Source organism: Ruegeria sp. CF3, assembly GCF_056537365.1.
The window spans coordinates 1-55,936 of record NZ_JBQFRK010000005.1 but is presented as its reverse complement, the minus strand read 5'-3'; the positions used below and the strand labels follow the sequence as shown (position 1 = coordinate 55,936).

Below are 55,936 nucleotides of genomic sequence, written 5' to 3'. Positions count from 1 at the left end.
ATCTTGGACAAGATCGATGCTCGGCCATCCGCCAGTGCGCGCGCCTCGAACACATCCTTGGCACGCTGAACGAAGCTCAGCGCCAACCAGTCCACACCCAGTTGGCAGACAAATTCCAGATCGTCGCGATCCTTGGCCGACAGCGCTGCCAATGGCAGCACCACGTCAGGCACGTTCACACCCTTGCGGTTCGAAATCGTGCCACCGACTTCGACCGTGCAATGTGCAAAATCCTGACCGCAATCCTGCACGATCAGACGAATCTTTCCGTCATTGACCAGTAGGCGCGCACCTGGCTCCAATGCGGCAAAAATTTCGGGATGTGGCAGGCAGACCCGGGTGATATCCCCGGCTGCCGGATCAAGATCCAGACGGAATGCGGCGCCCTCCTCCAGTTCTTCCGCATCATTTGCAAACACGCCAACGCGCAGCTTTGGCCCCTGCAGATCAGCCAGAATCGCGATCGGGCTTTCCAGATCCTTTTCGATCTGCCGGATTATACGGTGCCTCTCGCGAATCTCATCGTGGCTGCCATGGCTCATGTTCAGCCGGAATACATCGGCCCCAGCCTCATGCAGCGCTCGGATGGTGTCATAGTCATTGGACGCCGGTCCCAGCGTCGCCACGATTTTCACATTTCTCAGGCGTCGCATTGATCAGACTCTCCTCAAACGCGTAAATGTTACCGCAAACATTGCTCAGGCTGCTTATTGCGCAATTCCCTTTCCAACGCAACTGTCCTACACCTGCGACAAACAAGATGACAGGCTCATGACATACTCTCCGTTTTTTGTTCACGGCGCGGATCGCTCGTCGCGTTGGCTGATTACCTGTGACCATGCAACCAACATGGTGCCGCCCGAAATCAGCGGCGGAGACCTGGGTCTGCCACGCGAGGATATGGAACGCCATATCGCATATGACGTCGGCGCCTACGAGGTTTCAAAACATCTGGGTGAGGTTCTGAACGCCCCGGTAATCGCAGCCAACTTCTCGCGCCTCGTGATTGACCCCAACCGGGGCGAGGACGATCCAACGCTGCTGATGAAGCTCTATGACGGTTCGATCATTCCTGGTAACCGCCACGCAGATGCGACCGAGCGTGAGCGTCGTCTAAATATGTGTTACCGGCCCTATCACGATGCGCTGGCGCAGCTTGCGGCCCTGCCGCATGCGGTCATCATCTCGATGCATTCCTTTACGCGCCAGCTCCGTGGCCGCGATCCTCGGCCGTGGCACATCGGCGTCTTGCACACACCGGATGAGCGGTTCTCGCGCCCGCTGATCAACCGGTTGAACGCCGAGGATGATCTGTGCGTTGGGGTAAATGAACCCTATACAGGTGTGCTACCCGGCGATGCGATCGACAAGCATTGCAGCAGTTTCGGCCGTCCTAATGCACTGATCGAACTGCGTAATGATCTGATTGCGGATCATGACGGGCAACGCAGCTGGGCCGAACGATTGGCCGTTATTCTGCAGGATGCACTGAACGATAGCGGACTATGACGTAAGGTCACTTCATGCCGCTTCCGATCCTCGAAATATTGTGAGCCAATATACTGACACCCATATATTAAGGGAAAGGAGACGACCATGACTCAGGAATTCCTGACTACTGTCTTCGGCTGGATGACCGCCCTTAACATCGCTGTTTTGTTGTTCAGCACACTTATGATCCTTATCATGCAGGACTGGATTGCAGGCGTGCATGGCAGAATGTTCCAAATGGAGCGGGCAGACGTAAAGAGGGTCTATTTCAGATATCTTGCGAACTACAAAATCCTGACAATCATTTTTTGCCTTGTGCCGTGGTTGGCCCTCAAACTGGCATAAAGCATCCAAACCTGACGTTCCAAGGGGCCTTAGGGCCTCTACTGTTCGTTGTAACATGGCCCACGGATTGCTAGGTCAGGTCCAGAACGCAAGACAATCATTCGGAGCCCGACAATGGACAAGCAAACCGAAATCGAACTTCAGGCCGCAGCGTTTCGCCGTTTGCAGCAGCATCTGATGCAGGATCGCACCGACGTACAGAACATCGATATGATGAATCTGACCGGGTTCTGCCGCAATTGCCTGTCGCGCTGGTATCAGGAAGCCGCCAATGCCAAGGGCATCGACATGGACAAAAACGAAGCGCGCGAGATTTTCTATGGCATGACCATGGATGAGTGGAAGGCCAACTACCAGACCGAAGCGAACGCCGAGAAACAAGCCGCCTTCAAGGTCGCGTTTGAAGAGAACGTCACGAAAAAAGGCTGACGCCCCGAAAACGAAAAATGCCCGCCGTTTTGGCGGGCCTTTGCTTTAGATTGCGGCCTTTCGGCTTTCGTCCAGATAGATCTCGCGAAGGCGTTTGGCAATCGGGCCCGGCGTGCCATCACCCAGTGCCACGCCGTCAATCTCAACCACCGGCATGACAAAAGCGCTGGCCGAAGTGGTGAAGGCCTCATCCGCCTCTTTCGCCTCATCGATGGTGAACAGGCGCTCCTCAATCTCCATCTGCGCCTCGGCGGCCATGCGCAGAACCGCCTTGCGGGTGATGCCGTGCAGAATGTCGTTGGACAGCGGGCGGGTGACGATCTTGCCGTTCTTGACGAAATAGGCGTTGTTGCTGGTGCCTTCGGTGACATAGCCATCTTCAACCAGCCAGGCATCGTCACAGCCAGCCGCTTTCGCCATCATCTTGCCCATGGACGGATACAGCAGTTGCACGGTTTTGATATCGCGGCGGCCCCAACGGATGTCATCGATCGAAATGACCTTGGCCCCTTTCTTCGACGCGGGGCTGTCGGCCAGACCTGGCTTATTCTGCGTGAACAAAACCAGCGTAGGCTTGGTATCCGCTGACGGAAACACAAAATCCCGGTCGCCGTCACTGCCGCGCGAAACCTGTAGATAGATCAGACCTTCTTCGATGTCGTTCAGCTCGACCAGTTTGCGATGGATTTCCAGAAGTTCTTCTTTGCTGCAGGGTTCAGCCATCTGTAACTCGTCCAGCGAGCGTTTCAGCCGCACCGCGTGGCCTTCGAAATCGACCAGCTTACCATCCAGCACACTGGTTACTTCATAGACGGCGTCTGCAAACAGGAAACCTCGATCAAAGATCGAGACGCTTGCCTCGGTTTCAGGCAGGTATTCGCCATTCACATAAACGGTGCGGGTCATGTTCTTCTCCTCAGCCCCAAAGTGCCGCTTTGGGCGGATGCACTCCGGCGTCATCAAAAATCAGGGGTGTGTCGCGGTCTTCTGCCAACAAAAGCGGTCCGTCAAGGTCCGTCACCATCGCACCCTGCGCGACCAGCGTTGCAGGTGCCATGGCCAGCGAACTTCCAACCATGCATCCGACCATGATGCCATAGCCCTCGGCCAGCGCGGCCTTGCGCAGCTCCAGCGCCTCGGTCAGACCGCCGGTCTTGTCGAGTTTGATGTTCACCACATCATATTTGCCCTTTAATTTAGGCAAGCTGGCCCGATCGTGACAGGATTCGTCGGCACATACCGGCACCGGACGATCCATGCCGATCAGTGCATCATCCTCACCGGCTGGCAGAGGTTGTTCAACCAGAGCAACGCCCAGTCGCACAAGATGCGGCGCAAGATCGGCGTACACTTCAGCAGACCAACCCTCATTGGCGTCGATAATGATTTTGGACTCCGGCGCACCAGCCCGCACGGCCTCAAGCCGGGGCATGTCGTCCGGTGTACCAAGTTTGATCTTCAACAAGGGTCGGAACGCATTTTCTGCCGCCTGTGCCTGCATTGCCTCGGGAGTGTCCAGGGAAAGAGTATAGGCCGTAACTTCAGGCCCCGGTGCGGCAAGTTCCGCCAGCTCCCACGCCCGTTTGCCGGAGCGTTTCGCCTCAAGGTCCCAAAGCGCGCAATCCACTGCATTCCGAGCCGCGCCGGCAGGCAGCAGATCCATCAGGGAATAGCGAGAGAATACGTCGGGCAGGCCGGCAATCTCGGCCTCGACTGAATCCAGCGTTTCGTCATAGCGCGCATAGGGCACGCATTCGCCCCAACCATGATGCACACCATCCGAGATCCGAACCGTCAGGACCTTTGCCTCGGTCCGTGAGCCGCGCGAGATAGTGAATACCTGCGCCAGCCGAAATACATCGCGGGAAACGTCAATCTGCACGCGTTCAACCTTTCATCGAAAGTGGTGTCTGTTGCCGACAGCAAGGGGCGATCGGCAACCTGCTTAGATCACAGTGCGGCCAGCGCATCCACCAGTTTACCAGCACCAAAACGGTAAGGATCGGTTGCTGGGATACCCATCTCGGTCTCAACCTTGGCGATGTATGCGTGTGCGTCGTCTTCGCTCAGATGCTGGGTGTTGATCGACACTCCTGCAACCTGACACTCTGGGTTTGCCACGCGCGCCAGCGGCAGTGCTGTGTCGCGCAACTGCTCCAGCGTCGGCAGTGAATACTCAGGCAATCCTCGCATATGGGTCCGGGTCGGCTCGTGGCACAGGATCAGCGCGTCGGGCTGACCGCCATGGATCAGCGCCATGGTCACGCCAGAATAGGACACATGGAACAAAGAGCCCTGCCCTTCGATGTGATCCCAGTGATCCGGATCATTGTCCGGTGTCAAATACTCAACGGATCCCGCCATGAAATCGGCGATAACCGCATCCAGCGGGACGCCCTGACCCGTGACCAGAATTCCGGTCTGACCGGTGGCCCGGAAGGTGGATTTCATGCCGCGTTTGCGCATTTCAGCGTCCATGGACATCGCAGTGTACATCTTGCCGGCAGAGCAGTCGGTTCCAACGGCCAGGCACCGCTTACCAGTACGCTTGCGGCCGTTTGCGATGGGATATCCTACGGTCGGTACACGGACGTCGTGCAATGTGCAGCCGTGAGTCTGTGCCGCAGCAACCAGATCGCCTTCGTCGCGCAGCAGGTTGTGCAGGCCCGACGCCAGATCATAACCCATCTCCAGTGCTGCGATCAGAACCTCTTTCCAGGCCTCACTGATGACCCCACCTCGGTTGGCAACACCAATGACAAGAGTCTTGGCACCAGCAGCTTTACCTTCGGCAAGTGTCATTTCGGTAAGACCCAAATCAGTCTTGCAACCATCCAGCCTTATTTGACCCACGGCATTCTCAGGACGCCAGTCGCGGATACCAATGGCCACTTTGGCCGCCAACAAGTCGGGCGCATCGCCCAAAAACAACAGGTACGGTGTCTCGATCATTGCGGTGCACTCCTTTGATTCTGGCTTAAGCTAGAGAACCGTTTTGACGAGGGTTTCTCAAATTCTTCTCGCCTGCCCGCCCACAGCGGGAAGTTTTTGCGTATTTTGGCTTTCTTGCACAAGATTGTTCGAAGTTTTTAAACTGATCAAACTTTAAGCACCCCATTTTGCCAGTATCTTCAATCATGCTGCATACGCATTGCCGCATATGCACAATCACGCTTGCGCAGCATTGCGCAATTTAATATCCCATGACCAACCCTAAACGCAATTTCCTTACTCGCATGAGGTCCAAATGAGCTTCCGCATCCAACCTGCCGCTCCGGCCCGGCCCAATCGCTGCCAACTGTTTGGCCCGGGCTCGAACACCAAGCTATTTCCCAAGATGGCAGCATCAGCTGCAGACGTCATTAATCTGGATCTAGAAGATTCGGTGGCTCCTTCCGACAAGGATACCGCTCGCGCTAACGTAATCGAGGCGCTGAACACAGTTGATTGGGGCAATAAATACATGTCGGTTCGGATCAATGGGCTGGATACACCCTATTGGTACCGTGACGTGGTTGATGTGCTGGAACAGGCAGGCGACCGTCTGGATCAGATCATGATCCCCAAGGTAGGCTGCGCGGCGGATGTCTATGCAGTTGACGCGCTGGTCACCGCGATCGAGCGCGCCAAGGGCCGAACCAAGCCAATTTCATTCGAAGTGATCATCGAATCTGCCGCCGGACTGGCGCATGTCGAAGAAATCGCCGCCTCATCCCCGCGCCTGCAGGCCATGAGCCTTGGCGCCGCAGATTTTGCAGCCTCAATGGGCATGCAGACAACCGGCATCGGGGGTACGCAGGAAAACTACTATATGCTGCGCGAAGGCAAAAAGCACTGGTCCGATCCGTGGCACTGGGCGCAGGCCGCAATTGTCGCCGCCTGCCGCACCCATGGCGTGCTGCCGGTGGATGGTCCGTTCGGCGATTTCTCAGACGATGAGGGCTATATCGCGCAGGCCAAACGGTCTGCTACGCTGGGGATGGTCGGCAAATGGGCCATCCACCCCAAACAAATCGCATTGGCCAATCAGGTCTTCACACCGTCGAATGAAGCAGTGTCCGAAGCGCGCGAGATTCTGGCCGCCATGGAACAAGCAAAAGCCAACGGCGAAGGCGCGACGGTCTACAAAGGGCGTTTGGTCGATATCGCTTCGATCAAACAAGCCGAGGTTATTGTGGCGCAGGCGGAATTAATCGCGGCGGGTAGCTAAGAAAAAAGGGCGCTCAGCTGAGCGCCCCAATCGATCTGATCAGCGTCCAAATACATTGTTTGGTGTCCATGTGAAACGCTCACCCTTCTTTCCTGATTTCATCATCAGGCAGGATGTACCGTATTTCTGAAAATACTTGATTTTGATTGGATACCAACCCGCCTGCGGCACCTCGACCTCGGTGCGTTGGTTGGCTTCGCAGCCCTGACGGCCGTTGACATAGCCGATCTGCTGACCGCCGACCCAGGCGTCAATCCCATCGTTCGACCAGGTCTCAAGCTCGTAAACTCCGGGTGAATCAAAGCGGATATATCCGCTGATTTCCGCGGCAACATTGAACGCCTGATTGTAGGTCAGGACAGGATCACCTTCGTTCGTGTCTCTGTAGTCCAAACCTCGGAGGGGCTGACCCGGCTTTGCCTTTTTCAGCAGATGATTGACCTTCGAGAGGTTCTGGATTTTGCGAGGCGGGTTACCTTCCCAACTGTATTTTACGTTCAAGCCGGCTTTTGGGCTGGGCTGAGGGCTAGCTGGCTGTAACTTCAAAGGTGCTGCTGTCGCAGCGCCGGCAAACATTGCCAAGGCAGCCACCAGCGCTCCGGTGCGAAAAAATGTCATGGTCTACTCCCTGAATTTGCGCCTGCTTCGGGGTTAATCCCTGCCGACGATCCTGTTGAGATGACACTAGGCGCTGAACTTTGACCTCGCAAGATGGTTAAAAATCACTTTTTGATGGTCACGCGCGCATATCCTTGGGCGATCCCATCACAACATATGAGGTGATCGAGGTCACATGCGGCAGTGTACCCAGCACCTCGGTGTGGAAGGTTTTGTAGGAGGGCAAATCGGCACATTCGACCCGTAGCAGGTATTCGATCGTGCCGGTGATATTGTGACATTCCACCACTTCGGGCGCTTGTTGCAAGGCCCTTTCGAACCCTTCCTGCGCCGCTTTTGTGTGCTCGCCCAGACCAACGCCGATATAGGCAACGAAACCCACCCCCAGCGCCGCCGGGTTCAGCACTGCTCGGTAGCCGGAAATGATCCCTGCCCGCTCAAGCTCCTGCACCCGGCGCAAGCAAGCGGAGGGCGACAGGCCCACCCGCTCGGCAAGATCGAGGTTGCTGATGCGACCGTCCCGCGAAAGCTCTTGCAATATATGTTGGTTGATCTGATCAATCTTCGCCATTTATTGCAACATTAACCTTAGAGCGCACGAATACGCAATTTCATTTGCCGGATTCAGCGAGAAAATGCAGCCATGACCTACGATATCCTGATGGCCCTGATCGCATTTGCCTTTGTCTCGTCAATCACGCCGGGACCCAACAATCTTATGCTTATGGCATCGGGTGCGAATTTCGGCTTTCGCCGCACGATCCCGCATATGCTGGGTATCGGTTTGGGCTTCACCTTTATGGTGCTTCTGGTAGGGGCGGGTCTGGTTCAAGTCTTTGACCGGTATCCGATTAGTCATACCGTGTTGAAAGTTCTTTCGGTTCTGTATCTGCTGTATCTGGCATGGAAAATCGCCCATGCAGCGCCCGCTAAAGGTGTCGATGCTGCGGGCACCCCGATGACGTTTCTGCAAGCTGCAGCCTTCCAATGGGTCAACCCAAAAGCCTGGGCGATGGCGCTGACCGCGACAGCCGCCTATGCGCCCGACCAAACGATCAATGCGATTCTGCTGGTCGCGCTGGTGTTCGGAGCCATCAACCTGCCCTCGGTCAGCACCTGGACGGTTCTTGGACAGCAAATGGCGCGAATCCTGACGAACCCGCACCGATTGCTGGCATTCAACTGGACGATGGCGGCCCTGCTTGTGGCCTCGCTCTATCCGGTGCTGTGGCCGAATTAGGTTACCTGAGCGGCAGGCAAATTTCGGTCAACAGATCCTCGGGGGCCGTTTCTCGTGGATCGTTGAGATAGATCTCATAACACGGATGGTCCGCAGGTTCTTCGCCAGACTCGGGCAACCAATTGCCAAATAATGTCTGATACGCGCCGTGAAGGCCGGAATAAGGGCCCTTGAAGGTCAGCACCGCTGTTTTGCCACCCAGTATTTCAAGGTCTTCCATCCCCTCGGGCGTATCATCACCGCAGAATTCAGCACCTGCAAAACTGCGTAAATCATCCTCGGGCACATCGTCCGGACTGTCGAGATACAGCCCGATCATCGGGCCGACTTGCGGCCACAGCTTGCGGGATTCGCACAGGGCACCAAAGGCCTCAAAGCTGCGGCCAATCTCGGCATAAGCCCCTTTATGCGGCAGCGCTATAACACGGCGGGACGGTTCGGTTCGGGTTGTTACGGGATGCATCGGATATCCTCCGGTTTTGAACACTGGATGGGCCGGCAGTATTTGCCCCGCACGTCGAAACGCGGTGGGGCTGCTGCCGTAGGCCTCGGAAAAGGCCCGCGCAAATGATTTTTGGTTCGGATAGCCAATGTCGGTTGCGATCCGCGTAACCGGTCTGTCTGTTTGCACCAGCCAGCAGGCGGCACGGTGCAGGCGTATCCGACGGGTGGCCTGCGCGCAGGTCTCGCCAGTAATGGCGCGAAACACGCGATGCCAGTGAAACCGCGACATGGCCGCAACCTCGGCCAGGGCGTCCAGAGACAAGTCTCTGGCGGGGTTGTCATGAATGTAGGTCAACACACGCAGCACGCGATCTTCATAGCTGGCAGCCATCAGTATCCTTCCTTCACTTTGCCCATCGGTGATCGCATATTCCACAACCACAAATCTTGCTGAGTTGCATCCCGGACAAGCATTAGTCATATAGCAGGGAACTTCCGCGTTGAGAGGCGTCATGACCCAGTATCTGGATTTCGAAAAACCGCTGGCCGAGATCGAAGGCAAAGCTGAAGAGCTGCGCGCGCTGGCCCGTGCCAATGAAGAAATGGATGTGACGGAAGAGGCCGCCGCGCTGGATGCCAAGGCCGCCAAGCTTCTGGACGAGCTGTATGCCGATCTGACCCCATGGCGGAAATGTCAGGTGGCGCGTCATCCTGAACGTCCACACTGCAACGATTACGTGGATGCGCTGTTTACCGAATTCACCCCACTGGCAGGTGACCGGAACTTTGCCGACGATCTGGCGGTAATTGGCGGTCTGGCGCGGTTCAACGATCAACCCGTCATGGTGATTGGCCACGAAAAAGGCAGCGATACCAAATCGCGGATTGAACGCAATTTCGGCATGGCCCGCCCCGAGGGCTATCGCAAGGCTGTACGCCTGATGGAAATGGCAGGCCGCTTTGGCCTGCCGGTAATCACCTTGATCGATACAGCTGGGGCCTATCCCGGCAAGGGGGCGGAAGAACGTGGCCAGTCCGAGGCGATCGCGCGCTCAACCGAGATGTGCCTAAAGATTGGCGTTCCTTTGGTGTCCGTAATCATCGGCGAAGGTGGTTCGGGTGGCGCGGTCGCCTTTGCGACTGCGAACCGCGTAGCGATGTTGGAGCATTCGGTCTACTCGGTGATTTCGCCCGAAGGCTGCGCGTCGATTCTTTGGAAAGATGCCGAAAAAATGCGCGAGGCCGCCGAAGCGTTGCGCCTTACCGCTCAGGACCTGCACAAGCTGGGCGTTTGTGACCACATCATCACCGAGCCCAAGGGCGGTGCACATCGCAACCGCCCGGCGGCGGTCGAAGCCGTGCGGTCTGCAATTGCCTCGATGCTGGAAGAGCTTGATGGGAAAGACGCGGCAGCCCTGATCAAGGACCGCCGTCAGAAGTTCCTGGATATCGGTTCGAAAGGGCTGGCGGCTTAACCCGTCAGCCACCCAACCGCTGCAACAGAGCTACCGAAGGCTGGCCAGTCACGGACAACCCGTTGGCGCGCTGGTAGGCGCTAATTGCCGCCTCAGTATTCCTGCCGATAACACCATCTGCGCCTAGTGTGTCATAGCCCGCGGATGTCAGGCGGCGCTGCAGTTCTTTACGATCCTCCAGCGTCAAACCGGTCGCATCCGGCCCGAATGACGCTTGGAACGGCGCGCCGCCAGCAATGCGATCAGAAAGATGACCCACGCCGATCGCGTAGCTGTCCGAATTGTTGTAGCGCTTGATCACCTGAAAATTGCGGAACACAGCAATACGTGGGCCGGGCGTCTGCGGTTGCAGCACTGCCGCCGGCGTGCCCGAAACCGTGCCCACTTCACCGCCCCAAGGCTGCCCTCGCACCCAACCGGCACGTGCCAGATAAGCCGCCGTTGACGCAAGTGAATCTGCTGGGTCATCGGACCAGATATCGCGCCGCCCGTCGCCGGTGAAATCGACCGCATAAGCAAGGTAAGACGTCGGAATGAACTGTGTGTGGCCCATCGCTCCGGCCCAGCTGCCGGTCATGTTAGCCGGGGTCGTATCGCCCTCTTGAATGATCTTCAGCGCCGCCACCAGTTGCTTCTCAAAAAACGCTCCGCGCCGCCCGTCATAGGCCAGAGTCGACGTTGCCGAGATCACCGGCACATCGCCGCGCCGTGCACCATAACGGCTTTCCAGGCCCCAAACAGCCACGACGACCTCCTTGTCGACACCATATTGGGCTTCGATCTGCGACAGGGTTCCTGCATGCCGCACAAGCATTTGCTTGCCAGTGCTGATCCGTTCATCCGAGGCAGCAATCGCCAGATAATCCTCAAGCGAGCGTTTGAATTCGACCTGATTGCGATCGCGTTCGATCACGTCGGGTAGATATCCGGCGCCTTGAAACGCTCGGTTAAGGGTAGTCTGTGAAATGCCCTGTGACGCTGCCCGGTTTTTGAAACTGGCCACCCAGGCATCCCATCCTGCGTTCGGAACCGCACGCATCCGCGAAGCCGGAGCACTGTTGGGTGCGGTGCCTGTGGAACAGGCCGCCAACAGGGTTGAACCAAGCCCTAAGGAAAACACTCTTCGATTAATCATGGTTAAATCTGCTCTTGTTGTGATTTGCGTTCAGAATAGCGCAGCCCGGTCGCTCAAGCCAGCAAAGCGACATCCGAAATCAACTGAGTTGAGAGATGGGCAACAAGCCGCTCAGGTAACAAGCAGGCGCAAGCCCTGTGTCACATCCGAACGCACTGCTAGTCGCAACCCAGGCTCATCCCCGGCCTTGAGTGCTGCGATGATCAGGCGATGGTAGTGCGGTGGCTCGGTCCTCCGCAACCGACCGTATAGGGCACGCATGGTGGGACCCAGCTGCAGCCAGACGGTTTCGGCCATGGCAAGCATCGCGGGGGCCTGTGCGCGTAGATACAGCGTGCGGTGAAATTCCAGATTTGCACGGATATATCCCACCGCATCGCGTTTCGTGACCATCTCGGCCACTGCCATGTTGATGCTTTGCAACCGGTCAATCAGCGCCATATGCGCGCGCGGCAGGGCCCGGCTGGCCAGTTCAACCTCAAGCAGCGCGCGCAGCGCCGCCAGCTCTTCGATCCGATCGCGCGTGAGTTCCGGCGTTGATACCCGACCGGACGTGGACAGGAACAAAGCACCTTCTGCCGCCAGACGCCGCACCGCCTCGCGCGCCGGAGTCATCGACACACCGAATTCCTTGCCAATCCCGCGCAGTGTCAACGCCTGCCCCGGGGCAATCTCTCCATGCATGATGCGGGATCTGAGGGCGCGATAAACGCGATCATGGGTTGCCGTATGAGACTCGGCGGGGCGTGAGGTTAACATGAGTTTATGTGATCACAAATCGCGCCAAGGTCAAGCGACGGAGTCGAAGCGATATCTGTGCAGTTCTGCCCCGTTGTCTCGCAGCCAGCGGCGTGGTTCTTTGTAAGGGCCAAAAATACGCTCGACCTGTGCCCAGAACGCAGGTGAGTGGTTCATTTCGGCAAGATGCGCCACTTCATGCGCGGCCACATAATGGAGAACCTCTGGTGGGGCGAGGATCAACCGCCACGAGAACATCAACCCGCCCGCAGAACTGCACGACCCCCAGCGCGAACGCGTATCGCGCAAAGTAAGGCTACTGTACGACCGCCCCAGCATCGCCGCGTAATCATCGCACGCACCGGTCAGACGATCGCGGGCAAGCTCTTTTAGAAACCGCGCTAGTCGCCGTGCTTCGGCAACGGGCGGAACCCCGATCGCATCGCCACTCAGCAAGACCCTCCGCCCCGATGCAGGAACGATTCGCCTCGCCGTACCCTCGATCGGAATGAACTGCCCTACGCCAACTGCTTCAATGCTGGGTCGATCCTGCAGGTGCCCGCGGATCCAGCCCTCTTTCTGCTGTGCGAAATTCAGCGCTTCGGCTTCAGCCACCCCTGTCGGGTAGGTCAGCGTAACCCGTCCATCCAATTGGGAAATTCGCAAACTGATCCGCCGTGCGCGCGCCGATCTGCGCAGTGTCAGCGGCACCGGAGGTGTTCCGGGCAATGCGTGTCGCCCCATGGGTGGGCCTCCTTTGCGCAAAGGCTTTGACAGTGCCTGCCGCATGTGGCAGGTGACCTGAATCATTGATGAGATTCACCTGATATCAAGGGGATTTGATATGCCCAAGGAAGAATGGGGCGTAAAGCGTGTCTGCCCGACAACCGGCAAACGGTTTTACGACCTGAACAAGGACCCGATCGTCAGCCCCTATACGGGCGAGGTCGTGGAGCTGGATACCGGAAAAAGCCGGATGATCGCCGCGGATGCTGAAGATGCCGCATCGGTCAAGGCGCGCGAAGCGTCGTCGGACGAAGACATCGTTTTGGATGATGACGATAATGTCGATGTCGAATTGGATGACGATCTGCTGGACGACGATGACGACGGCGACAACGTTTCACTAGACGATATAAAGGACATGTCGTCAGAAGACGAAAACTGATGGATCCCGAGGCGGCCCCGCCGCCTCGACCCGGCCTGCGAAGTCGGTCTGAATTTTTTGCGGATTCCGATTTTAGGACTTGCACTCATCGACGGCGTCTCATAAACGTCCGTCCACCGTTACGACGGTACCTGTATGGGGCCTTAGCTCAGTTGGGAGAGCGCTTGCATGGCATGCAAGAGGTCAGGGGTTCGACTCCCCTAGGCTCCACCAAAACCTAACAATACAACTGGATAGCAAGCATTAGAGCGGTGTGACACACAGGTGTGACACAAAATGAAGCTGCATGCGTATCTCTCAATGTCCAGACATGACATCTACTACTTTCGTTGGCCATTGCCCGACACAAGACCAAAACCCCACAATAGACCAAACACCAAACGAAGGACCCTTCGGATGTTTTTGCGTAAACGATGCCCTAAAGAGGCTGGTACTCTGGCACGGCGTCTTGCAGTGCGCGGCGACATAAAAACAAAGCACATAGAAACATAAGGCATAAACCACGGCGAACTGCGCACAAAGGTGCATGAGCACTTCACGGAAGTACCAAAGAAGACAAACGCATTTAGGGATGAACTCGGCCCCTAGAGGCAATGATGCTGGGCGAAATGAGCTTGGAACTCATTGATCCAGCGTTCGCAGCAGTCGTGCTTGTATGTATTTCGACTTACACAGGATACCGCTTCAGTCGCTGAGTTGAAATGGGGTCTTTGTAAGCTTCCCCGTAGTGGGTCGATTTTGGTAAATACAATCGTTCTTCGTAAAGATCGCCAGAAATAGAACTGTGCTGAGTACGGCGATGTCTGCCGGTGGCGGAAAGGAACTAGCTGTTGGCAAGCCTAGCGGATCTACTTCTGGGCACCCCTGAAAGTGACAAAATGACTACGCCCCCGTTGCCAGATGCACTTGTTCCAGACCTCATCCCTTCGGTCCCGGTGAAGTCAACGCAATTTATGAACTCCTCAATGGCCGTTGCCAAGATTGGCGCGCCGTAAAACGTTGTAACTGTGGAAGATATTGCTGCCAAAAGCCAGTGGACGGCGAAAGTCGTGTTTTTCTCTAAACATTCTTGTTCGGCGTCGAGGTCACTCCGACGATTAAGGTCCGGTGAACACCACGAATAATTCGCCGGGACTTTTGTCTTAGCAGGGAATTCACACGGCAGTTCACCGCAATAGTTCAGGAATTTGCGAGCGCGTGCTTGTTTGTTTCGTGCGATGCGCGCCGTGCGGATATGAGACATTTGATTTCCTTTTTCATATCTCATTTCCTCATCCTCAGACCGGAAAGTTGTCTGAAGGTATCTTTTCAGGCTACACGCCCATCGGGACACTATAGGATAGGTCTACTAGGCCTCACTTAATTCTTGCATCGCCGCAATGACGCTATCAACTAAAAATTTCCCTAAGAGAAAACTCGTTGTGACATAAGGAAATGCGAATATGAAGTTGTTGTGATATAGTCTATCGAAACAACCGGGTAAAAGTTGATTTGGGAGGTCACAATGCTTCGTATGTTGCTAAGCTTTTTCGCTCTGGGATTGGCACCAACGAGTGTCTTTGCCGACGCTGTGCCCAGTGAAGAAGCAGCCGAAGGCTTGTTCTCAGAGCAACCTTACTCTCCCTACGCAAATCGCAGCTTCCCTGAACGCCCGCTTTGGGGGGACACCCACCTTCACACCGGGCTTTCGCTTGACGCCGGTGCTTTTGGGAACACCCTGCTACCGGATGACGCCTGGCGTTTCGCCAAGGGCGAACAGGTCATTTCTTCGACTGGACTGCCTGTTCGGCTAGCCCGGCCTTTGGACTGGATGGTCCTAACAGACCACACAGACTTGATGGGGTTTGCCCCTGATCTGCAAGCTGGCAAACCGGGCGTTCTTGCCGATCCAAAAGGTCTGGAGTGGTACGAAGGGTACATGGCTGGCGGCGAAGCGGCCGGAAAGGCCGCGTTCGACATTATCACCAACTTCTCGCAAATGACTCTGCCGGAAGTTCTTCTTAATTCTTACAGCCCAGGTGCCGATGCTTTTGCCTTTACTTGGGAGAACATTGTCCTTGCAGCAGATCGACATAACGATCCCGGTAATTTTACTGCTTTCATTGGCTTTGAGTGGACCTCCGTACCAAAAGGATTCAACCTGCACCGGAACGTCATGCTGCGTGATGGGCCCATCAGAGCGCTTCAAATGGTGCCTCCGGTTACGCAACCTCCCTACGGTGATACTGATCCAAAGGCGCTTTATGCCTGGCTTGAAGAGTATCAGGAGAATACTGGCGGTCGCGCGGTAGCTTTCGCCCATAATGGCAACCTGTCGAACGGATGGATGTTCCCAACCGAAGACACCTATCACGGTGGCAAGGTCGACGAGGAATATGTGGCTGCCCGCGCAAAATGGGAGCCCCATTACGAAGTCACTCAGATCAAGGGCGACGGCGAAGCGCACCCCTATCTGAGCCCCGACGACGAATTCGCGGATTACGAAAACTGGGACGTTGGCAATCTCGACATAACCGAGCTGAAAACCGATGACATGCTGGCCGGCGAGTACGCCCGAGAAGCTTTGAAGCGCGGTTTATTGTTGGAAGAGAAGTTCGGCGTGAACCCATATAAGTTCGGCATGGGCGGCGCGACGGACAGCCATACGTCTCTGGCAACTGCTGAGGAAGACAACTTCTTCGGAAAATCCGTCAGCGTTGAACCTTCGGCCACGAGAATAAAGCATCCTTTCATCGCCAACGATCTTGGCGAAATTCCTGGCGACCTCCTTGTAGCTTCCGGGTACACGGCCGTTTGGGCGACCGACAATACTCGCGCAGCGATCTTCGATGCGTTCAAGCGGCGCGAAACCTACGCGAGCACTGGACCGCGGATTGGTCTGCGGTTCTTTGGCGGATGGGATTTCGATGACGCTGATGTTGAAACTCGCTTCCTTGCGGATGTGGGCTACACAAAAGGTGTTCCAATGGGTTCGGATCTGCGACCTCGCGAGGGTGAAGGTCCGCCCACATTCCTGATCGCTGCTCTGCGCGACCCGGTCGGGGCCAACCTGGATCGCGTGCAGGTGATAAAGGGATGGCTCGATTCCGAAGGTGCTTTGCAGGAAAACGTCTATGACGTGGCATGGTCGGACAACCGTGTTGCCGATCAAAACGGCAAGATCCCTGCGGTTGGGAATACCGTGGATCTGGAAACCGCCAGCTGGACCAATACAATTGGAACCGCCGAACTGGTAACTGTTTGGTCTGATCCTGATTTCGATCCAAATGCGCGGGCATTCTATTACGTACGTGCGCTCGAAATCCCAACCCCACGCTGGGTGTTGTACGACAAACTGAGGTTTGGTGCGGAGCTGCCAGAAGATGCGGTACTTACGCATCAGGAGCGCGCGTATTCCTCGCCGATTTGGTACACGCCGGCAGAGTGACCTTACTTCGTGCAGATTTGGGGACCCAGGTCGCAATCACTAACTCGGGACGCTCTTATGATAAGCGGCGCGCCTTGAGTTGCAATTCCTTGTGTTACTCAACTGCCTGATGCCAGCATAAAACATAATGCCGTATCGCGTTTCACGCAGGAGCCTTCATGCGAATAGTGAAAGAACCTCTGTTCCATTTCTTCTTGATCGGAGCTGCCATATTCATTTGGTTCCACATAATATCACCAGATAACGACGCCGCTGCAGATCCGGAGACGATAGCGATAAGCGAAAGTGATGCCGCGCTGTTAGCTTCACAGTTCGAAGCGAGGTGGAAACGCCAGCCAAGCGGTTCTGAGCTACAAGCGTTGGTCGACGCTTCAATTCGCGAAGAAGTTTTAGTTAGGGAAGCAAGAAAGCTTGGCTTGGAACGCGGAGATAGCGTGATTAGATCGCGGCTGAGCCAAAAGATGGATTTTCTGACCGAAGCCATCGCCGCTTCAGTTATTCCAGAAGACGAAGATCTAGAGGCTTTCCTCCAACAAAACACGGACCGCTACGCGACACCCAATAAGGTCGCGTTCACTCAAGTTTTTCTTGGTGAAGAACCAAGTGAGACCGAGATTGAAAGGGCACTGGCCGCCTTGCGTGCGGAGCAAGGGACTTCCGGCTTGGAAAGCGCGACACTGCTGCCTGCATCAATGCCCCTAACCGCGACACGGGTAATCGACTCGGTCTTTGGAACCGGATTTTCCAATGGTCTCGCCTATCTCGAAAAAGGTCAGTGGATGGGGCCGGTCCAATCAGGTTACGGCATCCATCTGGTGAAAGTGCTTGCCATTGAACCAAGCCGGATACCTCGCTTGCAAGAGATCCACAGTGTGGTGCTTCGTGATTGGCGTCGCGCCATGAGCGAAGATTTGGCGCAGGCGCAATACGAAGCTCTTGCCGACAATTATGAGATCACAGCACCCGATCTCACAGGTCAGGTCAAATGAACTTCTTCTTCAGCTTGATGTTTGCTCTGCTGTTCGCGTGGCCCACGGGGTACGCCAACGCGCATGCGCTTGATCCGGGATACTTGGAAATTCGACAAATCACTACGGACACTTGGAGTGTCCATTGGCGAAAACCAGATGTGTATGGTCAACCAATGGCGATTGATGCGGTGTTACCGGATGGCTGTACACCCTCACACGGCCCTGACCCAATCTCCGATGGGCGAGCGTGGGTTTCTTCCTGGGTTGTCGAATGCCGTGCTGAGATCGCGGGCCAATCCATCGAGATCGACGGACTGGCGGCACAAAAGAACGACGTTTTGGTCCGTGTGCATCCTCTGCACGCCGAGCCTGCCACGCTTCGTTTCACCCCGGATGCTGCCATCCAAAACATACCTTTTGAACAGACAACATGGTCTGTTTTCATAGCCTATTTTCAGTTGGGTTATGAACACATACTAGAAGGCTGGGATCACCTGCTGTTTGTCTTTGCACTGTTTGTTTTGGTCCGTGATCCCTGGAGACTGGTGGGAGCCGTTACAGCTTTCACGCTTGCGCATTCGATAACACTAGCACTGGCAACACTCGGCGTTTTGAATGTTCCCGGCCCACCGGTCGAGGCGGTTATTGCGCTCTCCATCGTTTTTTTGGCGATGGAGATTGTAAAGGGTAGCGAAGGTCGGCTCCGGCTTTCAGAACAGAGCCCCTGGATCGTTTGTTTCGGATTTGGGCTTTTGCACGGTCTTGGTTTTGCTGGCGCTTTAGCCGAGATAGGACTTCCCTCTAACGATATTCCCGCAGCCTTGCTTGCATTTAACCTTGGTGTCGAGGCCGGACAACTGAGTTTTGTCGGAGCTTTGGCTATCCTGCTTATAGTCTGGCGATTTATTGCGCTTCCTGTCAGCCAAAAGACAACGCTTGTTACAGCCTATAGCATCGGTTCGGTGTCGATGTACTGGCTAATTGAACGAGTAGGCAGCTTTTAATCGTAATGGCTTTCAATGCTCTCTTCTTAAGCTTTCTTAACAACTGCTCGCACAGATAGTGAATGACATTTACTCGCCCATATTTCCCGAATTTGCATATGGTCATAGTTCCAAACGATGAAGGTGCTCTCGTAACGCTCCATTTCCGATATTGATTTCATTAGTGAAGATATTGGAAGTTTGCCCATAAGTTTACGTGGCATTTGCGCATAGTTTTACACGATATGTCCAAAGGTTGGCACACAACTCTATTCGGTGTCCGCTCAAGTGCCTCCGAAAGTCTCTTTGAGTTCTGCGACTTGTTCTGTATCCAACATTCGGGTTGGCATCCCCCGTAGCGCCAGGAGTAACTTGGCTGTTTCTTCCAGCTCTTCTGTTGCAGAGACCGTTGAAAACAGATCCTCTCCCGATACGACGGGACCGTGATTGGCCAACAGAACCGCACTATATTTGCCATCCAGATCGCGGATCAAATCACCAGATTTCGGATCGCCCGGCTTGACGTATGGAACCAGTTTGACTGTGCCGACGCGCATGACCACGTAAGGTGTAAGTGGTGGAATACAGTCATTGGGATCGGTGTCTTCCAGACAGGACAGTGCGGTGGCCCAGGTCGAATGCAGATGGACCACGGCGCCAGCTTCTGGCCGCGTCTCATAGAAGGCTTGGTGCAGAAAGACCTCCTTGGTCGGCTTGTCACCGGAGACGTGGTTGCCATCCAAATCAATCTTAGCGATGCGCTCGGGGTCGATATCGCCCAAGGTGGAATTGGTTGGTGTCATGAGGATGCCGTCGTGCAGACGTGCAGAGACGTTTCCAGCAGTGCCGACGGAGAATCCACGCGCAAACAGCGAGGCGCACAGCTCGGACATCTGTTGTCGCAGTACCTGTTCTTCAGAACTCATTTGCCTGCCTCCATCATTTTGAGCGCCCTAGCGAAAAAGTCCGGAGCGCCGAAGTTTCCAGACTTTAGAGCCAGCGCAATGGGTTCAGTTTTTCCAACGCTCAAGACTGGTACGCCCGGGTCGATCTCTGGCCCTAGTGGCATGGCCGGTGATCCCAGTGCCTCAGAAACAGCCTTTGCGACAGCTCCCGACGTCTCTCCCCCTGCCACCACCAATCGCTTGTAGCCCTTTTGGACAAGTTCTCGGGCGGTAACTGCAAAGAGACTATCCAGTTTTTCTGCAACCGCTTCCCGACCGAATTGGTCTTGGATCGCCCGCACATCCTCCGGGCTTCCCGATGAATACGCTAGCGGTGCCTGACCTAAATGCGTTTCAAAGAAATCCAGAAGCGTTTGCATAGTCACATCCCCGGACATAACACCCGGAACGTCAATGGCGAAGGTCGGATGGGATTTCGCATGAACATCGATCTGACCACGGGTCGCACCTGAGCAAGACCCTGCAAGGATAGCGGCGGGCCCAGCGATACCTGTGAATACACTGCCACCTCTTTTGGACGAAGCTTTTCTGACGAAGTTCTTGGGTAGCCCCAGCGCTATCCCAGATCCCCCAGTAATGAGCTGGGCATCCTTCAGAGCCTCGCCCCAGGCCAGCAAATCCTCGTCCGAAATCGCATCACCGATCACAAAGCGTTCGTCGACGTACCGCAAAGCAGTAGCAATCGCCTCTGGTCCTTGCGTCACGGCGTCAATTGAAACCAACCCAACCGCTTCTTGGGTCTGATATTGCAACCAACGCTTGATGTCGGCATCCGTCATCGGAGTAAGAGGGTGATTTTCCATCCCGGACTCGTTCAACAGCTTGCCGAACACAAATAGATGGCCGTGATAGATGGTGCGCCCCGTTGTCGGAAAGGCTGGACAGAAAACCACCTTTTGCGCGCCCAGTTCGTTGGCCAACGCTTCCGCAACCGGGCCGATATTTCCCTGCCTAGTGGAATCAAAAGTCGAGCAATACTTGAAGATGAACTGGCGGCATCCTTGATCTTTAAGCCATCGCAGGGCTCGCAGGCTGTCCGCAACAGCTTCTTCGACAGGTGCAGTGCGGCTCTTGAGTGAGATCACACCCGCTTCGATCTCTTTGTCGGCCGGGGTATCCGGAATACCTGGAAACTGCGCGGTTCTTAATCCACCTTCCGGCTCGACGCCCTTTGCCAAGGTGTTCGCAATGTCGCTCGCACCAGTGAAATCGTCCGCTATGACGCCGATTAGCATATTCTAATGTCCTTCGTCGGCCCTGGATCCAGCCTATGGATGTGCGGTGCTGCTCCGATGGGAAAAATCTCGCGCACAAGTGGATCATGGCCGGGCACGATAAGTCGAGGATGCGAGACTAACTTCTCGAGTGTCTCGAAACCATCCATCATGTCCTGCAGGTCGACGACGATGGGAAAAGCTTTTCGCGCCATGAAATTCTCGTAGTAATGCGAGGCATCCGAGGCCAGAACCATCCACCCGGCTGCTGTTCTTACACGAACACATTGCAACCCCCGCGAATGCCCGCCGATACAGTGTACGGTCACCCCATCTGCTATCTCGGCCTCTCCGTCGTAGAACACGACCTTGCCTGAATAGAGGCGCTTTACGACCTCGCAGATATGGCCCGCCGAGAAAGGCGCGCGTAAGTGGTCGTGGCACATGCAGGGACCTGTAGCGAAGGCCATTTCCGCCGATTGCATGTGCAACTTCGCATTTGGGAACATATGCAGCCCCCCAGCGTGGTCATAATGGAGATGGGTCACGATAACCTCGGTCACCGCTTCGGGCATGATGTCCAATGGGCGCAAAGCCTCGCGTGGGTCCATCACAATGGGACGTCCACGGGCGGCTGCCTCGTCGCTGTCGTATCCGGTATCGACCAGTATAACTTTGTTGCCACGCTTGAGCACCCAAACGAAATAGTCCATCGCGTGAGGTGCATCGTGATTGTCATCCAATATGAAGCTGTCGCGTCGAGTGCGGGCATTGCGATCCGCGTATTTCACGGCGTGAATTTCCCAATCGTTCATCGGATGACCCCGGAATACTGTTGAACAGTCTTGGTGGCGATCATATCAGCCACAGCCGTATCGAAGGACTGGAAATGCGCGCTTTCTAGGTGGGCGGAGAACGCCACGCTGTCATCATAAACCTCATAGAGAAAAACTGTCTCGGGATCGTCGCCGAGGCAAACGTCAAACTGCTGGCATCCGGGTTCTTCACGCAAAGAGGTTGAAGCGTTTTCGACCATTAGCGGCAAAAAGGTTTCTCTCGTACCGGGCTTGAGAGTGAAGGTGACGGTAACCACAAACATCAGACGGAAAGTCCTTTCAAACGTAAGAAAGCGCGCTTTGCCATGGGCAGTTGGCTGAGGATCAGACCAACGTTGAGCACAAGTAGAATGGCCGCACCGGGTCGCGAAAAGAAGACCGAAAGATCCCCGTCCGACAAGAACAGCGATCGGCGGAAAGTTTCGTCAAACAGGCTTCCCAGTATAACCCCAATGACCAATGGAGCGATTGGGTACTTCATCAGGTTCATAAAATAGGCGACGGCTCCGACACCAAGCATCAGGTAGAGATCATTGATGCCACCACCGACGCTGAAGGACCCGATTGTTGTCAGAACCATCACAACCGGCAAGAAGATGGTCTGCGGTATGGCGAGTATTTTGATAAAGACCCGAGCAGTGAACAGGCCCATCAAGAACATAGTCAGGGATGCCAACACCAGGATTGCGACTACGCGCAGAATGATCTCGGGGTCTATCGTGGGGCCCGGGATCACGTTGTTGATCTTGAAAGCCCCCATCAAAGCCGCGGCGGGTGGTGAACCGGGAATGCCCAAAACCAAAAGCGGGATTAGCGCGCCCCCAATGCAGGCGTTGTTTGCTGTTTCAGAGCATAGCAGACCTTCCAATGACCCTTTTCCGAACTTGTCGCCCTCGGCAGATACGGTCTTGCCGACACCGTAGCTGACCCAACCGGCGACATCTTCGCCGACGCCAGGAAGCGCTCCTACCCCGGTCCCAATCACTCCTGACCGACCAATGGTGGGCAGGTAGCGTCGGATGGAGCGTAGGTTCGGAAGGATGCGACCTTTCAGGGCCAGAACTTTCCCGGCCTCAACATGCCTCAAGCCGTCGATGATTTGGGGGATGGCGAAGGCCCCCATCAAAACGGGCACAACCTGAAACCCGCTCAACAGGTAAGACCAGCCGAATGTATAGCGCGGCTCAGACAGAAGCGGATCGAGCCCCACCATAGACATTGCAAGCCCGATCAGACCGGCGATCCATCCCTTGATCACCAGATCCTCGCTCATAAGCGTGCCAGATAGAAGGATGCCAAACAAAGCCAAGAGTGCTTTTTCCGGACTCGCGATGTTCTTCGAAACCAAAAGCAGCGCCCAGACAAAAATCAAAAGCGTGATCGTCCCGATAACCGTACCGATAAAGCTGGCCGTTGTGGTCAGACCAAGTGCTTCGCCCCCTCGACCTGCTTTGGCCAGAGGGTAGCCATCCATGGCCGTCGCCGCGCTGGCTGCTGTGCCGGGAATGTTCAGCAGAATAGACGGGTAAGAGCCGCCGTAAATCGCGCCGACATAGGCCCCGAGCAAAGCGATAAGCGAATAGTCCAATGGAATCTTGTTGCCGAAAAATCCCGTCAGGATCGTCACTGCCAGCGTTGCGGTCAGGCCGGGCAATGCGCCGAACGTTATGCCTAGGAACACGGATGCAATCAAATACAGATAGGTCAGCGGGTCCACTGCCAGGCCAACGAATGCGGTCCCAAACCCAGCCAGTTGCGAAAGGATAAAGTCCATCCGGTCAGTCTTTCCATAACGGACGAAGCGTCACGTAGTAGTGGTATTCGATTTGTTTGAAGATCAGCCCCCCGCGCGCGGGCACGTTCTGTCGGAAAATAAAGGCCATCGCGCAAACGAGGATCAGCGGGGCCAATATTGCGACGACTGGCACAATACGCAAAACGCGTTCGGAAGCCGCTTTGGTCAACACCACAAGTGATAGCGAGACCCATAGGGCCAGTGTAAACCAATCATCACTGTGTGCATTCCATTCCGCCTGCGCGGGAAATACAGCGAACGCAAAAAGCCCGGCAGAGACAACTGCGACACAGGCCACCAAAGCACGCCGCGCGTGACCGCCGTAGTAACCGTAAGTCAAAGCTGTAATCAGTAACCCCGAGCACAAAATGAAGTCCACTCTGGGAACCAGTCCGACGACGTATGCAAGAAGGATCAGGCCTATTGTTGATGCTCGATAGGCTTCCGACTTATCCCAACCGATCCCCAAAGCCGTGAGCGCGTTCTGGGCTCCACCTGAGCGGATCGAAGTAGCCAACAAGACGAAGGACAACACAAGCAATCCACAGAAGATGAACAACGGTACAATTGCAGCCGAGTTGTACCAGTCCGACCCACTTACACCTGCGCGGTTTTCACCCCAAAGTGGGATATCCAACGTCTTCCAAAGGAAAAAGACGGACACTGTTATTAGAACAATCGCAGCCCAGAAATCGCGGGTCCGCATGACCAGTGTTTCGTCGATTTTGTCCATGCCTGCCTCCTAGAGGAAAGGGCGCGATCAAACGCGCCCTTCCAAAATTGATCGGATTAGGGCTTCTCGATACCCAGCGAGGCTGGATCGACCGTGGCAGCGCCCAAATCTTGCAAGGTATAGGCAAAAGTAGCCTCAAGGTTCGCAAACAATTCTTGAGCTTCTTCGCCGTGTTGACCACCGACATCATAATTGTTTGCCTCAGCCCATTCAGCGACGGTATCGGATGCAATCGCCTGCTCGAACGCATCGCCGAGGGCCGCCTTCACATCATCTCCAGCCGAGCTGTGAACGGCAAATCCGATGGCTTGTTTTAGTGGCAGATACTTGTCGAGACCGTCATAGATGCCAAAGGCAGATGGCACTGTAGCTCCGGCAATCTGCGCATCTTCCGGTGTCAACATCGCAAGTGGCTTCAACTGTCCGCCTTCGATCAAAGGAGCTTGTTCAGCCAGCGAAGTCACAACCAACGCAACCTCACCTGCTATCGCCGCTTCCTGCCCGGGCGCTGAGCCTTTGTATGGAACAAACTTGAACTCTGCACCGGACCCTTTCTCGATGGCGAGAAGATTCAAGTGGTGGATCGAACCCGCGCCGGACGCGGCAGCGGGAATAGTGCCAGGAGCGGCTTTGGCAGCGTCGACCAGTTCTTCCAGAGTGTTGTAAGGGCTGTCCGCTGGAACCGAGATCAGATCGGGTGATCCGCCAACAATAAACGGATACCAAAAGTCAAATTTCTTATCCCAACCACCCTGCACAGCAGCGGTGACGTTCGATTCAGACAGACCAACCAGTGTATAGCCATCGTCTGGTTGGTTCATGACGTAGACCATGCCGTTGGAGCCTGCGACCCCACCGGTTTGGTTGATCACATTGATCGAGACTGGAAGGTGTTTTTCCATTTCGGCCATGATCATTCGGTTGATCGTGTCCGTGCCGCCACCGGCCCCCCAGACCACAGCTGTGGTGATATCACGGTAAGGGTAATCCTGCGCGGTAGCAGCCCCTGAAATCCCGGTTGCAATCACGGCTGCGGCCGCCAACTGCCCTAGCTTCAGTTTCATTTCCAAGTCCTCCCAAACATCTTTGCGTTTATTATTGCATTTATTTGCGTATACATTAAAGAATGCGTTGTCAACGGACTGTAGCGAAAGCTGCTATCGCGCTATGAATGCGAAACTGGAAGGAAGCGGGCCAAGATGAAAAAGACTTACGATGTCGCGGTGTTCCATGGGGACGGGATCGGCCCGGAAATTATGGCCCCTACGCTTGAAATTCTGCGTCAGCTCTCGCGCGGCAGTCCTTCCTACGAACTGGTGTTTACAGACGCTCCGGCGGGCGCAGGCCACTACGCCAAAACTGGAGAATCGTTTCCGGCTAGGTCACTCGAAACTGCACGCAACGCCGACGCGATTCTGCTATCTGCAATGGGTTTGCCGGATGTTCGTTACCCTGACGGAACCGAGATTTCACCACAGATTGATCTGCGAAAGCAGCTGGGACTTTTCGCTGGGGTGCGGCCAGTAAAGGTAAGCAGTAGACAAATGACCCCATTGGCGTTGCCTCCCGGAAAAGAGATCGACTTTGTCTTGATACGCGAAAGCACAGAAGGACTGTTCTTCACCCAAGGCGCTGGCGAAGTTACTGAACACGAAGCACGTGAAACTTTGCTGATCACTCGTGAGGTGTCCGAAAAACTGTTCCGTTTCGCGTTTGAACTCGCCCAGAACCGCAAAAGAACCGGGCGCGGTCGGGGTCGAGTTACATGTGTCGACAAAGCCAATGTGTTCCGCGCCTTTGCGTTCTTCAGATCGATGTTTGATGCAGAAGCTGCAAACCATCCCGAATTGCAGGCAGACCATGCCTATGTTGATGCCACCGCACTGTGGATGGTCCAAAAACCTTGGGAGTTCGATGTCTTGGTGACCGAGAACATGTTCGGAGACATCCTCTCCGACCTTGGTGCAGGTCTTATGGGCGGTCTTGGACTGGCTCCATCAGCGGATATCGGGTTGAATCACGCTGTATTCCAACCCTGCCATGGTTCCGCTCCAGACATTGCAGGACAGGGTATTGCCAACCCTTTTGCGATGATCCTGTCCGCAGCAATGATGCTTGAATGGTTGGGTTTGACCCGTGATCACCCAGGCCTGTCAAATGACGGCGAACGATTGCGTGAAGCCGTGGAAAAGGTGACTGCAAACGGACAGAACCTGACTCGTGACCTTGGTGGCACCGCCGGAACGCAGGACGCTGCCTCATCGGTATTGGAAGAATTGCGGGCATGAATACTCAACATACCATCAGGGTCGCGTGTGTGGGTGCGGGGTATTTCAGCAGGTTCCACTACGAAAGCTGGTCCCGAATGCCCGGAGCGGTTCCGATTGCATCCTGCAACCGTGATATCAACAAAGCGAAGGAAACAGGACTGGCCGCTTACGATGATCTGTCAACAATGCTGGAGGCGGAAAAACCAGATCTCGTGGACATCATCCTTCCACCTGTGGCGCAAGCCGACGCTATTCGAACTGCGCTGCATTCGGGCATAAAATGGCTGATCTGCCAAAAACCTTTTTGCAAGTCTTTGGATGAAGCGGAGAAGATCGTTTCAGAGGCTGAAGCGGTTGGTGCAACTATTGTTGTACACGAGAACTTTCGCTTTCAGCCTTGGTATCGTGCAATCAAGGTGGCGATGACCGAGGGTCGAATTGGCACACCTCTCCAAGCGACTTTCCGGCTTCGGCCCGGCGACGGAAAGGGACCGCAAGCCTACCTTGACCGGCAGCCGTACTTTCAGGAAATGCCACGTTTCCTAGTTCATGAAACAGCGGTTCACTGGGTAGACACATTCCGATTTTTGTTCGATGCGCCCAGCGCAGTTTACGCGGACTTGCGCCAAGTTAACCCGGTTATCGCGGGCGAGGACGCAGGTTACATCCTATTTGACCACCCCAACGGTTTGAAAGCTCTGTTCGATGGCAACAGATGCCTTGACCACAGTGCCGAAAACCTGCGTCAAACCATGGGCGAAGCGCTCATCGAAGGAACCGAAGGATCACTGGTTCTTAACGGCGACGGTTCAGTAGAACTCCGCGTTTTTGGAGAACATGAGCGACAGCAGATTCTACCTCCAAGCGATCATGATGGGTTTGGAGGCGACTGCGTCCACGCCTTGCAAAGTCACGTCGTTTCAGGCCTTCTAAGAGGCACGCCGTTGGAAAACACGGCTCGAGACTATTTGGACGTGATCCGCATCGAAGAGAACATCTATCTCTCGGCTGCGGAAGGGCGAAAGATCAACCTGGAGACACCGTGAAGGATCAGGACGCAAAAACTCTTTCCAATACGCAACGCGCTGTTAGGGATTTGCGACAGATGATCCTGTCCGGCGAACTTGCAGCCGGAACTGACCATCTGGAGTCGGAACTCGCCGAGACCCTTGGCATGTCCCGCACCCCGATACGGGAAGCTGCGCTGATGTTGGAAAGCAAGGGGTTGTTGGAGATGCGGCCCCGCAAAGGCGTGCGGATACTGCCGGTTTCATCAGACGATATGCGTGAAATCTACGACATCCTGACGGAGCTCGAGAGCCTCGCTGCACAACGCGCTGCCGAAGCGGGTTATTCAGAAGATGAACTTTCGGTGCTTGCTGGATCAATTGCGAAGATGGACCGAGCCATCGAATCCGAAGATCTTGAAGCCTGGGCCGAGGCCGATGAGTTGTTTCATCAAGAGCTCGTTCGGTTGGGCGGCAACAAACGGGTCGAAGCGATTGTCGCCATGATGAGCGACCAGGTGCGCCGCGCGCGCGCAACGACCTTGTTCATCAGACCCCTGCCCGTCAAATCCAATGAAGACCACCGGGTTGTTTTCCATGCTATTAGTGAAGGTCGACCGGATGTCGCCCGTGAACGTCATCGAGAACACAGGCTGCAAGCCAAGGCTATGCTTTGCGAGATACTCGAAAAGCATCGGCTCAACAGCCTCTGATCTTCTCGTATCCGGCCATTAATCATCTAAAATATCTGCTTATTTTCGGTACTAAAGGCGCTCCGAATACTTGTCTACCACGGCAACCCGCAGTTGCCTCCGGCTGCTCTGATTTTCTTTTTTTCTAGTCGCTCAAACAATCACTGCATCGATTGGGGTTGAAATGGTACGATTTCGTATTAATTTAGTTCGATATCGTACTATTGGAGAGTCAAGATGCCAAACCGAAGACGTTTTCTCAAGATTCTAGGCGGAGGCACAATACTGGCGGCAACGGGCGCGGCTGGGTTTCTCACGACACGTACACCCCATGAAGCTTTAGCTCCGTGGACGCCGAAACCGTATGATGACCCACGCAAGGCTGCTTTGTCCTACGCAATTCTCGCCCCCAATCCGCACAATTTGCAACCTTGGCTGATCGAGTTGGTTGGGCAAGACAAGGTGCGGATCCACCGTGATACAGATCGCGAGCTTCCGGAAACCGATCCTTACCACCGCCAGCTCTATATTGGCCTCGGTGCATTTGTTGAAACGATGGTTCTGGCAGCAGGTGCTCACGGGTTTGATACTGAGGTCGAGTTACTGCCAGATGGGAATGACGGACCTATCGCAGAAGCGATGTTTGTATCTGGCGGGGCATCCGATCCACTCTCAGATCAAATCCTCAACCGACATTCAAATAAAGAACCGTACACTGAACAGCGGCTCTCTGAGGCGGAAATATCGGTCCTTGAAAACTATGCCACTCTGATTTCCGATGAGGATCTAGTGGCCCGTATTCGAGACCTCACAAAACGCGCTTTTGAAATCGAAATGCGAACTCCACAGACCCTTAGAGAATCCGTCGACCTGATGCGGATCGGCAAAGCAGAAATCAACGCAAACCCAGACGGGATTGAACTGCGTGATCCCATGCTGGAAACGCTGCGACTTACTGGCCTATTGGACAATGAGACCCTGATGAACGTTGATCACCCAGGCACTCAGGCGCACATGCAAGACTACTTCGCTATGCTAGACGCGACACCGCAATACGCAGTCCTCGCGACAGCCACAAATACGCGAAGCGATCAACTTGATGCAGGACGTCAGTTGATGCGTTTCTACCTGAAGACAACCGAAATGGGCCTAGGCGTTCATCCTGTCAGCCAGGCCCTTCAGGAATATCCTGAGATGGCCGATGAATACGCTCTGGCGCATGAGCTTCTTGCGTCACCGGACCACACGGTGCAAATGTTGCTGCGTTTGGGGTATGGACCTGAACCAATTGCCACACCCCGCTGGCCGCTGGAGACACGAATTCTGAATGAAGCCTGAAGATGAGACCAAGGAAGTTTACCGGTTCTTCACCGAAGTCGGGATCATCAATCAGTTGATCTCGACCAAGCTGGAAGCGTTCTTGCCTGGTAGAATGACGGCGACTCAATTCGGAATTTTGGGCCATCTGGTACGGCGCCCCGAGGGTGAAACTCCACAGCAACTTTCGAACGCGTTTCAAGTGCCTAAAACTTCGATGACGCACATGCTCTCCAGTCTTGAAAATCATGACCTGATTACTCTTGAGGCCAACCCCAATGACAAGCGTTCGAAAATTGCTCGGCCTACACCGCAAGGCGCGGAGTTTTTGAAAGCTTGTATGGAGCGGATGTCGGAATCCCTGGCTCCAGTTTTGTCCGAAATCGGGCCTGAACCGTTCCATGAATCATTGCCTAATCTGACGTTCATACGCGAAACTTTGGACAGCGAGCGCGACTAGCCGAAACCTGCGCCAGCCGAAGCAAGCAACTAAATTTTCAGAACATCATGCAATCCGCGCCCGGCGGGAGCGGCAGCGATCCTTCAGGCAAAGTGGGCGTGTAGTCAAATGTCACAATCTTCGCGCCGCCATCGAATGCCACGAACAGTTGGTTGGATCCCGGCCTAATGGCGATGCCTTCTGGGTCGGTTCCGAACTCCAACAAGCTTTGCTGGGCGAGAAGCTGGCCATCTGCCGTGAACTCATACAGGCTGTTTGACCCTTCCCAGTCATCAACAATCAACATGTGGCCTGTACGCGGATCAATCGCGATGCCCTGCGCCTCACTCAAGGGAGGAGAGAGCTTCATGGTATCCAACCTCGCCGTCAAAGCACCCTCTGAGGTGAACCACGACAACCGTTCGGGGTCATCCTCTACGGTCACGATCTGTCCCTTGGCGTTGATCGCAATTCCTTCCGTATCCGCGAAACCACCTTCCAATTCGAAGGGTGCTCCCAGGCGCGATCCGTCCTTGGTGACACGTTGAAGACTGCCGAGACCATCGCCCAGCAACAAGTGATCCCCTTCAACAGCAATTGCTTTGATCCGAAAGAGATCGCTGGATATACGGCGCAATTCATCACCTTGCAATGTAACGAGAATTGCCTCGGGCCCCTCGTTCGCAATCCACAACCCACAAAAGGTCGGATCGTAGTCAAGACTTGCGGGCTGATTAAGTTCATAACGCCCTGTTTCGCGAAGCTGCAATGCCGTGGCCGGGATCGACACAGCAAAAATCAATAAGGCGGTGGTCCTCACAAACACTCAGGATGCTCCGAAAATCTGCGTCAAAACTGTGGGGCGGAATCGTAACACGTCAATGTTAAGAGCACCTAAACTTCCAAAATCAGAGAGCATCATTTTACCTGATCAGAGACTTATAACACGGAAACTGGTTACGAGCGGTGTGGTTCAACGCATCTGGGTTCTGCCATAGTCCGTTGGAACAGGGGAGTGTCGAAATCGCAAACCAACAACATGGCGCTTGTGAGAGTTACGAAATCAACACCAGCGAACGAAACAACCTCAGGCTTCATAGAACAAACTTGCAATCGCACGCTCGGGCGTAGTCACCTAGGACATGGGGTTGGAGGAAGTCTATGGCGCAATGGAAGTTCGTGATTAGTGTTTGTTGCGCGCTGTTTCTTGTCGCTTGCGCTCCGAAAACCCGCACGTATGAAAAGACGGTATCAGCTGCGCTACCGGCAAATTCCAGCACGGCTCTGGGTCAGGCGGCCAATCGCCTTGGGGATCCTAAAGACGGTCGGTCAGGCATCAAGCTGATCAGTGATGGAGAAGAAGCGCTCGTATCACGGCTGTTGTTGGCCACTGCGGCCGAGCGAACGATAGACGCGCAATACTATCTTCTGCACGACGACCCAACCGGTCACCTGTTCGCTGCCAGCCTATTGCAAGCGGCGGATCGGGGTGTTCGTGTCAGGCTGTTGTTGGATGATATGGATACGTCGGGCTACGACGCGATGACCGCTGCGTTGGACAATCACAAAAACATTGAAATAAGGCTATTCAACCCGTTCTGGCGAGATCAGAGCCTTTTGATCGCGGGTCTGACTGATTTCAAACGCATCAATCGCAGAATGCACAACAAGTCCATGACAGCAGACAACGTGTTCACGATTGTGGGTGGGAGAAACATCGGTGCCGAGTATTTTTTGGCGCGGGAAGAAATGAACTATGCTGATCTGGATGTGCTGGCCGCAGGCCCAGTTGTACGCGAAGTGTCACGTAGCTTTGACGCTTACTGGAACAGCGAATTCGCAGTTCCGGCTCGCGTGGTTGTCGGAGAACCCGAAGAATTTGACCTGAGCGATGCACGCAGCAGGTTGAATGAACTCGTCGAGGAAGCGAAGCAAACGCAGTACGGCGCAGCGCTCAGAAAGTCGGCAAAAGAGAACTTCGCGGATGGCGCCCTGTTACTGGATTGGCTGCCAGCGAAACTTTATGCTGATCCGCCTTCAAAGGCCGCGGGCCTCGAGAACTCAGGTCCCGTTCTTGCATCTCAATTGCTTCCGTACTTTGAGAATGCCAGCAGTGAAGTGAACATCGTGTCCGCCTACTTCGTGCCGCGCAACAACGGTGTGAAATGGCTGACCGAACTCGAGAACCGTGGGGTCGACGTAAAGGTTGTAACCAATTCACTTGCATCTAACGACGTCGCACCCGTTTACGCACACTACGCCAAGAAACGCCGAGCACTACTACGCGGTGGAGTAGAACTCTACGAGCTGCGACCCGACGCTTATCAAGTCCAACGCCGCGGTATTAACTGGGCTCAATCCAGGTCAGGCCTGCACTCCAAGGCATTTGCAATTGATGACCAGTACTTATTCGTGGGTTCATTCAACTGGGATCCGCGATCTGTCAACATCAACACCGAGATGGGAATTCTGATTGACTCTCCAGCATTGACTGCGCAGACGATGGGAGCCTTGGACGACGCACTACCCGCATACACATATAACGTGACGCTCGAGCAAGCTGGCCAGCTTAGATGGACGACAAGAGCCAATGATGGCACCATTCTTGAATACCAATTCGAGCCGACAGGATCGGCCTGGGATCACATAGTTGCCGGGCTATTAAGTATTTTACCAATTGGGTCCCAGCTTTAGGTTTCTGCAAACTACTTGATCGCTTGGCCGTCACCGGCGCCTGCGAAGATGGCAGCAAAAAAGAAATAGGACATCAGTCGCAGATATTTCCCAATATCTAATTCTTAATTCAGACTAGATATTCATTTTATCAACTGCTGGCGGGAAAATGCCTGCTACCAAAGTCAATGGCCATGTTCATCATTCCAGGGAAGCTGAACGACAACGGGCAAGTCCCGTTTTCCGGTTACTCTAACAGTTACGTTCAGCTTGCCGTGCCTTAGTGGATTTTTGCGCTTTGTGTTTCATTTCTAGCGATCATCTAATTTCGTAAGATGCCGAAGGTAGATTGTTTTGAATAACTATAGCTGACTATTGTGCATCTTCAGTGAGAAAGAACAACTCAATGGGCTGCGCAAGGCCACGTATTTCGTGATCCCCACAGCTAACGAACATGTTCGGAGCAGCACTTGCAACGGCTGACGTCGCCAACACTCTCCGACCAGTTGATTTTGTTAAACCTTCAATTCGGCTTGCAACGTTCACCGCCCCGCCCAGAACTGTGAAATCAAGCCTGCCGGGGCTGCCGATATTACCATAGCTGACCTGCCCGACGTTAATTCCAATACCAACATCCAAAGGCGGTTTTTGAAACCCGTCTCGTCTGGTGTTGAGAGCGTTCAAACCACTCAGCACACTCTGCGCTGCAAGAGCCGCCATTCTGCAGCGGTCGGCATGGTCTTTTTGCGCTTCAATAGTAAAGATCGACAGGATGCCATCGCCCATGAACTTGAGGACGTCTCCACCGTTGTCCTCTACGGCTTTAACCACCAGATCAAAATAGTCGCTAAGCGTGTCGAAGATATCTTCTTCCGGAGAGGTCTCGGAAAGTGCTGTAAAGCCTCGCAGATCAGAGAACATCACCACGGCATCCAAAGTTGTTCGCTCTCCGCGCTTTATATTGCCGCTCCAGACGGCCTCGGAAGGTCCATCTCCTAAATAAGTTCGAAGCAGACCTTTAGACGATTTTCGCATCGTGACAGGTTCCAAGGCAGAAGAAAGGGCCGGTAAGGCCGCTTCAATCAGCCTAAGATGTTCGGGCGAGAATCCATCCTTTGCCTGAGTAACGAACGTACATCCATGCAGCGATCCATCGCCGTAATAGAGCAAAGTAGCGTAGTAGTCTGTGCCGCCCTGCTCTGCAAATTCAAGATAGGATGAATGCTCTGTTTCCAAGTCCAGTCGCCGAAGACTTTTGTGAAGTGGCTTTCTGTTCGCAAGAATATACTCGAATGAACTCCCGACATAACCATCTGTCAACATCGTCTCATGCGTGACGTCGTAGCTGTCGGTGCCTTCAGGCGTCCAAACTACCCCCCAGGCAATAAGCAATGGGTTGGCAAAGCGCTGGCCAATGTTTGCCCGCCATAGCGGCACTCCGGCTTCGATCAAGGAGGAACAAAACTGTGACACCACCTTTACAGGATCACCGGAGCGACGACCTTCTGTAATCATCCATTCGGTCAGTCGAGTGACTTCTTCCATGGACCCAATTTAGTCGCTTGGAAACGATGAGCAAAGACAATTGGATTGGCAATGTCGGTTGCTGTTGTTGAGCAGCCTGATCAGACCTGTCCAAATTGATGCTCGGGCATCAAAGGAATGTATTCCATCGGGAAGATGGTTTGTAAATTTAGATCCCGCGCGGTTCCAAACAGACCTATTTGAAGATTGCAGCCCTCTCTTGGGAAACCTTCAATAGAAACCAATCTCGCTGACATCTACGCGGGCCTCGTGATCTCTCCCGTAGGCTACAACTCCAACTGAGGTGATTTCGTCAGCAACGGGAATAGCGCGCAACATGGCACCTGAAGCCTTGAAGCCTGAGAGAGGTAACCAGACTTCGGTCCAGTTGTCAGAAGTTGCGAACGCGGCCTGATAGTATTGCCATGGAAGCACCGTGCCACGTGTCCTGAGGTGGACGAAGTATTGCTCGCCATTCCCCCGTACCAACAGCCTGACGCCCGATACACCCTCATCTGGTCGATCAGACAACTTGCGTCGGAACTGGATAAAGCCGCCGTTGTTTTTTGTGCTGACGGTTCCGGTCAACCGGGCGAACGCAACATCACGTTCCGAACGAAACTGCACCTGTCCTGAAGAAACTCCTCCCATGACGGTGTCGGCAACGTAGTCCCAACTCGTCTCCGGAGACTTGGAGAAGTCTTCTGCAAGATTTTCATCAGCCTGTGCCATTGTAGATCCGATGATAACAAGACCTGAAGCAAGCCCAGCGAAGTTTCCACGCATATCGTTTTTTCTCAGTTCAGTATTGCAATAGAAAGGTTCAAGACAGTGGCAAATGCGACCCACGCAAAGTACGGCAGGAAGGCTAGTGCGGAAACCTGATCCGAGCTCCTGACCAGAGCGATGAACATGACGATCACAATCAGCAACGCGACAATGATCACAAAGGCAATCCACGGTAGTTGCATTACGAAAAAGGTTGGGGACCACAAAAAGTTCAGACCCATCTGCACCCACCACAGCTTCATGGGCGTCGAGCTTTGGTCTGTTTCAAACTGACGCCAACCCGCCATGGCTATCAAAACATAAAGCACTGTCCAAACCGGCCCAAAAATCCAATTTGGTGGATTGAAAGCAGGTTTAGAAAGCTGCGCATACCAATCCCCGGGCTCGGTAAATATCCCGATCAGGATGCCGCCTCCCAACGCGAGCGCAAGAAATGCTATGCGGACCATCCAATTCGACATTTTGGGATAGCTTTCAGCAGCCCTTGGTCGTCACGTTGACAGGCGCTTCGGAAGAGAAGGTCGCAGTACTGGTCTCATCCGCGTCGGTATATGACACCGTGGCGCCTTCGATCTCCGACCCTGTTACGGTGATTTCGCGTTGCCCGATCGTGTCGTCCACATCGATGGTAAAAGCTAACCTGTCCCCGGCTGCGAGGGAAACGATCTCAAGTTCAATTGTATTCTGCCCGTCCACGACCGAAGGAAATTGACGCAGTGCATCCGCACCCTCAACGAATTCGAGCGGTTGGAATACCTCTACACCCGTGCCTTTTTCGGTAACGTCGAAAATCAGACGTCCGGCAGATTGCGACAAGTCAATTTTGACGGTCGAGGTTTCTACTTCGCACGATCCGACATTTGTCAGAACAAAACGGTCTTTGGGTGCGCCTTCTATGAAGCGAATTTGAACTCCGGCTTGAAGCGACGTGGCTGCAAATAGTCCAAGGGTCGCCGCAAGAATGCTGGTCGGGAGCATATTTATCTCCTTGCTAAAGGGTTCTTGGTAGATACGCTTTGGCGGGTTTTTTGGATCAGACTTATGCCTTTTGACTACCGTGGTTCAGCCGACAGGACTTTTCGCAGCTCCATGCACCGCATTCAGAACGACTAAGTCAAAACATGCCGTTTTCATTCTCGCTGTTTGCCGGAACCTCCTGAAGAACGTCCCAGTGCTCGACAACCTTCCCATCGACATCCAGGCGAAAAATATCGATCCCTGCGTACTCGAGACCATCAGGCCAGATTTGATGGCAATGCAGAATAACGTGATCGCCTTCAGCAAACGCACGTTTGATGTCCACACGCTTTCCCGGGTATTCGGCGGCCATGCGCTCGAAGTACTCAACAAAGGCTTGCTTTCCGTCGCCAACATGCGGGTTGTGCTGCGTATAGGTATCACCAACAAAGGTTGCTATGGCCTCGGCAGGTCGACACTCGTTGAACATCATTTCGTAGAAAGCGATGACGTTTTTCTTGTTTGTTTCGAGGTCCGGCATGCTGATCTCCAAATCGACGTTTGCACCGCCCAAAAATGTTGGCCCACGCAATTCCGGGGAGCATCCCGGCAAGAATCTCAATTACTAATCGACAAGAAGTTGCGAGCTTGATTTTGTGCTCCGACTATTTCGAGAGTTGGCCAATTACTCGGTGTCATCGAAGTCAATATGAATATGATTCCCATCAGGATCGGCCAAATGGATTTGGACCATCCGGGTCCCCGGGACTTCAGTTTTGCGATACTGGATCTGACTCGTGCTCAGTTTTTCTTCGAATGCGCTCAAGCCCGTGGCTGAGAGCGCAAAATGCTCGAGCTTGAGCTTCACTTCGGAGCCGACATTTGGCATTCCTTCGTGCCCCACAAGGTGAACCACCGCGCGATCACCCGCATACAACCATGCTCCGGGAAACGGAAAATCAGGGCGGGCCCCAGGTTCCAAACCCAGGACCTCTTCATACCAAGTAACCATCTCAGGCAACCTCGTCGTCACGATATTCACATGATCCAACCGCTCAATTCTCATCTAAAACCCCTAAAGCACAAGCTTACCTTTGGCTTTTCCGGTTTCGAGGATAGCATGCGCTTTCATTAAGTTTGAGGCATTGATTGTACCAAGTGTATCGGTCGCTTTGGATCTTATCTTTCCATCGTCTATCAACGCGGCGACCTGATTCAGGATTTCGCTTTGACGATTCATATCTCCAGTCCCAAAAAGCGACCGAGTGCCTTATGAGTTCTTCTGAGCTGAAGCAGAGTACATCTGTACGGACCGCCGAGAAGCGGCTCAGAAGAAAATCGCAAGCCCGGTCATTGAGACAACCAAGAAAAGTAGGGTCATGATTCCACTCGAGCGAACAAAACCGACCACCCGATAACCCGCTGGCCCCATGATCAACGCGTTCACCTTATGTGTTGGGATTAAAAAAGAGTTGGACGTCGAAATTGCCACAGTGCGAGCAAATACAGCCGTGTTGACGCGACGGGTTGCAGCCAAAGCTCAGGTTCAACCACATAGAGTGGCAGAACTGACCCGAACTCAGACGCTTGCGCTGTTGCTGGATGATCATTTACCCGTAAATCCCGTTTGAATTAAACGACTTGCACGATACCTCTGTTTTCATGCGTTGTAGGTATGGTCAAAAAAAGAAGCTTTGTTCCAGTCTTCTCCGCATTTCGCTGTTGATGTCGCTTTTTGCACCGAAGCCATTAGCTTTCGGCACTTGAATGTTGGAGGTTTCCTCGAACCCACCGATAAGCGCCCGGAAAGGAGTAACCGAGGGGTTGTTCTTAGAATGCGCGACGGATTCCGCAACGGCCCATGTCAACGTCCAGACACCGATACCAGCACCGAACATTATTAAGAACCAGCAGAAGTCGAGAACTCAGGCTTTTCGCCTTGTACAATCAGGTTCAGGCGTCCGGCTGCTGGCCAGTTGGCCGAACCGATGCAGACAAAACAAATCCGGTGACAACCCAAGTGTAACACGCGGCAAACTGAGCTAGGATCGCTGCATTCCAGCCGCCGAGAATCCTGCCAGCTTAGGTTGGCCACATGATGCACCAGATAACCAACAGACTGATGATGACTATATTGATGACCGTCACGTTTACGCTGAACCCCGAATAAAACCGTTGTCAGCGATCTTAATCGGAAGTTCCGAAAGAGGTGGCTTTATCGCCATAGTCAAATTCTCCCTATTTTTTGATTTTAGAGTGGATAGATTTGCTTGTTCTGACTCGATTACCCATTCCCCCAAGAAACCAATGAGACAACGATGCAGATAATCTGCGTCGCCAGTCTCATCGGGTCCGGGGAGTTAAAATTTGCTGGAGTTCTCAGCTTTCCAGAGCCAGCTTATGCACGTGAATTTCATTAATCGGGTGGCTTTCCGCGCCTATCACGCCGGGACGAGAGTGGCGGTACAGAGATCGCCAATAAGGTTGGATTATCGTGCCGTCATCCCGCATATACTGTTCGATCTTTTCCATGCGGACCCGGCGCGTATCTGCATCGGCGATTGCTGAGGCCTCTTCCAGCATCGTGTCAAACTCGGCGCTAGCCAGACCGGTTTCATTCCAAGCCACACCCGACTTGTATGCCAAGGTCAGCACCTGAACACCTAACGGTCGATGTCCCCAATCTGTTGAGCTGAATGGGTATTTATTCCAATCGTTCCAAAATGTGTTACCCGGCAATACTGTGCGCGTTACCTTGAGCCCAGCATCGCGCAGTTGTGCCGCTAATGCGTCGGTTGTGTTTCGGCGCCAGTCATCGTCAATCGAGAAGATTTCGTGCTCGTAGTCGAGCATTCCAGCTTCTTCCAACAATGCGCGTGCGCCTTCGACATCCTTTTCCGGCGCTCCAATGTCCGCGTATTCCGGATGAATAGGGCAAACGTGATGGTTTTCGCCTAGCGTCCCACGATTGGCGTATCCCAATTCCAGCAAAATGGCATTGTCGCAAGCCATCGCAAGAGCGCGGCGAACACGCGCGTCCGCATAAGGCTTTATGCCATCCACTTCGGCATCGCGGTTTGTTCGCAATACCATGGTATTGGCTGAAACGGACTCGCTCTGATTCCAACCGATGCTTTCGTAAATGTCGACAAATTCACCGACCGTTTCATAGGTCATATCGATTTCTTCTGCTTCTGCAGCTGCCAAATGTGCTGCGCCATCCGTGCCGTAGTCGATAAACTCGATCCGATCCAAATAGGCGCCTTCGCCCCACCAATCGTGATCTGTGTTCTTCTCTAGTACGACCTTTTCACCAACCAGATACTCAACCAGTTTGTATGGTCCTGTACCGACCGGGTCATTCGCCGGATCGCCGGACCAACCATCGGGCACGATTGCTGCCGGGTATTCTGTGACTGCGGGGATAATAGTAATGTCAGGTCGCGTCAGCTTCAGCTTCAGTGTCAGATCGTCGACTACTTCCAATGCGCCTGCGGCCGGGCCATCTCCAGCTTCGTTCTGTAAGGATCCCATGCGCGCGGCCATAGAGTTACCCTCCCAACTGCCGTCACACCATCGACTAAAGTTGTAAGCAACATCCTTGGCCGTCAGCGTTCCACGCCCGTCATTCCAGTTCACTCCGGGCCGCACACGCAGAACATACTCCGTGGCGTCGTCGTTCACTTCCCAGCCTTCAAGCAAGCGAGGTTCGAACGTACCGTCCGCGTTGTACTGAACAAGATATTCTAAGAATCCTCGGACCACATTTCCAAGCTGAGGCCAGTTGTAAAGCGGTGGATCAAGCTGCGCACGCACCACCTGCTGAATACGAATTGTACCGCCGGGCTGGATATTCGACGACGCCTGTGCTGGCTGAGTTAGACCAATCATCGAATAAGCAGCCGATGCAGACAGCCCAAGTGCTGTCGCACGCGTCAGGAACTCACGGCGGCTTAGCGTTCCGTCGGCTACTTCACCGATATGCATGGCGATCGCTGGATGGACTGTCTGGTTACGACATTGCTTGGTCATCATTGGCTCCCGTGTACACTCTTGGGGCGCCTTACACGCCCATTGATACAGTTTTTGGTATATATTTTCGCTGTTTTGCAGTAGCTGAGTAATTATGGATGACATTAACAGAATTAATACCAATCTAAGTCGCAACCTAGTCGCGCTATATGCATTCGAAATGGTCGCGAGACATGGGAATTTTACGAGTGCGGGAGAAGCACTCGGGCTAACCCAGTCATCGATCTCGCAGCGAATAAAAGGTCTCGAGGTTGATCTAGGAGTCGTCCTCTTCAAAAGAGAACACCGTGGTGTTTCACTCACATACGAGGGCCTGAGGCTTTTGAATGTGGTAAGACCCGCGATGGCGCAGATGAACTATGCAGTAAGTTCTTTGCTTGAACGCAAAACTAAACCCAGGGTTCGAATTTCTGCCGATTTTGCGTTCTCAACGTTCTGGTTGTTACCGCGTTTGGGATACCTTCGAGAGGAAATCGGGGAAGAAATCGAAATTCAGATTTTGGCCTCGACTGTTCCACCCGATCTAGATGACACCGATTGCGATATACAAATCCATGTGGCACCAAAAGACCAAATAAAACCCGATGAAATACTTCTTCTGGAAGAGGTCGTAGCAGCCGTTTGCAGCCCACAGCTATTAGAAAAAATTAGGCCTATCCAATCATCCTCGGATTTACTGGAAATTCAACTGTTGAGTCTATCAAAACCCGCAACCGCTGCTTGGCAAACCTGGCAAGGGTGGTTTGATAGTTTGGGTATAGCGGGCGAGAGAAAAAAAAATTACATCAGTTTTAATAACTATGACATGGTCACCCAGGCCGCATTGTCTGGCGATGGCGTGGCGTTGGGCTGGATTGGATTGATCGATGATCTGCTCGACAAAGGTTCTTTGGTGACCGTTACGGACGATCTGGTCTCCAGCGAGGCTGGATACGTGATGTCGCTAACTCATGCCAACTCGGGCCGAGGTCCCAAACTCGTTTTCGACTGGATAGCGGATCAAGTTCTTACAACATCTTCGGGGTAACAGGTTGTCGGGTTGTTCGCTCAACGATTGCGCGAAGCCAAATGAATTTGAGGAACGGTCGCAATCTAACAACGCCATAAAGCGCCTTTGAAGGCTTGCCATTTTTGCGCCTTTTGGAGTTTCAAAGCTCAGTGGTGATTGTTTGCTTCGGGGCTGTGAGCAGCCAGACCAGCAAACTGCAGAGAACGGTAACCCTGAGCCCAGACCTCCTACGCAAATTCAACGGAGCGCTGCACTTGTATTCGGCATTAGCAGCCCAAAGCGGTCGTTGGTTTCAAATCGACAAAGCGGAATTCAGGCGGTTCGGAGCCTTCGTGGCCATATCTTTTAGCTTCAACATGGTCTTCGCGATGGAACAGCAAGCGTTCAAGGGGGCACGAATGTAGACCTTGCGGGTCGTTGCCTCTAACGTAACTTTCGGGGGGGGCAGAAAGTGAAGCGGAAACTTGCAGCGATTTTGGCAGCCGATGTTGTTGGCTTCTCACGCCTCATGGGGCGTGATGAAGAAAACACGATTCTGCGACTAAACCTTTTGCTTTCTGAATTGGTTCAACCCCAAATACGCGAGTCCAGAGGGCGAATTGTCAAGTTGATGGGCGATGGTTTGTTGGCCGAATTCACCAGTGTGGTCGACGCGGCAGAGTGCGCTATTGCCATTCAACGAGCAATGCAGGACCGAGAACCTGACGTGCCCCGCGTGCAACGCATTCAATTGCGGATCGGCATTCATCTGGGAGATGTGATTTCTGAAGGTTCAGATGTTTTTGGCGAAGGTGTCAACGTAGCCGCAAGATTGGAAGCAATCGCAGAACCCGGAAGCGTCTGCATTTCTGAGGATGTATACCGTCAGATCAAAGGAAAGGTCTCCGGCAGCTTCAAGGATCTGGGTGAACAAGATCTAAAAAACATCGAGCATAAGATTGGTGCCTACAGCATCGATCTCGACCCGGCGCGCCTGTCACCCGAGTTCTACGAAGTTCTAACGGGTGAGCAGTTGGAGTTGCCGGACCAACCGTCAATCGCTGTCCTGCCATTTCAAAACATGTCAGGCGACCCAGAGCAGGAATACTTCGCGGACGGAATTACAGAAGACATCATAACCGCGCTGTCGCATATAAATGGCCTCATCGTGATGGCCCGCAATTCGACGTTTGCCTACAAAGGAAGGTCTGTCGATGTAAGACAGGTCGGACGGGAGTTAGGTGTTCGTTTCGTCCTTGAAGGGAGTGTTCGAAAGGCGGGGCAGCGGGTTCGCATCACCGGGCAGCTTATTGAGTGTCAAACCGGGTCGCATTTGTGGGCCGACCGGTATGACCGTCAGATTGAAGACATTTTTACCGTTCAAGATGAAATCACACGCGAAATTTCCATCTCATTGGCGGTCAACCTTACACACGGACAAGAGCTCAGGCTTTGGGCTGATCAAGCGCCTAACTTTGAGGCGTGGGACTTGATGATGCGTGGCATCAGTGAACAATATAAATTTACAAAAGAAGGGAATCTCTCCGCGATTCAGCTCTACCGGAAAGCGGTTGAACTTGACCCCGAGAACTCGTCATTCAGAACGGGCCTCGGCTGGGCGTTGCAAGCCGGTGCCCGCCTTGGGTTTCATCAAGATCCGAAGGCGTCAACTGACGAGGCCCAGTCTATTTGCGACGCATTGTTGGCGATGAAAAATGTCCCGGCTGATGTCTACGCACTGCAAGGGTATATTTTCACCAACCAATCTCGTTTTGATGAAGCCAAAGCCTTCTGCAATGAAGCTATCGAACGGCAACCCAGTGTCTCGCTTTCTCATGCCATGCTGGCAATTGCGTACAATAGTTGCGGTGAATTTGAGGAAAGCCTGAATAGCATGCGAAAGGCCATTCGGCTGTCGCCCTACAGCCCGGACTGGTATTTCAGCCATTTGGGGGATGCCTATCGTGGGTTAGGTCAGCTGGAGCAAGCAAGAACAGTTTACCGGCACTTGGAAACCCGCTTGCCTGGCACCTTGTTGTGCCAAATCCGTTTGGCAGCGATCCACGCTGATCTTGATGACACCGAAAATGCTACGAAAGCAGTAGACGCAGTTCTTTCAATCGAACCTCAATTTTCGGTGCAAACCTATACCGGGCACATGGTCTACAAAACTGAAGCCCTGCGCAAATTCTGGGCGGATGCTATGCTAAAGGCCGGTCTACCAGTGTAGCGCCGCAGTATTATATTGGGTTGTGGAAATCGAAGATTGCTTTGGTTGCCACGAAATTGCGTAGCGGCTTGAAACGTAAATCGAAAAATCGGATCAGGCACAGTATCGACTAAGATAGCTTTCAGCCCAAACCGGACATACCTAACCTGAAGGCAGGGCAAAAAGCAGAAGCTCACTACATCTGCATCACTTAGCGAGACTAAAGTAAAAAGCTGACTTTTTGCTGCGATTAGGAGAGCTATCAAGCGTGGTGATATCCCGCTAGCACCAACGAATATGCACATCTCTCAGCCGTGACTCAGCTTCACATCCTGACTGCTCTAATCCTAAGAGCCGAAGGTGCGGGGTATCACAATCAAGACGGGGCTGCAGACGGGAATCTGTTTCGCGGGTTATCTTGGTTTCAACGGGTATTGCAATGGCTATTTGGTATTTCTGCAGGCTGCAGCCCTAACGCGCGAGAATGTCGCCAGTATCACAATACCTGCGGACGCCTCTTTCTAGAAATCTCCGATTATCTGAGCTTCGAAGCTCACGAGTTTCCGTTGTCCAGTTTTGAAGCGTAATAGAAGGCAATCGCCTGCGCGCGGTTCTTGATCGACAGCTTGTCGTATATGTTCGACAGATGGAACTTTACCGTGTTGGTCGAAATCTGCAGCTCTTTCGACAATTCCTTGTTGGACATGCCCTGCGCCAGTGCCTCAAGGATAGCGAGTTCCTTGCGCGACAGAGTCTGCAAAGGGTTTTGATGCATTTTGCGCACGTCGATATAGGGAAATACCATTTTGCCCTTAGCGACATCGACACAGGTTTCCAGCAAGCCTTCGACCTCGCCCGAACGCGGCGCGAACCCTGCGGCCCCGGCCTGCATAGCCTGACGCGGTACGTCCCCAGCCTCGTCCCCATAGACCACAAAGCGTGGCGCGTTGGTCTGTTCGCGCAGAACCTCAATCAGTTTTGCCGCGCCCAAAGCAGGAAGTTCCCAGGACACAATCCCCACCTGAACCGGCACCCGCATCACTGTGCCCAGAAATCCCTCGGCGGTCGCTGAAGTGGCCACCAGAGAGAATCGCGGGTCGCGCTCGAAGATCTCGGACATGGCCGACAGCACCAAAGGGTTGTTGTTGGCCAGCATGACATCAATGGGGCGTTGAGATGTGTCGGACATTGTTTTCCCGTCTGATTTTATCTAAACCTACCCATTTTGGTGGGAATGCTTTCAGTATACATTGGCATATTTACCAAAATGGGTAGGTTAATACCCACCTAACAAGATATGCTAAAGCTGTAGTAAGTTACGTTGTGCCCCGGCGCAAGTTTCAGTTTTCCTCTGGGTCAAGGCGATCGGCGGTATCGAACACGCCCGACGCACAGGAGGAGCACATGACGTTTCAGATTTATCCAACGCTCGACATCCCCGAGACGCTGGCCGCTGGCCCAGGACCGGGAAACACCGACGCACGTGTTTTGCAGGCGTTTGCCAGTGCCGGCGTTGCCGACCACATGCAGAGCGACGTGCTGCGTGGCATGATCGAATGCAAGCACATGCTGCGTCTGATCTGGGGCACCGCCAACACCCATACCTTCGCGGTTGCTGGCACCGGATGGAGTGGGCTGGACACCATGTTCTCGGCGGTGATGCCGGGTGACAAGGTTGTGGCCTTCACCAATGGCACCTTCTCGGGCATCGATGCGATGACTCTGCGGATCAAGGCTGCAACACCGGAAGAGCACGCGACCAACCCTCTGGACCCACAAGCCGCGAGTGTCGCCGTTATTGAAATTCCCCACGGCCAGCCCGTCACAGGCGAGATGGTCGAAGAGGTGTTGGCCACGCACAAACCGAAGTGGGCCTTCATGGCGCATTGGGAAACCGGGTCGGGTCGGGTCAACGACCTGCGTGGCTTCTCGGATGCCTGTGAACGCCACGATGTGATGGGTTTGATCGATGCCGTATCGTCGTTGGGTATTGCGGATTTCCGCATCGATGACTATCCGGGTGTCGCGGGATGGGCCTCGTGCCCGCAAAAAGGGCTGTGCTGCCTACCGCTGACCTATGCGCCGGTCAGCTTCACCGACGCCTATATCGACGCGCTGAAGGCCTCCGGCGCCTATACATACGTCCACAACCCGATTTTCGAAGCACGCCACTGGGGCATCGTTGACGGGCAAGACGTGGAAAAGGGCACCTATCACCGTACCCACTCGGGCTATGCGATCGCCGCCTTCCATGAATCACTACGCCTGACTCTGCAGGAGGGATTGGCCAAACGTGCGCATTCCTATCGCACGCATGAGGCCGTCCTGCGCGACGCCGTCACCGCGATGGGTTGCCAGGTCACATCGGACATGCCCAGCCTTGTGGTGCTGAACCTGCCCGCAGAGCTGGCGGGTCGTGAGATGGAGTTGGTACAGAACTGCCGCGCCCGTGGCTTTGGCATCTGGCCGACGCTCAGCGCCCCGGTTCAAGTCCGTATCGGCATCCTGAACCAGCTAACCCACCAATCGGTCAGTCGCATCGTCAGGCTGTTCGCCCAGGCCATCCGCGAGATGGGCGGCTCGGTTGATTTCGAAGCCATCGAAGCACTTTTGGAAAGTCGCTACGGCACATCTATCGCTGCATAACGGGAGGGAATGCAGATGGATATCCATGAATATCAGGCGAAAGAACTTCTTTCGAATTTCGGCGTCGAGGTCCCTTCGGGGGCTTTGGCCTACAGCCCCGAGCAAGCGGCATATCGCGCGCGTGAGTTGGGTGGTGACAAGTGGGTCATTAAGGCGCAAGTCCATGCCGGCGGGCGTGGAAAGGCCGGTGGTGTAAAGCTGTGCAACTCGGAAAGCGAAATATACGAGGCTTGTGACGAGATGTTTGGCCGCAAGCTGGTGACGCACCAGACCGGCCCCGAGGGCAAAGGCATCTACCGCGTCTATGTGGAGGCCGCCGTACCGATTGATCGCGAGATTTATCTGGGCTTTGTGCTGGATCGGTCCAGTCAGCGGGTGATGATCGTGGCCTCTTCGGAAGGTGGGATGGAGATCGAAGAAATCTCAGCTGAGCGCCCCGACAGTATCGTCCGCTCAATCGTTGAACCTGCCGTTGGACTGCAGGAGTTTCAGGCCCGCGAAATAGCATTTAATCTGGGGCTGGAACCTCGCCTAACTCAGCACATGGTCCGTACCCTGCAGGGTTGCTATGCTGCGTTCAGCGAGCTGGACGCGACTATGGTCGAGATCAACCCGCTGGTCATCACTGGTGACGACCGAGTGCTGGCATTGGACGCGAAGATGAGCTTTGACGACAATGCCCTGTTTCGCCATCCGCAGGTTGCTGAATTGCGCGACAAAAGTCAGGAAGACCCGCGCGAAAGCCGCGCGGCGGATCGCGGACTGTCTTATGTCGGACTGGACGGCAATATCGGCTGTATCGTGAACGGTGCCGGTTTGGCCATGGCCACGATGGACACCATCAAGCTGGCTGGGGGTGAACCTGCGAACTTTCTGGACATCGGTGGCGGTGCCTCGCCCGAGCGGGTGGCCAAGGCGTTCCGACTGGTACTGTCCGATGACAACGTTCAGGCGGTGCTGGTTAATATCTTCGCAGGCATCAACCGCTGTGACTGGGTGGCCGAGGGCGTAGTACAGGCGCTGCGCGAGTTGGAAATCGACCTGCCGGTCATCGTGCGTCTGGCGGGCACCAATGTCGAGGAAGGTCAGAAAATCCTGGCCAAATCGGGCCTGCCAATCATCCGCGCGACAACCCTTATGGAAGCCGCTGAACGCGCTGTGGGTGCATGGCGCAACGATCTGTCCCAAAACACCAAGATGTGGGCTGTGTAATGAGCATTCTTCTGGACCGCGACACCCGCGTTATCGTTCAGGGCATCACCGGACGCATGGCGCGCCTGCATACCAAGGATATGGTGCAATATGGCACCAACGTCGTTGGCGGCGTTGTTCCCGGCAAAGGCGGAGAGGCCGTCGAAGGCGTACCCGTATTCGACACCGTCAAACAGGCGGTTGAGGTCACTGGCGCCGAGGCTAGCCTTGTCTTCGTGCCCCCTCCGTTCGCGGCGGATTCGATCATGGAGGCCGCAGATGCCGGTATTCGCTATTGCGTCTGCATCACCGACGGTATCCCCGCGCAGGACATGATCCGCGTAAAACGCTACATGTACCGCTATCCTAAGGACAAGCGCATGGTGCTGACCGGTCCGAACTGTGCCGGTACCATCAGCCCCGGTAAGGCGCTGCTGGGCATCATGCCGGGCCATATCTATCTGCCGGGCACTGTGGGGATCATCGGACGCTCGGGCACGCTGGGTTACGAGGCCGCAGCGCAGTTGAAAGAGCGCGGCATCGGTGTCTCGACCAGCGTCGGCATCGGCGGTGATCCGATCAACGGCTCGTCCTTCCGCGATATCCTTGAGCGGTTCGAACAGGACGAAGACACCGAGGTCATCGCCATGATCGGCGAGATCGGCGGCCCTCAGGAAGCCGAGGCGGCAGAATACATCCGTGACCACGTCACCAAGCCTGTTGTGGCCTATGTCGCAGGTCTGACCGCGCCCAAGGGCCGGACCATGGGCCATGCTGGTGCAATCATCTCGGCCTTTGGCGAAAGCGCCAGCGAGAAGGTGGAAATCCTGTCAGCGGCTGGTGTGACGGTTGCTGAAAACCCCGCGGTGATCGGCGAGACTATCGCCCGTGTCATGGGAAAGGCTGCGTGATGGTCAAACCTTCGGTCCTTGTCACCCGTCGCTGGCCTGCCGCCGTCGAGGCGCAACTGGCCGAAAACTACAACGCCGTGCTGAATACCGGGGACAATCCGATGTCCCCGGCTGAACTCCGCGACGCGTTGAAGACATACGACGCGGTTCTGCCCACCGTCACCGACACGCTTAGCGCCGAGGCGCTGGACGTGACCGCAGCTCAGACCAAGATTTTGGCCAATTACGGCGTCGGGTACAGTCATATCTGTGAACCGGCGGCCCGTGATCTGGGTATGACGGTCACCAACACGCCCGATGTTCTGTCTGAATGCACCGCCGATCTGGCCATGACCCTGCTTCTGATGGTCGCCCGTCGCGCCGGTGAGGGCGAGCGCGAGCTGCGCGCAGGCGGCTGGACCGGCTGGCGTCCGACCCATTTGGTCGGCACCAAGGTCAGCGGCAAGACGCTGGGCATCATCGGCTTTGGCCGCATCGGTCAGGAAATGGCCCGTCGCGCCCATCACGGGTTTGGCATGAAAATTCTTGTCCAGAACCGCAGCGCCGTGTCGCCCGACGTGCTGAAGCAGTTCGATGCGACCCAAGTCGAAACGGTGGATGATCTGCTGCCGCATTGCGACTTTGTCTCGCTGCACTGCCCCGGCGGGGCCGCGAACCGGCACCTGATCAACGGGCGCAGGCTGGACCTGATGAAACCCGACGCCTTCCTGATCAACACCGCGCGCGGTGAGGTGGTGGACGAGCGCGCTTTGGCACAGTCGCTGATGTTCGACACGATCGGAGGCGCTGCGCTGGATGTTTTCGACGGCGAGCCGCGCATCAACCCTGACCTGTTGCAATGCGACAACTTGGTGATGCTGCCGCATCTGGGCAGCGCAACAAAAGAATCACGCGAAGCCATGGGCTTTCGCGTGCTGGACAATCTGGGCGACTTCTTCGCTGGTCGCCCACCCCGTGACCGCGTGATCTGACGCACCCTTCTTCAAAGGAGCAAAACCCATGAGCTTTTATGCCATCGAACAGGCCTCCGCGCGCCTGAACCGCAGCGAACTCGCCGTGCCGGGCAGCCAGCCCGGCATGTTCGAAAAAGCCGCGAACTCGGATGTGGACGTGATCTTCCTTGATCTCGAAGACGCGGTAGCCCCGGATGAAAAAGAGCAGGCCCGCAAAAACATCATTCAAGCCCTGAACGATATCGACTGGGGCAGCAAGACAATGTCGGTGCGCATCAACGGGCTGGATACGCATTACATGTATCGCGACGTTGTGGATGTAGTCGAACAAGCCGGTGCGCGGCTGGACCTGATCATGATCCCCAAGGTCGGCACAGCAGCAGATGTCTATGCCGTCGATATGATGGTCACGCAGATCGAAGACGCGATGGGTTACAAGAAACGCATCGGGTTCGAGCACATCATCGAGACCGCTCTGGGCATGCAGAATGTCAGCGAAATCGCGGCGGCCTCGAACCGCAATGAGAGCCTGCACTTCGGTGTGGCGGACTATGCAGCCTCGACCCGCGCGCGGACCACGATCATCGGTGGTGTGAACCCCGACTATTCGGTTCTGACCGACCCGGATGGCGATGCTGCGCGCGCGACCCATTGGGGCGATATGTGGCACTACGCGCTCGCCCGTATGGTTGTCGCCGCCCGTGCCAACGGTCTGCGTCCGATTGATGGTCCGTTCGGTGATTTCCATGATCCTGAAGGCTATAAGGCAGCTGCCAAAAGGGCGGCGGTGTTGGGCTGCGAAGGCAAATGGGCCATCCATCCCAGCCAGATCGCTCTGGCGAACGAGGTCATGTCACCCAGCGATGCCGAAGTCACCAAGGCGCAGCGTATCCTTGTTGCTATGGCCGAGGCCGAGACCGCAGGTAAAGGTGCGGTGTCTCTGGATGGTCGTCTGATCGACTATGCCTCGATCCGCCAGGCGGAGGTCATGGTCGAAAAGGCTCGCCAGATCGCGGCAGCTTGATTTTAGCCCGAACTGGCGTAGCCACTAGACGGATACTCCCTTGCCCCGGTTGGTCCGGGGCAGGCAACACCCGCGGATTACGTCGATCATCTATTCGGAATTGGACCAGATCTGTAGCACCCAATCCCTGACATTCACAACGCTATTTGAAAACAGTATTTTTCGACTCGGTCAGACAAAACCATCCGCCGACGGCGCGTTCGCTAAAGTCGCTTCGATAGGTTAGTCGCGGCCCAAAGCGGTAATTCAAATCCGAGCATGAAAACTTCCGAGACGCGGACCAAACCGCCTTCGCTTTCGTTGGCGCAATGCCGCCATCCGGTAAGAGATATTCTTTGAGGAAAAACTCAACTATTTGGGAAACAAAAAAGTAACCACAAGTCTCGCGCCCCAACCTTCGGGCCCAATATCGGGGCCGTCGGCCGAATAGCGTATCCCCCCGCCTACGCTGATAAGTTGATCCCCGAGTTGGGTAACTTTGGTGACAACACCGTTGATTGGCACAGACCATTGTTTGTTTTCCCAATCGTAGGTGGACTCAGTGTTAATAGTGAACGTCCACGCGTTCGAATTTGTGTAGGAAATAAATGGCTGTAAGAACGTCTGGCTGATGTCGGTATCACCATCAATGTCCCAGATGTGATTTGTCAGGCCACCATATGTCCACGGACCCTGCTGTTTGAGTGCCACGCCGGTAACTCCTGCACCCCACGCTCCGAGACCTAAGCTGTTATCTGTCGACGTTGGCAGCAGAAAAACGGGTCCAGCCCCCCAGATCCAACCGCCCGCACTTGGTTTTTTGGGCGAAAGAAATAAGCTTTGAACAGTATCTCCTAGCCCAGTCTCGGATCCAGAACCCGGTATGCCACCATCTATGGAGGCGATTGGGAGAATTGTTCGGGATATGACGTTCCAATCGTCCGTAAGATTAAAGGGTACAACCGGCTGTACATTCAATATCCAACGCGAACCGTTTCTGTCGGCACCCAAATTCTGATCATAGTTCAGCTGGAATGGCACACTAATCAGAGCGGCCACGGGGTTGGCAAGTTGCTTTGCTAGTTCTTCTTCCTGGGACTCTGCCCACGCAGTACCAGAAAGGACACCAACCCCGGCAAGTATGGAGCAGCGTAACAACCTTAGTTTCATAGGCGGTCTCCTTTCAACTGGCCGTTTCCTCATGGGTGGCTTGCACTTGAGATCGCCAGATTGGCAATGACGTCAATGGCCCACTCACAGTCCGCCACCGCCGAACTGGATGAAATTATCCAACCTGGTTGACTTATAGCCAAAATACTTGGTCGAAACTGGCTTTCAGACTGTCTCCATAAGCGTGTCCGAAAGCACATCCTCGGAGAGCGCCCCCGGTGCGCCTATTGCGACAAGCCTTGTTTCGGGTTTGCGGTCACCCCAAGCACCATCCCGTGCGATGTCCATTCGTTTTCCAACCACCTGAACAAGAATGCGATGATCTGGATCCTCCTCGCTGAAAACAAAACCCTTGAGGCGATAAACGTCGCCCGGAAGCTTCCGAATTGCACTCCGGAGGGAAGACAGGCTTATTGGGCGTTCAGCTTTCATCATAGTTGTTGAGAAGCTGTCTGAGTGATCAGAGTGGTGGCAAGCACAATCTGGCCCATGTTCGTGATGATCGGGTATTTCTGTTTCGAGCTGTTCGGCGGCAAAGCGACCGACTGAAAGAAGTATGTCCAGAGGGACGTCTGCGTTTACAGCTTCGACAAGACGATAGCGACGGAAGCGAGAGCCAAGCCAGTCGTGCACCTTCTGAACTGTGGCCCTGTCGACAAGATCAACCTTGTTCAAAATAACCATGTCCGAGAACGCAATTTGACGAAGCTTCAATTCCATTTGTTCTGGCGCAGCAAATAGCTGTTCCGCATCGACAAGACACATAATGCTGTCCAAGCGGATCATGTCCCGGAACCGTTGATCCGTAAACGTCATCGCGATTGACGATGGATCCGACACTCCGCTTGCTTCAAGGACGATGTATTCTGGTTTCTCAGGCCGAGCCAGAACAGCTTCTACCGTTTCAATCAGATCATCTCGTATCGAGCAGCAAACGCACCCATTAGCCAAGCTCATCACATCATCTTCGAGGCCAACCACCAAGTCGGCATCTACGTTTATTGATCCAAAGTCATTCACCAGGACTGCCACTCGTAATCCGTGATTGCCGGTAAGGATCCGGTTCAAAAGTGTCGTCTTACCGGCTCCAAGAAAGCCGGTAAGGATCGTAACAGGGATCGCAGAAGTCGAACCAAATTCAATCATTGTTCGATCTCCTCTCAGTCTTCATCACGCGAGCCGATTACATCCGAAACTTTGATGGTAAAGTCCTGCGGCCAGTCTCCGCCGGGTGCTCGGAAAACGTCAGTTGGGTAGTATTCGCGTGGATCGATCTCCATATCTCGATACTTCTGGTCTTGCTGGTCTGCGCGGGTGAGTCTTGGGTTCGGTAATGTGATTTCATCCGGAAGCTCAATACGCCCGGCCTCGGCCGCCGCAGCCAGTTCACGAAATGGTGGCACAGTACCGGATTTTCCGGGCAGAGCAGCTTTCCTGTACCAGATTGCATCCTTGGTCACGTTCACAACGGCTACATCGAGACCCCATTGGAACAGACCGTCGTAGTGGGCGCGAATACCAGCCAGCATTTCAGCGTCGATGTCTTCATCCTGGGTATAGTGTGTCACCATTCCCAAACGCGGTCTTGTGTCAGCAAAGAGCTTACCCACGGCATAGTGGGAGGTGTGATGCGTATCGATAGTGTAGTTAAAGAGATCTTGTGGGATACCGTATTTGTAGGTCATCAACTGACCAATATCCTGCCCCGACATTTCGGTTACAAAGACATCAACGCCTTCGCCGTATTTTCGTGAAAGCTCATCCGGGCGACCATCGCCGGTCCATACAAAGCTCAGACCATTCCAATCGAGCCGATAACCAACCGCACCGTCCTTGGCATGACTTCGCGGCCAAGACCGAACAGTCACACCGTCTTCGTCATAAACAATACCACCTTCTTGGCGGAAATCGAATTCATTGACTTCGATCTCGTAGCCGTCTCCAATCGGGAAAACATCAAAGGCCTCCAGATGCCATTTGAGCATCTGTTGCATGCCTTTGACCATTCCGGCTGTGCCAAGCTCGGGCGTTCGACCTGACGGCCCATGGATGCGTAGTGGCGTGTAGCCACCCGACCAGGCACGGAAGGGGTAAATATACGGAATGTCGGCATAATGGTCGACATGCAGGTGAGAGATGAAGATGTCGTTGATCAACTGCCCAGGCACTTGCATCGCAATGATGTTGCGGACACAACCGGACCCAAAGTCGAAGAAGAACCGTTTTCCATTCCCCAACTCCACCATGATACAAGTACCCGCCTGATCTTCGCGCGGCGGATATGGTGTTGAGCCGCAGAATGAGATGCGCATCTCATCTGGCCCTAATTCCTCACTCAGTGGGAAATAGTTCGCATTTGAACCCGTCATGTACTTCGTCGGACGGAAGTACTCCGGCAATGATATGCCACCTGCGGGTCGACCACCATATGGGTTCTTGAGTGTTTCTCCTAGAGGGCCGTCTCCTTCGTGGGCCTCGGCAGTTCCTGCCGCAAACCCAGCCGCCCCTGTGGCAGCCGCTCCAGTGGCCAAGCCCTTTAGAACACTCCGCCGCGACGGGTCTTCAATTTGATCTGACGCCTGAACCTGTTTGTCGTCCTGGTCTTTTCTATTGTCTTCCTTGGTCATGGATTGGTCCTCAGTTAGAGTATCTCACAGGTTGCGCTTCAACATCCGGCGAAGCTCGTTGATGAGTTCAGATTTGATGTGGGCCCATTCGGCGCGCTCTGAGGCCGTGATCGATGCGTCTTTCGAAAACGCAGATGCTTTCTTCAGGTCCTTGATGACCTCGCCGAGTAGTGCATCCGTTTCGATGCGCCCCGACAGCACATCGGAAAGTTCCGGAATTTCTTCAATCAGGTTCACCGTCACTGGAAAAATCCCGACGCCCACTATCTATTCTCAAATCAAGATGAGTGCGGTTGACCATAAAGGCCAAGTGAGTCACCGTGAGTTGGGGGTGAGTTGACATTGAACAAATCAAATGATTTGCCAATAAATCAACAAGTTGGCCAACCTTCTTCGGAACTCATCCGGGAAGCTCTGAGTCGAATTGTATCAAGCGACGGGTTTCAAGCTTCACCCCGACTCACGCAGTTTCTCACCTATATAGTCGAGGAAACTCTATCTGGTCGAAGCGCTCAGATTAGAGGCAAAGCTATCGCTGTTGAGGTCTATGGGCGGCGCATAGATGGTACTGGTGGTCAAAACCTGGTTCGCGTTGAGGCTAGGCGACTGCGTCGCCTTTTACATCAGTTCTACGAAGATCACTGGGACGGCAACGGGGTTCGCATTTTTGTTGATCCCGGCGGATACAAGCCGCGGTTTTCATACGAATCTACAATCGAAGACCGTACATCAAGTGAACTGAAGAGCGACAATCCAGTTGGCCGTTGGCGTTCGCGGCAACTGCTGCCTGCTGGACTAGGTGTTGTTGCATTAGTCGCTGTGTTTGGCATCTGGATGAGCCAGGATAACAGGGAGGTTGTGCCGACAACTCGATCCATCGAGAAAGCAGAACGTGTGGCGCTTGGTGAACAATCATTGACGAGACTCCAGGCGGCCAACATTGCAGACCAAGCCCGAGGCATGTTTTTTCCCGTTTTTGATGTCAAACGTCAGCAGATAGCACTGGGAATGTTCCAGCACGCGATGGAACTCGACCCGGCTCTGTCCGACGGCTATGCCGGATCAGCGCAGGTCCTGGCGATCTTGGCGGTGTTGTCGCCGGATGAATCACAAAGGGATGATTTCTCCAATCAAGCTTCAGAAATGTCTGAAAAAGCGCTTCAATTGTCCCCGGCCGACGCCTGGGCAAACAGCGCAAACGGTTGGGTGCTGGCTGTCAAAGACCAGCCAAACGAGGCATTGAAATACGCAAGGATGTCGGTCGAACTGACGCCGAATGATGGCCATATTCTCGACCTTGCAGGTATCACCGCCATCTTGGCTAACGCCCCGGAATTTGCTGCCGAGGTTAGCAACCCGGATAGGCCCAAATCAGGATCCGGGAGGTTTGGTGCGAGAAACATCTGGGGCGTCTCGCAACTTATGCTCGGGAACTACGAAAATGTTGTTGAAGCTTTTCAGGGAGCGCCAGCTGCTGGAGCGCCAGTAAGTGCTCCTTCGCTCTTGTTCCAAGCCGTTGCGCACGATCAGTTGGGAAATTCAGAAGAAGCAAGACGGCTCGTTGCTGAAATGCGCAGGACATGGCCTGAGTTTCCGTCCGAGTTTCTCGCCGATAGGATTTTCCACAACGACATCAATACGCGGAATTTGATACTGGAGACGTTAAGTAGATACTGACGAAACATATCGCGGCTGTTGCCTATGCTGGGTTCAGACTTTTGCCACCAGTCTCGCGAAAATCGGAACTGATACCAAAAGCAGCGCAAGAATCAAGAATGCCGTCGCCAGTGTGATGCCCCAGATATGAAACCAATCAATGCTGGCCCCATAAGGATGCCTGCATATCCCGTTGTAGTAACCGAGGCGATAGCAATCCCCGGTGGCATCAAGTTTTGACGTCCAGCAGTGCTGAATAAGATCGGCACCACAACCGTTCGCCTTCTTCGCCTCTAAGACCGTTCACTGCACTAAGCGGACGTTAAACTGGCGTCTTTTTGCTAGCAGTTTAAGGATGAAATCTGCTTCAAATTTTTGGCAAGTACCGATCCAATAGAGCATCGACCAATCCTCCCTGAAGTTGGTAGCCGGTTGCTTCGTCCACTCGCAAAATATCTTCAAGAATAATAAGTTGTTCCATGCCCGTCGTCATAGACAACCGCTTCGCCAGTTCATCAAACTCCTTAAGCTCCATAAAGGAGCGAATTGGCTTAAGTGCTTCAGAAAAAGCCGTCACTCTTCTAGCGCCACGCATTTTAACCGTTCCTTCCTCAAGTGATGCCTTGAGTGATTCAGCCAGAAACTGCCTGAAGTGCGCCTCATGA

56 protein-coding genes, 1 tRNA gene and 2 pseudogenes (1 of these 59 cut by a window edge) are annotated in these 55,936 nt (G+C 54.3%); 26 read left to right on the top strand and 33 right to left on the bottom strand.

What is annotated here, in order from left to right:
• Positions 1–653, bottom strand: partial view of a pyruvate kinase gene (gene pyk / locus ACR0KC_RS16420; RefSeq protein ID WP_170395584.1) — the beginning only. The gene continues 793 nt to the left of window position 1, outside the view; the window shows 653 of its 1,446 coding nt (coding positions 1–653); it begins with the start codon at positions 651–653; its stop codon lies beyond the left edge, outside the window.
• 118 nt (positions 654–771) lie between these two features.
• Here pyk and ACR0KC_RS16415 point away from each other — a divergent pair, with 118 nt between their 5' ends.
• From ACR0KC_RS16415 to ACR0KC_RS16405, 3 genes are all read left to right on the top strand, one after another.
• Positions 772–1,509 carry an N-formylglutamate amidohydrolase gene (locus ACR0KC_RS16415; protein ID WP_170733529.1) on the top strand — a complete coding sequence of 246 codons (738 nt, stop codon included), beginning with the start codon at positions 772–774 and terminating at the stop codon, positions 1,507–1,509.
• An 87-nt stretch (positions 1,510–1,596) separates the two neighbouring features.
• Positions 1,597–1,836 carry a DUF6868 family protein gene (locus tag ACR0KC_RS16410; RefSeq protein WP_170733528.1) on the top strand — a complete coding sequence of 80 codons (240 nt, stop codon included), beginning with the start codon at positions 1,597–1,599 and terminating at the stop codon, positions 1,834–1,836.
• Positions 1,837–1,950: 114 nt separating this feature from the next.
• Complete coding sequence (locus ACR0KC_RS16405; protein ID WP_170395578.1) at positions 1,951–2,265, top strand: DUF1244 domain-containing protein; 315 nt, start codon at positions 1,951–1,953, stop codon at positions 2,263–2,265.
• A gap of 45 nt (positions 2,266–2,310) precedes the next feature.
• Here the strand turns inward: ACR0KC_RS16405 and ACR0KC_RS16400 are convergent, their stop codons facing one another.
• The 3 genes from ACR0KC_RS16400 to dgcN form a co-directional block, all read right to left on the bottom strand.
• Positions 2,311–3,171 carry a D-amino-acid transaminase gene (locus ACR0KC_RS16400; RefSeq protein WP_170395576.1) on the bottom strand — a complete coding sequence of 287 codons (861 nt, stop codon included), beginning with the start codon at positions 3,169–3,171 and terminating at the stop codon, positions 2,311–2,313.
• A 10-nt stretch (positions 3,172–3,181) separates the two neighbouring features.
• Positions 3,182–4,147 carry an N-acetyl-D-Glu racemase DgcA gene (gene dgcA / locus ACR0KC_RS16395; RefSeq protein ID WP_170733527.1) on the bottom strand — a complete coding sequence of 322 codons (966 nt, stop codon included), beginning with the start codon at positions 4,145–4,147 and terminating at the stop codon, positions 3,182–3,184.
• Positions 4,148–4,215: 68 nt separating this feature from the next.
• Positions 4,216–5,217 carry an N-acetyltransferase DgcN gene (gene dgcN, locus ACR0KC_RS16390; RefSeq protein WP_170395572.1) on the bottom strand — a complete coding sequence of 334 codons (1,002 nt, stop codon included), beginning with the start codon at positions 5,215–5,217 and terminating at the stop codon, positions 4,216–4,218.
• 295 nt (positions 5,218–5,512) lie between these two features.
• Between dgcN and ACR0KC_RS16385 the strand changes: the two genes are divergently transcribed.
• Positions 5,513–6,475 carry an L-malyl-CoA/beta-methylmalyl-CoA lyase gene (locus tag ACR0KC_RS16385; RefSeq protein ID WP_480707029.1) on the top strand — a complete coding sequence of 321 codons (963 nt, stop codon included), beginning with the start codon at positions 5,513–5,515 and terminating at the stop codon, positions 6,473–6,475.
• Between the two features lie 39 nt (positions 6,476–6,514).
• Here the strand turns inward: ACR0KC_RS16385 and ACR0KC_RS16380 are convergent, their stop codons facing one another.
• Positions 6,515–7,093 carry a PA14 domain-containing protein gene (locus ACR0KC_RS16380; protein WP_170395568.1) on the bottom strand — a complete coding sequence of 193 codons (579 nt, stop codon included), beginning with the start codon at positions 7,091–7,093 and terminating at the stop codon, positions 6,515–6,517.
• A 118-nt stretch (positions 7,094–7,211) separates the two neighbouring features.
• Positions 7,212–7,664, bottom strand: a complete 453-nt coding sequence (locus ACR0KC_RS16375) for an Lrp/AsnC family transcriptional regulator (RefSeq protein ID WP_170513733.1) — start codon at positions 7,662–7,664, stop codon at positions 7,212–7,214.
• Between the two features lie 72 nt (positions 7,665–7,736).
• On the opposite strand from ACR0KC_RS16375, the gene ACR0KC_RS16370 reads away from it, so the two are divergent.
• On the top strand, positions 7,737–8,333 hold the full coding sequence (locus ACR0KC_RS16370; RefSeq protein WP_170626224.1) for a LysE family translocator: 597 nt from the start codon (positions 7,737–7,739) through the stop codon (positions 8,331–8,333).
• Between the two features lies 1 nt (position 8,334).
• On the opposite strand, the gene ACR0KC_RS16365 is transcribed toward ACR0KC_RS16370, so the two are convergent.
• Positions 8,335–9,168 carry an AraC family transcriptional regulator gene (locus ACR0KC_RS16365; RefSeq protein WP_480707027.1) on the bottom strand — a complete coding sequence of 278 codons (834 nt, stop codon included), beginning with the start codon at positions 9,166–9,168 and terminating at the stop codon, positions 8,335–8,337.
• A 121-nt stretch (positions 9,169–9,289) separates the two neighbouring features.
• On the opposite strand from ACR0KC_RS16365, the gene ACR0KC_RS16360 reads away from it, so the two are divergent.
• Positions 9,290–10,252 (top strand): acetyl-CoA carboxylase carboxyltransferase subunit alpha, encoded by a 963-nt coding sequence (locus ACR0KC_RS16360; RefSeq protein WP_170395560.1) that lies wholly within the window; start codon positions 9,290–9,292, stop codon positions 10,250–10,252.
• Positions 10,253–10,256: 4 nt separating this feature from the next.
• Here ACR0KC_RS16360 and ACR0KC_RS16355 read toward each other — a convergent pair whose 3' ends face one another.
• The 3 genes from ACR0KC_RS16355 to ACR0KC_RS16345 form a co-directional block, all read right to left on the bottom strand.
• Positions 10,257–11,387, bottom strand: coding sequence for a lytic murein transglycosylase (locus ACR0KC_RS16355; RefSeq protein WP_480707025.1), 1,131 nt, complete (start codon positions 11,385–11,387; stop codon positions 10,257–10,259).
• Between the two features lie 111 nt (positions 11,388–11,498).
• Positions 11,499–12,146, bottom strand: coding sequence for a GntR family transcriptional regulator (locus ACR0KC_RS16350; RefSeq protein WP_170395556.1), 648 nt, complete (start codon positions 12,144–12,146; stop codon positions 11,499–11,501).
• 30 nt (positions 12,147–12,176) lie between these two features.
• Positions 12,177–12,869, bottom strand: coding sequence for a M48 family metallopeptidase (locus ACR0KC_RS16345; RefSeq protein WP_480707023.1), 693 nt, complete (start codon positions 12,867–12,869; stop codon positions 12,177–12,179).
• A gap of 100 nt (positions 12,870–12,969) precedes the next feature.
• Here ACR0KC_RS16345 and ACR0KC_RS16340 point away from each other — a divergent pair, with 100 nt between their 5' ends.
• From ACR0KC_RS16340 to ACR0KC_RS16320, 5 genes are all read left to right on the top strand, one after another.
• The gene (locus ACR0KC_RS16340) at positions 12,970–13,293 is read left to right on the top strand and encodes a TIGR02300 family protein (RefSeq protein ID WP_170402007.1); all 324 of its coding nucleotides are present in this window, start codon (positions 12,970–12,972) and stop codon (positions 13,291–13,293) included.
• Positions 13,294–13,430: 137 nt separating this feature from the next.
• Positions 13,431–13,506 (top strand) — tRNA-Ala (locus ACR0KC_RS16335).
• 1,291 nt (positions 13,507–14,797) lie between these two features.
• Positions 14,798–16,720, top strand: coding sequence for a DUF3604 domain-containing protein (locus ACR0KC_RS16330; RefSeq protein ID WP_480707021.1), 1,923 nt, complete (start codon positions 14,798–14,800; stop codon positions 16,718–16,720).
• Positions 16,721–16,878: 158 nt separating this feature from the next.
• Positions 16,879–17,709, top strand: a complete 831-nt coding sequence (locus tag ACR0KC_RS16325; RefSeq protein ID WP_480707019.1) for a peptidyl-prolyl cis-trans isomerase — start codon at positions 16,879–16,881, stop codon at positions 17,707–17,709.
• Positions 17,706–18,695 carry a HupE/UreJ family protein gene (locus ACR0KC_RS16320; RefSeq protein WP_480592327.1) on the top strand — a complete coding sequence of 330 codons (990 nt, stop codon included), beginning with the start codon at positions 17,706–17,708 and terminating at the stop codon, positions 18,693–18,695. Before ACR0KC_RS16325 ends, ACR0KC_RS16320 begins: the two co-directional genes overlap by 4 nt.
• A gap of 263 nt (positions 18,696–18,958) precedes the next feature.
• Here the strand turns inward: ACR0KC_RS16320 and otnC are convergent, their stop codons facing one another.
• From otnC to ACR0KC_RS16285, 7 genes are read right to left on the bottom strand one after another with little or no spacing between them, the layout of a single operon-like run.
• Positions 18,959–19,600 (bottom strand): 3-oxo-tetronate 4-phosphate decarboxylase, encoded by a 642-nt coding sequence (gene otnC / locus ACR0KC_RS16315; protein ID WP_480707015.1) that lies wholly within the window; start codon positions 19,598–19,600, stop codon positions 18,959–18,961.
• On the bottom strand, positions 19,597–20,874 hold the full coding sequence (gene otnK / locus ACR0KC_RS16310; RefSeq protein ID WP_480771997.1) for a 3-oxo-tetronate kinase: 1,278 nt from the start codon (positions 20,872–20,874) through the stop codon (positions 19,597–19,599). The genes otnC and otnK overlap by 4 nt, the downstream gene beginning before the upstream one ends.
• Positions 20,868–21,668, bottom strand: coding sequence for an N-acyl homoserine lactonase family protein (locus ACR0KC_RS16305; RefSeq protein ID WP_170408437.1), 801 nt, complete (start codon positions 21,666–21,668; stop codon positions 20,868–20,870). Before ACR0KC_RS16305 ends, otnK begins: the two co-directional genes overlap by 7 nt.
• Positions 21,665–21,952 (bottom strand): putative quinol monooxygenase, encoded by a 288-nt coding sequence (locus ACR0KC_RS16300; RefSeq protein WP_480707011.1) that lies wholly within the window; start codon positions 21,950–21,952, stop codon positions 21,665–21,667. The genes ACR0KC_RS16305 and ACR0KC_RS16300 overlap by 4 nt, the downstream gene beginning before the upstream one ends.
• On the bottom strand, positions 21,952–23,463 hold the full coding sequence (locus tag ACR0KC_RS16295) for a tripartite tricarboxylate transporter permease (RefSeq protein WP_170408439.1): 1,512 nt from the start codon (positions 23,461–23,463) through the stop codon (positions 21,952–21,954). The genes ACR0KC_RS16300 and ACR0KC_RS16295 overlap by 1 nt, the downstream gene beginning before the upstream one ends.
• 4 nt (positions 23,464–23,467) lie before the next feature.
• Positions 23,468–24,217, bottom strand: coding sequence for a hypothetical protein (locus tag ACR0KC_RS16290; protein WP_480562753.1), 750 nt, complete (start codon positions 24,215–24,217; stop codon positions 23,468–23,470).
• Between the two features lie 56 nt (positions 24,218–24,273).
• Positions 24,274–25,281 carry a Bug family tripartite tricarboxylate transporter substrate binding protein gene (locus tag ACR0KC_RS16285; RefSeq protein WP_170513339.1) on the bottom strand — a complete coding sequence of 336 codons (1,008 nt, stop codon included), beginning with the start codon at positions 25,279–25,281 and terminating at the stop codon, positions 24,274–24,276.
• A gap of 135 nt (positions 25,282–25,416) precedes the next feature.
• Between ACR0KC_RS16285 and ACR0KC_RS16280 the strand changes: the two genes are divergently transcribed.
• The 5 genes from ACR0KC_RS16280 (at position 25,417) to ACR0KC_RS16260 (ending at position 29,963) form a co-directional block, all read left to right on the top strand.
• Positions 25,417–26,505, top strand: coding sequence for an isocitrate/isopropylmalate dehydrogenase family protein (locus ACR0KC_RS16280; protein ID WP_480707009.1), 1,089 nt, complete (start codon positions 25,417–25,419; stop codon positions 26,503–26,505).
• Positions 26,502–27,533, top strand: coding sequence for a Gfo/Idh/MocA family protein (locus ACR0KC_RS16275; RefSeq protein ID WP_480771995.1), 1,032 nt, complete (start codon positions 26,502–26,504; stop codon positions 27,531–27,533). The genes ACR0KC_RS16280 and ACR0KC_RS16275 overlap by 4 nt, the downstream gene beginning before the upstream one ends.
• On the top strand, positions 27,530–28,207 hold the full coding sequence (locus tag ACR0KC_RS16270; RefSeq protein WP_480771994.1) for a GntR family transcriptional regulator: 678 nt from the start codon (positions 27,530–27,532) through the stop codon (positions 28,205–28,207). Before ACR0KC_RS16275 ends, ACR0KC_RS16270 begins: the two co-directional genes overlap by 4 nt.
• Before the next feature lie 216 nt (positions 28,208–28,423).
• Positions 28,424–29,524: an Acg family FMN-binding oxidoreductase gene (locus ACR0KC_RS16265; protein WP_223117475.1), complete on the top strand. Its 1,101-nt coding sequence runs from the start codon at positions 28,424–28,426 to the stop codon at positions 29,522–29,524.
• A complete protein-coding gene (locus ACR0KC_RS16260; protein ID WP_480771993.1) occupies positions 29,514–29,963 on the top strand; it encodes a MarR family winged helix-turn-helix transcriptional regulator in 450 nt (149 codons plus the stop codon). Before ACR0KC_RS16265 ends, ACR0KC_RS16260 begins: the two co-directional genes overlap by 11 nt.
• 37 nt (positions 29,964–30,000) lie before the next feature.
• Here the strand turns inward: ACR0KC_RS16260 and ACR0KC_RS16255 are convergent, their stop codons facing one another.
• The gene (locus tag ACR0KC_RS16255; RefSeq protein ID WP_255611999.1) at positions 30,001–30,768 is read right to left on the bottom strand and encodes an SdiA-regulated/phytase-like domain-containing protein; all 768 of its coding nucleotides are present in this window, start codon (positions 30,766–30,768) and stop codon (positions 30,001–30,003) included.
• A 335-nt stretch (positions 30,769–31,103) separates the two neighbouring features.
• Between ACR0KC_RS16255 and ACR0KC_RS16250 the strand changes: the two genes are divergently transcribed.
• On the top strand, positions 31,104–32,636 hold the full coding sequence (locus ACR0KC_RS16250) for a phospholipase D family protein (protein ID WP_480771992.1): 1,533 nt from the start codon (positions 31,104–31,106) through the stop codon (positions 32,634–32,636).
• A 351-nt stretch (positions 32,637–32,987) separates the two neighbouring features.
• Here ACR0KC_RS16250 and ACR0KC_RS16245 read toward each other — a convergent pair whose 3' ends face one another.
• The 9 genes and pseudogenes from ACR0KC_RS16245 to ACR0KC_RS16205 all read right to left on the bottom strand — a co-directional run bounded on the left by ACR0KC_RS16245 (position 32,988) and on the right by ACR0KC_RS16205 (position 39,917).
• Complete coding sequence (locus ACR0KC_RS16245; RefSeq protein WP_170395464.1) at positions 32,988–34,160, bottom strand: adenylate/guanylate cyclase domain-containing protein; 1,173 nt, start codon at positions 34,158–34,160, stop codon at positions 32,988–32,990.
• 210 nt (positions 34,161–34,370) lie between these two features.
• The gene (locus tag ACR0KC_RS16240; protein ID WP_170626246.1) at positions 34,371–34,871 is read right to left on the bottom strand and encodes a CIA30 family protein; all 501 of its coding nucleotides are present in this window, start codon (positions 34,869–34,871) and stop codon (positions 34,371–34,373) included.
• A 65-nt stretch (positions 34,872–34,936) separates the two neighbouring features.
• On the bottom strand, positions 34,937–35,377 hold the full coding sequence (locus ACR0KC_RS16235) for a TspO/MBR family protein (protein WP_480771991.1): 441 nt from the start codon (positions 35,375–35,377) through the stop codon (positions 34,937–34,939).
• 25 nt (positions 35,378–35,402) lie between these two features.
• Positions 35,403–35,906 (bottom strand): aggregation factor core, encoded by a 504-nt coding sequence (locus ACR0KC_RS16230; protein WP_480791436.1) that lies wholly within the window; start codon positions 35,904–35,906, stop codon positions 35,403–35,405.
• 136 nt (positions 35,907–36,042) lie between these two features.
• Positions 36,043–36,426, bottom strand: coding sequence for a nuclear transport factor 2 family protein (locus ACR0KC_RS16225; RefSeq protein WP_480771989.1), 384 nt, complete (start codon positions 36,424–36,426; stop codon positions 36,043–36,045).
• Positions 36,427–36,570: 144 nt separating this feature from the next.
• The gene (locus ACR0KC_RS16220; protein ID WP_170637449.1) at positions 36,571–36,951 is read right to left on the bottom strand and encodes a VOC family protein; all 381 of its coding nucleotides are present in this window, start codon (positions 36,949–36,951) and stop codon (positions 36,571–36,573) included.
• Positions 36,952–36,960: 9 nt separating this feature from the next.
• On the bottom strand, positions 36,961–37,125 hold the full coding sequence (locus ACR0KC_RS16215) for a zinc-binding dehydrogenase (protein WP_170637451.1): 165 nt from the start codon (positions 37,123–37,125) through the stop codon (positions 36,961–36,963).
• Positions 37,126–37,212: 87 nt separating this feature from the next.
• A pseudogene (locus ACR0KC_RS16210) lies at positions 37,213–37,395 on the bottom strand (hypothetical protein); the annotation flags it as partial.
• A gap of 869 nt (positions 37,396–38,264) precedes the next feature.
• Positions 38,265–39,917: an ABC transporter substrate-binding protein gene (locus ACR0KC_RS16205; protein ID WP_480706997.1), complete on the bottom strand. Its 1,653-nt coding sequence runs from the start codon at positions 39,915–39,917 to the stop codon at positions 38,265–38,267.
• Between the two features lie 94 nt (positions 39,918–40,011).
• Between ACR0KC_RS16205 and ACR0KC_RS16200 the strand changes: the two are divergent.
• The 3 genes and pseudogenes from ACR0KC_RS16200 to ACR0KC_RS16190 all read left to right on the top strand — a co-directional run.
• Positions 40,012–40,218: pseudogene (locus ACR0KC_RS16200) on the top strand (helix-turn-helix domain-containing protein); the annotation flags it as partial.
• A gap of 42 nt (positions 40,219–40,260) precedes the next feature.
• A complete protein-coding gene (locus tag ACR0KC_RS16195) occupies positions 40,261–40,944 on the top strand; it encodes a LysR substrate-binding domain-containing protein (RefSeq protein WP_480707222.1) in 684 nt (227 codons plus the stop codon).
• Positions 40,945–41,377: 433 nt separating this feature from the next.
• On the top strand, positions 41,378–43,135 hold the full coding sequence (locus ACR0KC_RS16190; protein ID WP_480771988.1) for an adenylate/guanylate cyclase domain-containing protein: 1,758 nt from the start codon (positions 41,378–41,380) through the stop codon (positions 43,133–43,135).
• A 532-nt stretch (positions 43,136–43,667) separates the two neighbouring features.
• On the opposite strand, the gene ACR0KC_RS16185 is transcribed toward ACR0KC_RS16190, so the two are convergent.
• Positions 43,668–44,303, bottom strand: a complete 636-nt coding sequence (locus ACR0KC_RS16185) for a response regulator transcription factor (protein WP_255612072.1) — start codon at positions 44,301–44,303, stop codon at positions 43,668–43,670.
• A gap of 215 nt (positions 44,304–44,518) precedes the next feature.
• Here ACR0KC_RS16185 and ACR0KC_RS16180 point away from each other — a divergent pair, with 215 nt between their 5' ends.
• Genes ACR0KC_RS16180 through ACR0KC_RS16160 form a run of 5 tightly spaced genes read left to right on the top strand, consistent with a single transcriptional unit; the run spans position 44,519 to position 49,839 of the window.
• Positions 44,519–45,760, top strand: coding sequence for a pyridoxal-phosphate-dependent aminotransferase family protein (locus ACR0KC_RS16180; RefSeq protein WP_480706995.1), 1,242 nt, complete (start codon positions 44,519–44,521; stop codon positions 45,758–45,760).
• Between the two features lie 15 nt (positions 45,761–45,775).
• The gene (locus ACR0KC_RS16175; protein ID WP_480791435.1) at positions 45,776–46,972 is read left to right on the top strand and encodes a malate--CoA ligase subunit beta; all 1,197 of its coding nucleotides are present in this window, start codon (positions 45,776–45,778) and stop codon (positions 46,970–46,972) included.
• On the top strand, positions 46,972–47,862 hold the full coding sequence (sucD, locus tag ACR0KC_RS16170; protein ID WP_170647205.1) for a succinate--CoA ligase subunit alpha: 891 nt from the start codon (positions 46,972–46,974) through the stop codon (positions 47,860–47,862). The genes ACR0KC_RS16175 and sucD overlap by 1 nt, the downstream gene beginning before the upstream one ends.
• Positions 47,862–48,833, top strand: coding sequence for a 2-hydroxyacid dehydrogenase (locus ACR0KC_RS16165; RefSeq protein WP_480772050.1), 972 nt, complete (start codon positions 47,862–47,864; stop codon positions 48,831–48,833). The genes sucD and ACR0KC_RS16165 overlap by 1 nt, the downstream gene beginning before the upstream one ends.
• Before the next feature lie 28 nt (positions 48,834–48,861).
• A complete protein-coding gene (locus ACR0KC_RS16160; protein WP_170424788.1) occupies positions 48,862–49,839 on the top strand; it encodes an HpcH/HpaI aldolase/citrate lyase family protein in 978 nt (325 codons plus the stop codon).
• A 351-nt stretch (positions 49,840–50,190) separates the two neighbouring features.
• On the opposite strand, the gene ACR0KC_RS16155 is transcribed toward ACR0KC_RS16160, so the two are convergent.
• The 4 genes from ACR0KC_RS16155 to ACR0KC_RS16140 form a co-directional block, all read right to left on the bottom strand.
• Entirely contained in the window at positions 50,191–50,988 is a 798-nt protein-coding gene (locus ACR0KC_RS16155; protein WP_480706993.1) for a transporter family protein, read from the bottom strand.
• A gap of 165 nt (positions 50,989–51,153) precedes the next feature.
• Positions 51,154–52,134 (bottom strand): CobW family GTP-binding protein, encoded by a 981-nt coding sequence (locus tag ACR0KC_RS16150; protein WP_480706992.1) that lies wholly within the window; start codon positions 52,132–52,134, stop codon positions 51,154–51,156.
• Positions 52,135–52,148: 14 nt separating this feature from the next.
• Positions 52,149–53,615, bottom strand: a complete 1,467-nt coding sequence (gene gntH / locus ACR0KC_RS16145) for a guanitoxin biosynthesis MBL fold metallo-hydrolase GntH (protein ID WP_480454213.1) — start codon at positions 53,613–53,615, stop codon at positions 52,149–52,151.
• Between the two features lie 24 nt (positions 53,616–53,639).
• The gene (locus ACR0KC_RS16140) at positions 53,640–53,858 is read right to left on the bottom strand and encodes a hypothetical protein (RefSeq protein ID WP_170402049.1); all 219 of its coding nucleotides are present in this window, start codon (positions 53,856–53,858) and stop codon (positions 53,640–53,642) included.
• 99 nt (positions 53,859–53,957) lie between these two features.
• On the opposite strand from ACR0KC_RS16140, the gene ACR0KC_RS16135 reads away from it, so the two are divergent.
• Entirely contained in the window at positions 53,958–55,292 is a 1,335-nt protein-coding gene (locus ACR0KC_RS16135) for a tetratricopeptide repeat protein (protein ID WP_480791434.1), read from the top strand.
• A 346-nt stretch (positions 55,293–55,638) separates the two neighbouring features.
• Here ACR0KC_RS16135 and ACR0KC_RS16130 read toward each other — a convergent pair.
• The coding region (locus ACR0KC_RS16130) for a hypothetical protein (protein ID WP_480796366.1) at positions 55,639–55,936 on the bottom strand (298 nt) is incomplete at its 5' end.

Bases quoted from the DNA above. Each gene is read 5' to 3' on its own strand.
- ACR0KC_RS16415 (WP_170733529.1), top strand. From the start codon at position 772: ATGACATACTCTCCGTTTTTTGTTCACGGCGCGGATCGCTCGTCGCGT.
- ACR0KC_RS16410 (WP_170733528.1), top strand. From the start codon at position 1,597: ATGACTCAGGAATTCCTGACTACTGTCTTCGGCTGGATGACCGCCCTT.
- ACR0KC_RS16405 (WP_170395578.1), top strand. From the start codon at position 1,951: ATGGACAAGCAAACCGAAATCGAACTTCAGGCCGCAGCGTTTCGCCGT.
- ACR0KC_RS16400 (WP_170395576.1), bottom strand. From the start codon at position 3,171: ATGACCCGCACCGTTTATGTGAATGGCGAATACCTGCCTGAAACCGAG.
- dgcN (WP_170395572.1), bottom strand. From the start codon at position 5,217: ATGATCGAGACACCGTACCTGTTGTTTTTGGGCGATGCGCCCGACTTG.
- ACR0KC_RS16385 (WP_480707029.1), top strand. From the start codon at position 5,513: ATGAGCTTCCGCATCCAACCTGCCGCTCCGGCCCGGCCCAATCGCTGC.
- ACR0KC_RS16380 (WP_170395568.1), bottom strand. From the start codon at position 7,093: ATGACATTTTTTCGCACCGGAGCGCTGGTGGCTGCCTTGGCAATGTTT.
- ACR0KC_RS16375 (WP_170513733.1), bottom strand. From the start codon at position 7,664: ATGGCGAAGATTGATCAGATCAACCAACATATATTGCAAGAGCTTTCG.
- ACR0KC_RS16370 (WP_170626224.1), top strand. From the start codon at position 7,737: ATGACCTACGATATCCTGATGGCCCTGATCGCATTTGCCTTTGTCTCG.
- ACR0KC_RS16365 (WP_480707027.1), bottom strand. From the start codon at position 9,168: ATGGCTGCCAGCTATGAAGATCGCGTGCTGCGTGTGTTGACCTACATT.
- ACR0KC_RS16360 (WP_170395560.1), top strand. From the start codon at position 9,290: ATGACCCAGTATCTGGATTTCGAAAAACCGCTGGCCGAGATCGAAGGC.
- ACR0KC_RS16355 (WP_480707025.1), bottom strand. From the start codon at position 11,387: ATGATTAATCGAAGAGTGTTTTCCTTAGGGCTTGGTTCAACCCTGTTG.
- ACR0KC_RS16350 (WP_170395556.1), bottom strand. From the start codon at position 12,146: ATGTTAACCTCACGCCCCGCCGAGTCTCATACGGCAACCCATGATCGC.
- ACR0KC_RS16345 (WP_480707023.1), bottom strand. From the start codon at position 12,869: ATGGGGCGACACGCATTGCCCGGAACACCTCCGGTGCCGCTGACACTG.
- ACR0KC_RS16340 (WP_170402007.1), top strand. From the start codon at position 12,970: ATGCCCAAGGAAGAATGGGGCGTAAAGCGTGTCTGCCCGACAACCGGC.
- ACR0KC_RS16330 (WP_480707021.1), top strand. From the start codon at position 14,798: ATGCTTCGTATGTTGCTAAGCTTTTTCGCTCTGGGATTGGCACCAACG.
- ACR0KC_RS16325 (WP_480707019.1), top strand. From the start codon at position 16,879: ATGCGAATAGTGAAAGAACCTCTGTTCCATTTCTTCTTGATCGGAGCT.
- ACR0KC_RS16320 (WP_480592327.1), top strand. From the start codon at position 17,706: ATGAACTTCTTCTTCAGCTTGATGTTTGCTCTGCTGTTCGCGTGGCCC.
- otnC (WP_480707015.1), bottom strand. From the start codon at position 19,600: ATGAGTTCTGAAGAACAGGTACTGCGACAACAGATGTCCGAGCTGTGC.
- otnK (WP_480771997.1), bottom strand. From the start codon at position 20,874: ATGCTAATCGGCGTCATAGCGGACGATTTCACTGGTGCGAGCGACATT.
- ACR0KC_RS16305 (WP_170408437.1), bottom strand. From the start codon at position 21,668: ATGAACGATTGGGAAATTCACGCCGTGAAATACGCGGATCGCAATGCC.
- ACR0KC_RS16300 (WP_480707011.1), bottom strand. From the start codon at position 21,952: ATGTTTGTGGTTACCGTCACCTTCACTCTCAAGCCCGGTACGAGAGAA.
- ACR0KC_RS16295 (WP_170408439.1), bottom strand. From the start codon at position 23,463: ATGGACTTTATCCTTTCGCAACTGGCTGGGTTTGGGACCGCATTCGTT.
- ACR0KC_RS16290 (WP_480562753.1), bottom strand. From the start codon at position 24,217: ATGGACAAAATCGACGAAACACTGGTCATGCGGACCCGCGATTTCTGG.
- ACR0KC_RS16285 (WP_170513339.1), bottom strand. From the start codon at position 25,281: ATGAAACTGAAGCTAGGGCAGTTGGCGGCCGCAGCCGTGATTGCAACC.
- ACR0KC_RS16280 (WP_480707009.1), top strand. From the start codon at position 25,417: ATGAAAAAGACTTACGATGTCGCGGTGTTCCATGGGGACGGGATCGGC.
- ACR0KC_RS16275 (WP_480771995.1), top strand. From the start codon at position 26,502: ATGAATACTCAACATACCATCAGGGTCGCGTGTGTGGGTGCGGGGTAT.
- ACR0KC_RS16265 (WP_223117475.1), top strand. From the start codon at position 28,424: ATGCCAAACCGAAGACGTTTTCTCAAGATTCTAGGCGGAGGCACAATA.
- ACR0KC_RS16260 (WP_480771993.1), top strand. From the start codon at position 29,514: ATGAAGCCTGAAGATGAGACCAAGGAAGTTTACCGGTTCTTCACCGAA.
- ACR0KC_RS16250 (WP_480771992.1), top strand. From the start codon at position 31,104: ATGGCGCAATGGAAGTTCGTGATTAGTGTTTGTTGCGCGCTGTTTCTT.
- ACR0KC_RS16245 (WP_170395464.1), bottom strand. From the start codon at position 34,160: ATGGAAGAAGTCACTCGACTGACCGAATGGATGATTACAGAAGGTCGT.
- ACR0KC_RS16240 (WP_170626246.1), bottom strand. From the start codon at position 34,871: ATGGCACAGGCTGATGAAAATCTTGCAGAAGACTTCTCCAAGTCTCCG.
- ACR0KC_RS16235 (WP_480771991.1), bottom strand. From the start codon at position 35,377: ATGGTCCGCATAGCATTTCTTGCGCTCGCGTTGGGAGGCGGCATCCTG.
- ACR0KC_RS16230 (WP_480791436.1), bottom strand. From the start codon at position 35,906: ATGCTCCCGACCAGCATTCTTGCGGCGACCCTTGGACTATTTGCAGCC.
- ACR0KC_RS16225 (WP_480771989.1), bottom strand. From the start codon at position 36,426: ATGCCGGACCTCGAAACAAACAAGAAAAACGTCATCGCTTTCTACGAA.
- ACR0KC_RS16220 (WP_170637449.1), bottom strand. From the start codon at position 36,951: ATGAGAATTGAGCGGTTGGATCATGTGAATATCGTGACGACGAGGTTG.
- ACR0KC_RS16215 (WP_170637451.1), bottom strand. From the start codon at position 37,125: ATGAATCGTCAAAGCGAAATCCTGAATCAGGTCGCCGCGTTGATAGAC.
- ACR0KC_RS16205 (WP_480706997.1), bottom strand. From the start codon at position 39,917: ATGACCAAGCAATGTCGTAACCAGACAGTCCATCCAGCGATCGCCATG.
- ACR0KC_RS16195 (WP_480707222.1), top strand. From the start codon at position 40,261: ATGGCGCAGATGAACTATGCAGTAAGTTCTTTGCTTGAACGCAAAACT.
- ACR0KC_RS16185 (WP_255612072.1), bottom strand. From the start codon at position 44,303: ATGTCCGACACATCTCAACGCCCCATTGATGTCATGCTGGCCAACAAC.
- ACR0KC_RS16180 (WP_480706995.1), top strand. From the start codon at position 44,519: ATGACGTTTCAGATTTATCCAACGCTCGACATCCCCGAGACGCTGGCC.
- ACR0KC_RS16175 (WP_480791435.1), top strand. From the start codon at position 45,776: ATGGATATCCATGAATATCAGGCGAAAGAACTTCTTTCGAATTTCGGC.
- sucD (WP_170647205.1), top strand. From the start codon at position 46,972: ATGAGCATTCTTCTGGACCGCGACACCCGCGTTATCGTTCAGGGCATC.
- ACR0KC_RS16165 (WP_480772050.1), top strand. From the start codon at position 47,862: ATGGTCAAACCTTCGGTCCTTGTCACCCGTCGCTGGCCTGCCGCCGTC.
- ACR0KC_RS16160 (WP_170424788.1), top strand. From the start codon at position 48,862: ATGAGCTTTTATGCCATCGAACAGGCCTCCGCGCGCCTGAACCGCAGC.
- ACR0KC_RS16155 (WP_480706993.1), bottom strand. From the start codon at position 50,988: ATGAAACTAAGGTTGTTACGCTGCTCCATACTTGCCGGGGTTGGTGTC.
- ACR0KC_RS16150 (WP_480706992.1), bottom strand. From the start codon at position 52,134: ATGATTGAATTTGGTTCGACTTCTGCGATCCCTGTTACGATCCTTACC.
- gntH (WP_480454213.1), bottom strand. From the start codon at position 53,615: ATGACCAAGGAAGACAATAGAAAAGACCAGGACGACAAACAGGTTCAG.